The sequence below is a fragment of the Amycolatopsis sp. NPDC047767 genome (assembly GCF_040704195.1).
Taxonomy (GTDB): Bacteria; Actinomycetota; Actinomycetes; order Mycobacteriales; family Pseudonocardiaceae; genus Amycolatopsis.
The window spans coordinates 126,625-184,123 of record NZ_JBEYSJ010000009.1 but is presented as its reverse complement, the minus strand read 5'-3'; the positions used below and the strand labels follow the sequence as shown (position 1 = coordinate 184,123).

Annotated in this window: 50 protein-coding genes, 1 tRNA gene and 1 pseudogene (1 of these 52 cut by a window edge); 33 read left to right on the top strand and 19 right to left on the bottom strand. The window is 68.5% G+C overall.

Going from position 1 to position 57,499, the window contains the following annotated elements; all coding sequences use genetic code 11:
* On the bottom strand, positions 1-124 hold the beginning of the coding sequence (locus AB0878_RS18975; RefSeq protein ID WP_220242049.1) for a response regulator. It extends 488 nt beyond the left edge of the window; 124 of the gene's 612 nt are visible here — the first part of the coding sequence; its start codon is at positions 122-124; its stop codon lies off the left edge, out of view.
* A gap of 172 nt (positions 125-296) precedes the next feature.
* On the opposite strand from AB0878_RS18975, the gene AB0878_RS18970 reads away from it, so the two are divergent.
* Positions 297-370: transfer RNA gene (locus AB0878_RS18970), tRNA-Leu, on the top strand.
* A gap of 821 nt (positions 371-1,191) precedes the next feature.
* Here the strand turns inward: AB0878_RS18970 and AB0878_RS18965 are convergent.
* Positions 1,192-1,902 carry a TetR/AcrR family transcriptional regulator gene (locus AB0878_RS18965; protein ID WP_366581451.1) on the bottom strand — a complete coding sequence of 237 codons (711 nt, stop codon included), beginning with the start codon at positions 1,900-1,902 and terminating at the stop codon, positions 1,192-1,194.
* 162 nt (positions 1,903-2,064) lie between these two features.
* On the opposite strand from AB0878_RS18965, the gene AB0878_RS18960 reads away from it, so the two are divergent.
* Together AB0878_RS18960 and AB0878_RS18955 are read left to right on the top strand one after the other, a co-directional pair.
* Positions 2,065-3,075 carry an NAD(P)-dependent alcohol dehydrogenase gene (locus tag AB0878_RS18960; RefSeq protein ID WP_366581449.1) on the top strand — a complete coding sequence of 337 codons (1,011 nt, stop codon included), beginning with the start codon at positions 2,065-2,067 and terminating at the stop codon, positions 3,073-3,075.
* Positions 3,072-3,746, top strand: a pseudogene (locus AB0878_RS18955) (DUF4389 domain-containing protein); the annotation flags it as partial. The gene AB0878_RS18960 and the pseudogene AB0878_RS18955, both read left to right, overlap by 4 nt.
* A 378-nt stretch (positions 3,747-4,124) precedes the next feature.
* Here AB0878_RS18955 and AB0878_RS18950 read toward each other — a convergent pair.
* The 3 genes from AB0878_RS18950 to AB0878_RS18940 form a co-directional block, all read right to left on the bottom strand.
* Positions 4,125-4,568 carry a nuclear transport factor 2 family protein gene (locus tag AB0878_RS18950; protein WP_366581447.1) on the bottom strand — a complete coding sequence of 148 codons (444 nt, stop codon included), beginning with the start codon at positions 4,566-4,568 and terminating at the stop codon, positions 4,125-4,127.
* Between the two features lie 53 nt (positions 4,569-4,621).
* Positions 4,622-5,269, bottom strand: a complete 648-nt coding sequence (locus tag AB0878_RS18945) for a nitroreductase family protein (RefSeq protein WP_366581445.1) — start codon at positions 5,267-5,269, stop codon at positions 4,622-4,624.
* A gap of 61 nt (positions 5,270-5,330) precedes the next feature.
* Positions 5,331-5,678 carry a GNAT family N-acetyltransferase gene (locus AB0878_RS18940; protein ID WP_366581443.1) on the bottom strand — a complete coding sequence of 116 codons (348 nt, stop codon included), beginning with the start codon at positions 5,676-5,678 and terminating at the stop codon, positions 5,331-5,333.
* 501 nt (positions 5,679-6,179) lie between these two features.
* On the opposite strand from AB0878_RS18940, the gene AB0878_RS18935 reads away from it, so the two are divergent.
* On the top strand, positions 6,180-7,103 hold the full coding sequence (locus AB0878_RS18935) for a LysR family transcriptional regulator (protein ID WP_366581441.1): 924 nt from the start codon (positions 6,180-6,182) through the stop codon (positions 7,101-7,103).
* 214 nt (positions 7,104-7,317) lie between these two features.
* Here the strand turns inward: AB0878_RS18935 and AB0878_RS18930 are convergent, their stop codons facing one another.
* Together AB0878_RS18930 and AB0878_RS18925 are read right to left on the bottom strand one after the other, a co-directional pair.
* Positions 7,318-8,262 carry an NADP-dependent oxidoreductase gene (locus AB0878_RS18930; protein ID WP_366581439.1) on the bottom strand — a complete coding sequence of 315 codons (945 nt, stop codon included), beginning with the start codon at positions 8,260-8,262 and terminating at the stop codon, positions 7,318-7,320.
* 283 nt (positions 8,263-8,545) lie between these two features.
* Positions 8,546-9,499 (bottom strand): helix-turn-helix domain-containing protein, encoded by a 954-nt coding sequence (locus AB0878_RS18925; RefSeq protein ID WP_366581437.1) that lies wholly within the window; start codon positions 9,497-9,499, stop codon positions 8,546-8,548.
* A 166-nt stretch (positions 9,500-9,665) separates the two neighbouring features.
* Between AB0878_RS18925 and AB0878_RS18920 the strand changes: the two genes are divergently transcribed.
* The 3 genes from AB0878_RS18920 (at position 9,666) to AB0878_RS18910 (ending at position 13,740) form a co-directional block, all read left to right on the top strand.
* Complete coding sequence (locus AB0878_RS18920) at positions 9,666-11,180, top strand: GMC family oxidoreductase N-terminal domain-containing protein (protein ID WP_366581435.1); 1,515 nt, start codon at positions 9,666-9,668, stop codon at positions 11,178-11,180.
* A 44-nt stretch (positions 11,181-11,224) separates the two neighbouring features.
* Entirely contained in the window at positions 11,225-12,712 is a 1,488-nt protein-coding gene (locus tag AB0878_RS18915; protein WP_366581433.1) for an aldehyde dehydrogenase family protein, read from the top strand.
* Between the two features lie 233 nt (positions 12,713-12,945).
* Positions 12,946-13,740, top strand: coding sequence for an IclR family transcriptional regulator (locus tag AB0878_RS18910; RefSeq protein WP_366581431.1), 795 nt, complete (start codon positions 12,946-12,948; stop codon positions 13,738-13,740).
* 117 nt (positions 13,741-13,857) lie between these two features.
* Here the strand turns inward: AB0878_RS18910 and AB0878_RS18905 are convergent, their stop codons facing one another.
* From AB0878_RS18905 to AB0878_RS18875, 7 genes are all read right to left on the bottom strand, one after another.
* On the bottom strand, positions 13,858-14,397 hold the full coding sequence (locus AB0878_RS18905; protein ID WP_366581429.1) for a hypothetical protein: 540 nt from the start codon (positions 14,395-14,397) through the stop codon (positions 13,858-13,860).
* A 161-nt stretch (positions 14,398-14,558) separates the two neighbouring features.
* The gene (locus AB0878_RS18900; protein WP_366581427.1) at positions 14,559-16,025 is read right to left on the bottom strand and encodes an aldehyde dehydrogenase family protein; all 1,467 of its coding nucleotides are present in this window, start codon (positions 16,023-16,025) and stop codon (positions 14,559-14,561) included.
* A gap of 28 nt (positions 16,026-16,053) precedes the next feature.
* Positions 16,054-16,815, bottom strand: a complete 762-nt coding sequence (locus AB0878_RS18895) for an SDR family oxidoreductase (protein WP_366581426.1) — start codon at positions 16,813-16,815, stop codon at positions 16,054-16,056.
* Positions 16,812-17,105 (bottom strand): hypothetical protein, encoded by a 294-nt coding sequence (locus tag AB0878_RS18890; protein ID WP_366581424.1) that lies wholly within the window; start codon positions 17,103-17,105, stop codon positions 16,812-16,814. Before AB0878_RS18890 ends, AB0878_RS18895 begins: the two co-directional genes overlap by 4 nt.
* Positions 17,102-19,096, bottom strand: coding sequence for a hydantoinase B/oxoprolinase family protein (locus AB0878_RS18885; RefSeq protein WP_366581422.1), 1,995 nt, complete (start codon positions 19,094-19,096; stop codon positions 17,102-17,104). The genes AB0878_RS18890 and AB0878_RS18885 overlap by 4 nt, the downstream gene beginning before the upstream one ends.
* A gap of 13 nt (positions 19,097-19,109) precedes the next feature.
* Positions 19,110-21,209, bottom strand: a complete 2,100-nt coding sequence (locus AB0878_RS18880; RefSeq protein ID WP_366581420.1) for a hydantoinase/oxoprolinase family protein — start codon at positions 21,207-21,209, stop codon at positions 19,110-19,112.
* Between the two features lie 765 nt (positions 21,210-21,974).
* Entirely contained in the window at positions 21,975-23,357 is a 1,383-nt protein-coding gene (locus AB0878_RS18875) for a PLP-dependent aminotransferase family protein (protein ID WP_366581418.1), read from the bottom strand.
* Between the two features lie 73 nt (positions 23,358-23,430).
* On the opposite strand from AB0878_RS18875, the gene AB0878_RS18870 reads away from it, so the two are divergent.
* From AB0878_RS18870 to AB0878_RS18860, 3 genes are read left to right on the top strand one after another with little or no spacing between them, the layout of a single operon-like run.
* Positions 23,431-23,583 (top strand): hypothetical protein, encoded by a 153-nt coding sequence (locus AB0878_RS18870; protein ID WP_366581417.1) that lies wholly within the window; start codon positions 23,431-23,433, stop codon positions 23,581-23,583.
* A 14-nt stretch (positions 23,584-23,597) separates the two neighbouring features.
* A complete protein-coding gene (locus tag AB0878_RS18865; RefSeq protein ID WP_366581415.1) occupies positions 23,598-24,068 on the top strand; it encodes a pyridoxamine 5'-phosphate oxidase family protein in 471 nt (156 codons plus the stop codon).
* A complete protein-coding gene (locus AB0878_RS18860; protein ID WP_366581414.1) occupies positions 24,068-24,994 on the top strand; it encodes an NADP-dependent oxidoreductase in 927 nt (308 codons plus the stop codon). Before AB0878_RS18865 ends, AB0878_RS18860 begins: the two co-directional genes overlap by 1 nt.
* Positions 24,995-25,028: 34 nt before the next feature.
* Here AB0878_RS18860 and AB0878_RS18855 read toward each other — a convergent pair whose 3' ends face one another.
* The gene (locus AB0878_RS18855; protein ID WP_366581412.1) at positions 25,029-25,223 is read right to left on the bottom strand and encodes a hypothetical protein; all 195 of its coding nucleotides are present in this window, start codon (positions 25,221-25,223) and stop codon (positions 25,029-25,031) included.
* A 296-nt stretch (positions 25,224-25,519) separates the two neighbouring features.
* Positions 25,520-26,470, bottom strand: a complete 951-nt coding sequence (locus AB0878_RS18850; RefSeq protein ID WP_366581410.1) for a LysR family transcriptional regulator — start codon at positions 26,468-26,470, stop codon at positions 25,520-25,522.
* Positions 26,471-26,553: 83 nt separating this feature from the next.
* On the opposite strand from AB0878_RS18850, the gene AB0878_RS18845 reads away from it, so the two are divergent.
* The 9 genes from AB0878_RS18845 to AB0878_RS18805 all read left to right on the top strand — a co-directional run bounded on the left by AB0878_RS18845 (position 26,554) and on the right by AB0878_RS18805 (position 35,353).
* A complete protein-coding gene (locus AB0878_RS18845; RefSeq protein ID WP_366581408.1) occupies positions 26,554-27,315 on the top strand; it encodes a sulfite exporter TauE/SafE family protein in 762 nt (253 codons plus the stop codon).
* A gap of 252 nt (positions 27,316-27,567) precedes the next feature.
* Entirely contained in the window at positions 27,568-29,553 is a 1,986-nt protein-coding gene (locus AB0878_RS18840) for a SulP family inorganic anion transporter (RefSeq protein ID WP_366581406.1), read from the top strand.
* Between the two features lie 3 nt (positions 29,554-29,556).
* Positions 29,557-29,937 (top strand): hypothetical protein, encoded by a 381-nt coding sequence (locus tag AB0878_RS18835; protein WP_366581404.1) that lies wholly within the window; start codon positions 29,557-29,559, stop codon positions 29,935-29,937.
* A 252-nt stretch (positions 29,938-30,189) separates the two neighbouring features.
* Entirely contained in the window at positions 30,190-31,119 is a 930-nt protein-coding gene (locus AB0878_RS18830) for an ABC transporter ATP-binding protein (RefSeq protein WP_366581402.1), read from the top strand.
* The gene (locus tag AB0878_RS18825) at positions 31,116-31,958 is read left to right on the top strand and encodes an ABC transporter permease (protein WP_366581400.1); all 843 of its coding nucleotides are present in this window, start codon (positions 31,116-31,118) and stop codon (positions 31,956-31,958) included. Before AB0878_RS18830 ends, AB0878_RS18825 begins: the two co-directional genes overlap by 4 nt.
* Before the next feature lie 27 nt (positions 31,959-31,985).
* Positions 31,986-33,227 carry a sensor histidine kinase gene (locus AB0878_RS18820; protein ID WP_366581398.1) on the top strand — a complete coding sequence of 414 codons (1,242 nt, stop codon included), beginning with the start codon at positions 31,986-31,988 and terminating at the stop codon, positions 33,225-33,227.
* Positions 33,224-33,901, top strand: a complete 678-nt coding sequence (locus tag AB0878_RS18815) for a response regulator transcription factor (RefSeq protein ID WP_366581397.1) — start codon at positions 33,224-33,226, stop codon at positions 33,899-33,901. The genes AB0878_RS18820 and AB0878_RS18815 overlap by 4 nt, the downstream gene beginning before the upstream one ends.
* A 223-nt stretch (positions 33,902-34,124) precedes the next feature.
* Positions 34,125-34,250, top strand: a complete 126-nt coding sequence (locus AB0878_RS18810; RefSeq protein ID WP_366581395.1) for a hypothetical protein — start codon at positions 34,125-34,127, stop codon at positions 34,248-34,250.
* Between the two features lie 2 nt (positions 34,251-34,252).
* A complete protein-coding gene (locus AB0878_RS18805; RefSeq protein ID WP_366581394.1) occupies positions 34,253-35,353 on the top strand; it encodes a hypothetical protein in 1,101 nt (366 codons plus the stop codon).
* Between the two features lie 23 nt (positions 35,354-35,376).
* Here AB0878_RS18805 and AB0878_RS18800 read toward each other — a convergent pair whose 3' ends face one another.
* Positions 35,377-36,417, bottom strand: a complete 1,041-nt coding sequence (locus tag AB0878_RS18800; protein WP_366581392.1) for a GNAT family N-acetyltransferase — start codon at positions 36,415-36,417, stop codon at positions 35,377-35,379.
* A gap of 280 nt (positions 36,418-36,697) precedes the next feature.
* Here AB0878_RS18800 and AB0878_RS18795 point away from each other — a divergent pair, with 280 nt between their 5' ends.
* The 11 genes from AB0878_RS18795 to AB0878_RS18745 all read left to right on the top strand — a co-directional run bounded on the left by AB0878_RS18795 (position 36,698) and on the right by AB0878_RS18745 (position 51,655).
* Positions 36,698-39,355: an HAD hydrolase family protein gene (locus AB0878_RS18795; protein ID WP_366581390.1), complete on the top strand. Its 2,658-nt coding sequence runs from the start codon at positions 36,698-36,700 to the stop codon at positions 39,353-39,355.
* A gap of 65 nt (positions 39,356-39,420) precedes the next feature.
* Positions 39,421-41,628, top strand: coding sequence for an aminoglycoside phosphotransferase family protein (locus AB0878_RS18790; RefSeq protein ID WP_366581388.1), 2,208 nt, complete (start codon positions 39,421-39,423; stop codon positions 41,626-41,628).
* A complete protein-coding gene (locus AB0878_RS18785; protein ID WP_366581386.1) occupies positions 41,625-42,935 on the top strand; it encodes a hypothetical protein in 1,311 nt (436 codons plus the stop codon). The genes AB0878_RS18790 and AB0878_RS18785 overlap by 4 nt, the downstream gene beginning before the upstream one ends.
* The gene (locus AB0878_RS18780; RefSeq protein WP_366581384.1) at positions 42,932-43,834 is read left to right on the top strand and encodes an alkaline phosphatase family protein; all 903 of its coding nucleotides are present in this window, start codon (positions 42,932-42,934) and stop codon (positions 43,832-43,834) included. Before AB0878_RS18785 ends, AB0878_RS18780 begins: the two co-directional genes overlap by 4 nt.
* Positions 43,818-44,636, top strand: a complete 819-nt coding sequence (locus AB0878_RS18775) for a polysaccharide deacetylase family protein (RefSeq protein WP_366581382.1) — start codon at positions 43,818-43,820, stop codon at positions 44,634-44,636. The genes AB0878_RS18780 and AB0878_RS18775 overlap by 17 nt, the downstream gene beginning before the upstream one ends.
* Positions 44,633-45,901, top strand: coding sequence for a hypothetical protein (locus AB0878_RS18770; RefSeq protein WP_366581380.1), 1,269 nt, complete (start codon positions 44,633-44,635; stop codon positions 45,899-45,901). The genes AB0878_RS18775 and AB0878_RS18770 overlap by 4 nt, the downstream gene beginning before the upstream one ends.
* A gap of 400 nt (positions 45,902-46,301) precedes the next feature.
* Entirely contained in the window at positions 46,302-47,084 is a 783-nt protein-coding gene (locus AB0878_RS18765; RefSeq protein WP_366581378.1) for a glycosyltransferase family 2 protein, read from the top strand.
* The gene (locus tag AB0878_RS18760; RefSeq protein ID WP_366581377.1) at positions 47,084-49,246 is read left to right on the top strand and encodes a glycosyltransferase family 2 protein; all 2,163 of its coding nucleotides are present in this window, start codon (positions 47,084-47,086) and stop codon (positions 49,244-49,246) included. Before AB0878_RS18765 ends, AB0878_RS18760 begins: the two co-directional genes overlap by 1 nt.
* Positions 49,243-49,596 carry a hypothetical protein gene (locus AB0878_RS18755; protein WP_366581375.1) on the top strand — a complete coding sequence of 118 codons (354 nt, stop codon included), beginning with the start codon at positions 49,243-49,245 and terminating at the stop codon, positions 49,594-49,596. The genes AB0878_RS18760 and AB0878_RS18755 overlap by 4 nt, the downstream gene beginning before the upstream one ends.
* On the top strand, positions 49,593-51,440 hold the full coding sequence (locus tag AB0878_RS18750; RefSeq protein WP_366581373.1) for a hypothetical protein: 1,848 nt from the start codon (positions 49,593-49,595) through the stop codon (positions 51,438-51,440). The genes AB0878_RS18755 and AB0878_RS18750 overlap by 4 nt, the downstream gene beginning before the upstream one ends.
* Entirely contained in the window at positions 51,437-51,655 is a 219-nt protein-coding gene (locus tag AB0878_RS18745) for a hypothetical protein (protein ID WP_366581371.1), read from the top strand. Before AB0878_RS18750 ends, AB0878_RS18745 begins: the two co-directional genes overlap by 4 nt.
* Positions 51,656-52,033: 378 nt before the next feature.
* Here the strand turns inward: AB0878_RS18745 and AB0878_RS18740 are convergent, their stop codons facing one another.
* The gene (locus AB0878_RS18740; protein ID WP_366581369.1) at positions 52,034-52,477 is read right to left on the bottom strand and encodes a hypothetical protein; all 444 of its coding nucleotides are present in this window, start codon (positions 52,475-52,477) and stop codon (positions 52,034-52,036) included.
* Between the two features lie 93 nt (positions 52,478-52,570).
* On the opposite strand from AB0878_RS18740, the gene AB0878_RS18735 reads away from it, so the two are divergent.
* Positions 52,571-53,221 (top strand): sigma-70 family RNA polymerase sigma factor, encoded by a 651-nt coding sequence (locus AB0878_RS18735; protein ID WP_366581367.1) that lies wholly within the window; start codon positions 52,571-52,573, stop codon positions 53,219-53,221.
* A gap of 211 nt (positions 53,222-53,432) precedes the next feature.
* The gene (locus AB0878_RS18730; protein WP_366581365.1) at positions 53,433-55,433 is read left to right on the top strand and encodes an APC family permease; all 2,001 of its coding nucleotides are present in this window, start codon (positions 53,433-53,435) and stop codon (positions 55,431-55,433) included.
* 69 nt (positions 55,434-55,502) lie between these two features.
* Here AB0878_RS18730 and AB0878_RS18725 read toward each other — a convergent pair whose 3' ends face one another.
* Positions 55,503-55,883 (bottom strand): twin-arginine translocase TatA/TatE family subunit, encoded by a 381-nt coding sequence (locus AB0878_RS18725; protein WP_366581363.1) that lies wholly within the window; start codon positions 55,881-55,883, stop codon positions 55,503-55,505.
* A gap of 1,150 nt (positions 55,884-57,033) precedes the next feature.
* On the opposite strand from AB0878_RS18725, the gene AB0878_RS18720 reads away from it, so the two are divergent.
* A partial coding sequence (locus tag AB0878_RS18720) for an acyl carrier protein (RefSeq protein WP_366581361.1) occupies positions 57,034-57,499 on the top strand: 466 nt, incomplete at its 3' end.

The window sequence follows — 57,499 nt, the reverse complement described above, 5'->3', positions numbered from 1 at the left end:
CGTAGCCCTCCTCACGCAGCATCTCGACCAGGTCGAGCCTGATGAGCGCCTCGTCCTCGGCGACGAGCACCCGACGCTGCGGCACGGTGGCGGCACCGTTGGCCTCGGTAGCCTGTTCGGTCACCGGGGTCCTCCTGAAGGCTCGGCGGGACGGTTGACTCGCGGTGACCCGCGAAAGGTCAGCCTACCGGGAACGATCCAGTTCCCAAGATGGCGTTCACCACGAAGTGGCGACCGCGACACCCCCGCCCCGCCACACGCGCGTCACCGGTGATCGCGTAAAGTTCCCCGCGCTCGCCCCCGTAGCCCAACTGGCAGAGGCAACGGATTCAAAACCCGTCCAGTGTGAGTTCGAATCTCACCGGGGGCACGAGCAGTGACCAGCACAAATCGGCCACTGACCAGGCGAAACCCGGTCAGTGGCCGATCTTGTGTCGACCGGCGGCGCGTGACGGCGACCGGCGGAGACCGGCTACGCGCGGTCTATTCGCGGTCCACACGACCGCGTCGGCTGTGCATCCACACCAAGATGTTCGTGCCGGTGGCCGGCCGCCGGCACTCGCCGTGCAGCGGATGCCGACCGCGCTGAACGAGACTCCGTTGCGAAGATCATGACTCCGCCCCGCACTCGTCGTCCTGGCTACCGCCGTTCGACGGGTTCCTGCGTCCTCGGACCTTGGCGACGCCCCAGGCACCTACCTGAAAGGCCAGCCCGAGAAGCGGCGAAACCCATCCCGGGACACCAGATGCCGCGCAACCGACCTGAGCCAGCGTCTGCACAAAGTAAAGCCGCGGCGGGTCGGATGTCGTTGTGGTCGTTCAGGCCCAGGCTTCGGGCAATCTTCTCCAGTGCGACCTCATAAGGCCACGTGTCACGCGTGGCCGGAACGGGACTGCGGGCATGCTCACGACCCGGGCGGGCCGCACGTCGACGAGCCAGTAGCTGCGGTCGGCGAGAGCGAAGAAGCCCGGGCTGTGCTCACGGACGCCGTCGGCGGTGCCGAGCCGAAGCCGCATGGGCTGCGACACAACGTCCAGCCGGATGGTCTGGCCGCGTCAGGTGGCCGGGTATTTCCTCAAGGGTTCCGACGCCGCTAGAAAGAGTGTGTTCGACCGGTCTCCTCTTGTCCGCTCGGATTCGGTGCCCGGCGGGGGCGAAGACCGGGCGGACCGGTGATCATCGGGTGTGGCTCAGTCGGATCCGGCGGACTTGCGTCCCGTGGCCACGCGGGCGGTGAGGCCCTCGAGGATCCGGCGAAGGCCCCAGAGGTACTGCTCGGTGGAGATGTAGCCGGCCATTGTTGCCGCCGCCGCGGCGCTGAGCGGGAACTGGTCGGGCGGTCTCGCAGAGAAGGCGAGCTGGCGGGTGGCGATCCGTTCCGACTCCGCCGGCATCGGGACCTTGTGCCGCACATCGGCGACTTCCAGGGCGAGGGAGCCGAAGATGTAGACGAACAGCAGGTAGGACGCCCGCGCGGCGTCGGTGGCGTCGAGTCCGGCGTCGGCCAGCAGTTGCAGGAGCCGTTCGGTGAGGGCCTGCGCGACAGGGCCGTCCATGCGGCTGCCGACCATCAGGCTGACCGCGCCCGGATGGGCGGACAGTTTTGCTCGCAGTTCCAGGGCCAGCGCCTCCACGCGCTCGCGCCAGGGCTGCGCACGGTCGGCGAAGACGTCATGGTCCACCTCGCCGAGCAGCCGCTCGACGAGCGCATCGATCACGGCGGCCTTGTCCGGGAAGTAGGTGTAGATCGCGTTCGGGACCACGCCCACCCGCGCGGCAATCGCCCGCACGGACGCCGCGTCCGGGCCGTGGTCGAGCAGGCTCAGCGCCGCGTCGAGGATCTCGTCCTCGGTGAGGGCGCGTCGCGGACCGCGAGGGCGTCGCCCACCTGATTCGGACACGGGTGCCTTCCTCCCCTTGACTTCGGTACCAGCAGGGTAGACGGTTCTTTGTACGGCGTACAAATCATGTACACCGTTCAGAGATCAACAAGGAAGGTCACGATGCGCACCACGCACGTCGACAGACTGAGGGGTCCCCCTCGCGAGACCGGAGGGTCAACGATGACGGCGGTCGTGCAGGACCGCTACAGCGCCGCTCCCGAGGGCCTCTTCCACGTCGCGCAGATCGACATACCCACCATGGGAGACGACGACATCCTGGTGAGGGTGCGCGCGGCCAGTGTGGATCGGGGCACCTGGCACATCATGTCCGGCCTGCCGTATCCGATCCGGCTCGCCGGCTTCGGACTGCGCCGCCCGAAGTACTCCAACCCCGGCCGGAACCTGGCGGGAACGGTCGAGGCGGTCGGCCGCAGCGTCACGGGCTTCACCCCCGGCGACGAGGTGTTCGGGATGTCGACCAGCACCTTCGCGCAGAATGCGACCGCCCGACCCGGCAAGCTCGCCCCGAAGCCGGCGAACCTCTCGTTCGAACAGGCTGCCGCTGTCCCGGTCTCAGGGGTCACGGCCCTGCAGGCGGTCCGCGACCATGGACGCGTCCGGGCCGGTGAGAAGGTGCTGATCATCGGCGCCTCGGGCGGTGTCGGGACGTTCGCCGTGCAGATCGCGAAGGCGTTCGGCGCGGACGTCACCGGCGTCTGCAGCGCCGGCAAGGTGGAGATGGTCCGCGCCCTGGGCGCCGACCACGTCATCGACTACACCCGTGCCGCCCTCGCCGACGGCGGACACCACTACGACGTCGTCCTCGACATCGGCGGCAACGCCCGGCTGTCCGATCTACGGCGGGTTCTGACACCACGGGGACGACTGGTCATCGTCGGCGGAGAGAGCGGCGGCCGGCTGCTCGGCGGCAGCGACCGACAGATCCGGGCGAAGCTGCTTTCGCCGTTCGTCCACCAGCAGCTGGGCACCTTCGTCGCGAAGGAGAACGCCGGCGACCTGATCGCGCTCGGCGCGCTCATCGAGGGCGGAAAGCTCACCCCCGCGATCGAGCGCACCTACCCACTGACCGAGGTCGCCGCGGCCATCCGCCACCTGCTCGACGGGAAGACCCGAGGCAAGCTCGTCGTCTCCGTCCTCCCCCAGGCACCCGCCACCGGGAGCACACCATGACCGATCCCCGCACGTCCTACCCCGTCCGTGTCGACGCGGCGCTCGAGCCGTCGGGCTCCCGCGGCCTGTGGCTGGTCAAATGGCTGCTGCTGATCCCGCACTTCGTCGTGCTGTTCTTCCTGTGGATCGCCTTCTGCGTAGTCAGCGTGATCGCGTTCTTCGCCATTCTGATCACCGCGCGCTATCCGCGACCGTTGTTCGACTTCAACGTCGGCGTGCTGCGATGGAGCTGGCGGGTGAACTACTACGGCTACAGCGCCCTGGGCACCGACCGCTATCCGCCCTTCAGTCTCGCCGACGCGGCCGACTACCCGGCGCACCTCGACGTGCCCTACCCCGAGCGGCTGTCCCGCGGCCTGGTGCTGGTCAAGTGGTGGCTCCTGGCCCTGCCGCACTACATCGTGCTGTCGATCCTCGTCGGCGGCGGTCTGTGGGCCGGCTCCGGTGCGACCACCGACCCTGGCTGGAACGCCGTCGCGGGCGGTGCCGGCCTCATCACGCTGCTCCTGCTGATCGCCGCGATCGTGCTGCTGTTCACCGGCCGGTACCCGAAGTCCCTCTACGACTTCGTGCTCGGCATCAACCGCTGGGCGCTGCGCGTGGCCGCCTACACCGCACTGATGACCGACCGCTATCCGCCGTTCCGACTCGACCAGGGCGGCGCCGACCCGGTACCCGCCCACCCCGCCCCGCCATCGCCTTCCGGACCGCCGTCCGCAGGACAGCCGGCCGAGGAAACCCTTGGCCAGGCCGGATAGCGGCAAGCGCCCACGCTGGTCTCGATCATTGATCCGCGCCACCTGATCGTCGCTTTCGAACGGAGGACCGGACTGTCCGATGTGGACAGTCCGGTCCTCGTGCCGAACGTCGCGCTGGCGCCCGACGCTTCGTCGAGGAGATCCACCCCAGCCGGCCTCTGGGAATCGTCGCAGGCTCTCCAGCACCCCGTCGGTGAACACCGGCAACCTCCCGCCAATGCCCAGAGATTTCCAAGTCAAGAGCCTGCTCAGCCAGATCCGCCCGATTTTCCCCAGTACTGCGGACACGGGTCAGGCGGGCCGCCGGACCGCCGTCCCCTGGTTGTTGTCGATCAGGTAGCGCCAGACTCCGTCCGCGCCGCGGCGCAGGACATCGCTTGCCGAGCCATGGAAGTGCATTTTCTCGCCGTCGGGGCCGGTGCCGTCGATCGACCAGTCCAGGATGATCTCGGCGGTGTCGCCGGCGACGAACACGTGGCGTGTCTTGGCCGTGAGCGACAGGCCGAGCGTGAGGAAAGGCTCGAGATCGTCAACGATCCCGGCGTGGCCGGTGACGGTCCGACCGTCGGGCTTGACGAGCACGACCTCCTGCTCGTACAAGGGCATCAGCTCGCTGATCTTGCCGGAATTGAATCGCTCGACCAGCGCCGTGACAATGTCTTCGGGCTTGGTGGGCAGTGAGCAGGACTCGGACATCAGGATTTTCCTGTTCGCGTTGGCGAACTGTGGTGTCACAACGATAATCTATAATCGGACCATTTAATGGTCGTTTCCGATGCCGTGATTTTTCAGACGAAGGTGAACAATTGGTCGGCTTCGAAGCGCGAAATCGGGCCGTTGTTCACTTTCGCCCGGTCGGGGTAGCCGAGAGCCAGTAGCACGGTCGTGGTGTGACCGGTTTCGCGGATCATGAACGCCTTGTCGACACTGGTCGGGTCGAACCCTTCGAGCGGCATGGCCTCGACGCCGAGCTCAGCGGCCGCCATCATGGTCATGCCCAGCGCCATGTACGCCTGCTTGTCCATCCAGTGGTTCAGGTCCTTGTAGCGGTAGATGTGCAGGTCGAGGAAGTCGCGGCTCTTCGACTCCCGCAGCCCCTGCTTTACCGGGTCCGGGAACCGGCCGTCGGCTCTCTCCTTCGAGAACACCGCCTCGACATGACTCTCGGGCAGACCTGCCCGGGTGGTGAGGATGATGACGTGCGACGCGTTCAGGATTTTCTCGTTGTTGTGCTCGAATTGTTCGCCCAGGTTGCCGGCCAGCCGCTCTTTGCCTTCGAGTGTGGCGACGACGTAGAAATGGTTGGGCTGGATGTTCGTCGACGTGGGCGTCGAGCGAAGGAACCTCAGCAACTGCTGAAGGGTTTCCTCCGGAACGGTCTTGCTGGGGTCGAAATACCCGGTGAGATGCTTGCTCATGAGCTTGTCGAGGTTCAAGTAAATCTGCCTTGTTCTTGCAACCAGCGGGTGAGGGGTCAGCGACGGTCGGGCACGTCCGTCAATTGGTGCGCTCGCGCGGCGCGCGATCGGGCACCATCGCACGGCCCGGGAACCGGCCATCAACCAACCCCTTGTACTCAGGGTGATCGGCAATGTAATCCGCCACAAAGGTGCAGTAATTGGTGAGCTTCAGGTCCCGCGCCAGCAGATCGTCCAAAGCATATTTCACCAGCCGCGTCGCGATCCCACGACCGCGATACTCGGGCTCGACAATCGTATGGCTGAGCGTCACCCGCTGATCACCACGCGGCGTGTGGTAGACGATCATGCCGACCACCTGCCCGTCCACGACAGCCTCATACGAACCATTTTCGGCGTTCCTCTGTACATCCATCTCAAAATCCACTTCATCTCTCCTGACGCCTTCTCGAGCAATGGCCGGTCGCGTACGAGCACCACACGGGACTGGGAGTCCGTGCCGGCCACGCCGACCGGCCGCCTTGTCCGCGCAGCGCGCTTGATGCGGGGGTGTTCACCGCGGTGACGTTTTTCTCCTGTCACAGGGCGCGCGCGGAGGGAGCGCTGCCGACGTCAACGAAGTGGCTGAACGGCACCGTCAGAAGCTCACCAGCAGCGCGTAGGAACGCGCCGGCGAGCACACGGAGTGTCCCCGACAGGATCGGAGCGCAGCTCGGCTTCGTCCCGAACATGTTCAAGACCATCACGGGGCATGGGAGATCAGCCTCCGGTAGGTGCGCACGGGTACCTCCGTCGGCGCGAACCCGCCGCCGTGCTCGGTGCGGGTCGTCATGCTCGGGTGAGAATGCTGCACAGCCATCGAGACCAGGGTTCGGAAAACACGAAGTGTGAACGTGCCGTGCACGTATCACCAAGACAGGAACTGTCAGTGGACCTCATCGATCTCGACCTCGTGACGGCGGTCGCGGAGACCGGCAGTATCACGCACGGCGCGGCCCGGGCCCGGCTGTCCGTACCCTCGGCCAGTGGGCGCATCAGCAATCTGGAGCGCACCCTGGGCGTGACGCTCTTCGACCGTGGCCGTCGCGGAGTCGCCCTCACCCCGGCGGGACAGGTGCTGGTCCGCCACGCCAGGTCCGTGTGCCACGCGGTCGGCCGGCTGCGCACAGAACTCGACGAATATGCGCAGGGACACGGCGCCACCGTCCGCGTCCGGGCCAACGCCGCCGGCACCGCGAGCCTCATGCCCGCCGCCGCCGTCTCGTTTCTCGCCCGGTACCCGCACGCCCACATCGACCTGGAGGAACGCCCGAGCCACCGCATTGTCGCTGCGGTGGCCGAAGGCCGCGCCGATATCGGAATCGTCGCCGACTCCCACGAACTCGGGCAGCTCGAAACCCGGGTGATCCGCCCGGATCCGCTGGTGGTCGTCACGCTGCCCGACGACCCGCTGGCCCGCCTGTCCCGGGTACCGTACGCCGACGTGCTGGGTCGCGCGTTCGTCGGCCTGAACGTCGCCAGCCCGTTGCAAGAGCACCTGGAGACGCACGCCCAGCCGCTCGGCACCCAGCCGAGATATCGCGTCCGGCTGCCCAGCATCGACGCCGCCTGTCACGCCGTGGCCGGGGGAATCGGCATCGCCATCCTGCTCTGGTACAGCGTGCGGCGCTGGCTCACCAGCGGCACCCTGGCCGCCGTCCCCCTCGCCGAACCGTGGGCGGACCGGCGGCTGCTCGCCTGCTTCACCAGCGACCGCGATCTCTCGGACACGGCCCGCGCACTCCGCGACCATCTGCTGGCCCACGCCGACGACGAAGACGGCACGGACGAACCGGCATCAGGCGGCGACTGAGGGTAGGAATGTTCGCCCAGAAGGTGAAACGCCTCTGTCAGCAAAGGATCCTTTGCGGACAGGGGCGTTCGATGCGGCCGGCGCGGCGACCAGGACATTCGTCTACTTGGTTGATCTCCGCAATCTCCAGAAAGCGAATCCACCCTCTTCAACGATGGCCATGCTGCTGACGTGGATCCGACAAGAAACAGAATCGGCCACTGTGGCCGAACCCTTACGAGCGGACTTGGATGATCGTCTTGCCCTTGGGCGGCACAGTGGGGTTGAACGCCGCGACGGCGTCATCGAGGGGCGCGACATTGCCGATGTTCGTCCGCACCCTCCCGTCGCGCACCCGCTGGGCGATCTCGCCGAGTTGGGCGCGATCGGGCTGTACAACGAAGTCGACCGCCAGACCGGAACGGGGCCGTGCCTCCGGCGGTCCGGCGACGGTCACCAGCGATCCGCCATCTCGGACCAGCGCCGCGGACCGCTTCCCGATATCGCCGCCGAAAACGTCAAACACCAGGTCGACTCCGCCGACGTCCTCCAGCGTGTCGTTCTCGAGGTCAACGAACTCCTGTGCGCCGAAGTCGAGTGCCGCCTGGCGGCCGGAGGCGCGCCCGGTACCGATGACGTAGGCACCCGCTTCCCGCGCGAGCTGCGTTGCCATCGATCCGACCACGCCGGCCGCACCGTGGATGAGAACGCTTTGCCCTGCTTGCAGGCGGCCGTGTTCGATCAGCCCTTGCCACGCGGTCAAACCCGACATCACCAGGCCCGCGCCGGTGGTGAAGTCGACATCGCCCGGCAACGGTGCGAGGTTGCGCGCCTCGACGACCACGTATTCCGCGAGTGTGCCGTCACGGGTCCAGTCCGTGAGGCCGAACACGCGCTGACCGACGGACAGGCCGGCCGCGCCGTAGCTGAGAGAAGTGACCACTCCGGCAACTTCGTGCCCTGGGATCGACGGCGTGCGGTCACGCCCGAGCCGATCGATCCACGTGGACGGCCACGACAGCTCATCCCAGGTAAAGCCCGAAGCGTGAACCTGAACGACGACATCGCCGTAGTTCGCGCCCGCGAGGTCGGCGAGCTTCGCGGTATCCGGATCGGGTCGTTCAGCGAGCGTCATCCCGGCCCGTCCCGCGGCCTCGTCCGTCACCGTGATCGCCTTCATCCGGCACCCTTCTCTCTTCGTTCGGCCGTCGTGCCACTTATTGTGGACGATATAGTCCATCATGGCCGTCTCCGGAAGAACCTGCCAACCCCAACCGCGAGGTGCCGCGGGCCGACCAGTTTTGCCGCCGCGTTACGCACATCTTGCGGGTGGGTGCAAGGGAGGACAAATGCTGTTATGCGGCTCGCCCATGTCCAAACCGGCATATCGCAGTAGCTCCGCCGGAGGACGTCTTCGCCATCGCGTCGGACAGCGGTCAGATCCACAATAGGCGGCGTTCACTTCACCCAAACGGGGGTGTTTCCGGCGTGAGTGCCGCCCGAGCAGCTACCGATCCGGCCGCGGGGTCCGCTCGCAGCTGTGACGGACTGAGACCGTACTTGGCGCGACACAACCGGCTGAAATGCGCCGGGTCCGCGAATCCCCAGCCGGAGGCCAAGGATGCGATCGTCCGGTGCGCCTGCGACGGGTCGCCCAGATCTCGACGCACACCTTCCAACCGCAGATGCCGTATGTAGTCAGCGACCGTGCAAGGCTCGTCAGCGAACAACCGATCGAGAGTTCGGGCCGACATGTGGTGAGCTGCGGCGACAGACGCGTGGGACAGATGCGGATCGGCCAGGTGAGCACGAACGAACGCGAGGATCTCCAGGCGAAGTGTCGATGCTGGTGCGGGGGCAGCAGGTTCAGCGTTTGCCAGCGTCGCACCCAGGAGCGCGAGGCCGGCATCACCCATGCGTGCAGCCGTATCGAGCTGCAATCGGTCACGCTGCGCCACGCTGCTCACCAGAAATTCAGCCAGCACGGCGCCGGCCCCGTCTGAAGCGGGGAACGGATGGTCCATCGCGGCAGCAACAGCCTGGTGACGCATGCCGAGGGCATGCCGAGGCAGCGTCAGCACAGCGCAAGACCACATTCCACCGAAGCTCAGCGAGTACGGCTTCCCCGTGTCGTACACCGCCAACTGGCCCTGTTCGATGGCAACTTCACGACTGCCCTGGCAGACGATCGCGCTGCCACGCAGCTGCAAACAGACCTTGAGGTGATCACTGCCGATCCGACCGATATCGGCCGCCGACCGGACGAATACCTGCGGGTTGCCCGCGACGTTGAACGCTTCGACCAGGCCCAGCTTGGCTTGGTAGACGTTCCCGAGCGGCTCGCGGGTCCCGACCCCCTCGGGCGTCGTTCCCGCGAACACCGACTGCACATGCGCGCGCCAGGAATCACCTTTCAAGACGTCACGTCGGTCCGGTGACCTCTGTCCGACTGGCTGTGACATCGGCGGAAACCTCCTACACCGTGGCGCAAATCGACAACCGGCGACGCGGCTTCATGGCGTCTACTAGCGGTCAACCAGCCCAACCCCGGTGGAACACCGGACGAAGAAGAAGGGTAGGGCAGTGTCGGAAAACTGTTACACCTACATCGTCGTCGGTGCGGGTTCCGCCGGCTCTGTGGTCGCGGCGCGGCTGTCCGAACGCCCCGACGCGACCGTTCTGCTGCTCGAAGCCGGCCCGCCCGACACGCTGCCCGACATCAGCGTGCCGGCAGCATGGCCGGCGCTGTGGGGAACAGCCGTCGACTACGCATATCGGACGGTACCTCAGCAGCATGCCGGCGGCGTCGAGAAGTACGTGCCCCGGGGACGGACACTCGGCGGTTCGAGCGCCATCAACGCCATGCTGTGGCTCCGAGGACACCGCGCGGACTTCGACGCATGGGCCGCCGCGGGTTGCGGCGGCTGGGACTACGAAGGCGTGCTGCCCTACTTCAAACGACTCGAATCAGTACCCGACGGTGACCCGAAGTACCGCGGCGACAGCGGTCCGATGCGGCCGGCCGTCGCGGAGAACCCGCATCCCTTGACACAGGTCTTCGTCGACGCGGCGGTCGCCGCGGGACATCCGCGCACCGACGATTTCAACGGCCCGCACCAGGAGGGGGTCGGCCTGCACGATCTCAACATCGTCAACGGGCGCCGCCAAAGCAGCGCCGACGGTTACCTTCACCCGATCATGGACACCCGTCCGAATCTCACCGTCGCGACGAATTCACGAGCTCGGAAGTTGGTCTTCGACGGTGATCGATGTGCAGGCGTCGAGTTCGTGAAGGACGGGAGGCTGGTGTCGGCCGAGGCCTCGAGCGAGGTCATCCTCAGCGCGGGCGCCATCGACACCCCCCGTCTCCTGATGCTCTCCGGCGCAGGGCCCGCCGACGTGCTGACGGCGGCCGGGGTCGACGTGGCCTTCGACCTTCCGGGCGTCGGCGCGAACCTCCACGAGCACCCGCTGTGCAGCGTCGTGTTCGAGCTCGCCGAACCGGCCGCCGACAGCCTCGGGTCGCACACCGAGGCGTCCATGGTTTTCCGCAGCAATCCGGCTCTCGAAGCGCCCGACATGCAGTTGGTGTTCATCGAGGTGCCGTTCCATCAACCAGAGCTGCAGGCCCCTGCCAACAGTTTCACCATCGGCGTCACGGTCGTTCCGAAGAGCCGCGGCTCGCTGCGCATCGTCAACGCCGACCCTGAGACTCCCCCGCAAATCGATCTCAACTTGCTCGCCGATGAACACGATGTAAGCCGGCTCGTGCACGGAATCCGTGTTATCCGGGAAATAGCCGCAACCGAACCGTTCGCCGGCCTGATAAAACAGGAATCACTCCCCGGCCCCGCGGCAACTGACGGCGCCGCTCTTCGCGACTACGTCACCCGTGGAACGGGCTGCTACAACCACTCGAGTGGCAGCTGCGCGATGGGTGTGGGACCGACGGCAGTGGTCGGCCCCGATCTGCGCGTCCACGGGATCCGCGGGCTGCGAATCGCGGACGCATCGATCATGCCACGCCTTCCCGTCGTCAACCCGAACGCGGCAGTGATGATGATCGGGGAAAAGGCCTCCGACCTCATCGGCTCTTGACTTGACTCCCCTGGCCGGATCATTCACCTCCGAAGGAACGATTCATGACGCTCACCAGCTCACCCGAGATCGATCTCGGCGTCCGCGAATACGACCAGCTGATCGACGGGACTTGGACCTCAGCGCGGAGCGGCGCCACGTTCGACTCTCTGAACCCACTCGACGGGTCCGTGTTCGCGCGGGTACCGGCCAGCTCTCGCACGGACATGGCCGATGCGGTCGCCGCCGCCGATCGGGCCCAGCCGAAGTGGTCAGCGATGTCACCCTCCGCCAAACAGGCATTGTTCCTCCGGGCGGCCGAACTTCTCGAACAGCGAAGCCAAGCGGTTGTGCAGGCGTTGGCGACGGAGACCGGGGCCGGCTTTGGCTTCGCGATGTACCAGATGACGTGGTCCGCTCAGCTGCTGCGGCTGGCCGCCGGCTGGGTCTTCGAAAGCAAAGGCAAGATCCTCACCACCGATCACCCCCACACGATGCAGTTCGCGGAACGAAAGCCACTCGGGGTTGTTGCCAGCTTCTCTCCGTGGAACGGCGCAAACCTGCTGGCCTGGCGCGCCGTGGTCGCGCCGCTCGCGGCCGGGAACACTGTGGTGCTCAAGCCATCGGAGGAAGCCCCGGTGACCGGTGGTGTGCTGATCGCGCAGGTTCTGCACGACGCCGGATTCCCCGCGGGGGTGATCAACGTCGTCACCCATGCCGCGGCCGACGCCGCTGCCGTCTCGGAGGAGTTCTACGAGAACCCCGCAGTGCGATGCCTGTACTTCACCGGATCGGCTGCCACCGCCAAGATCATCGCAGCCCGCGCAGGGGCCGCGTTGAAACGAACAGTGCTTGAGCTCGGCGGCTACAACCACATGATGGTCCTCGACGATGCCGACCTCGACCACGCGGCCAAGCTGGCGGCATTCAGCTCATTCTTCCACCAAGGCCAGACTTGTATGAGTGCCCGCCGGATTCTCGTTCAGCGCTCGGTCTACGACGAGTTCCTCGCCAAGTTCTCCGCGGTGGCCCGGTCCATGCCGATGGGAGACCCGAGCGAACCGGACACGATCTTCGGCCCGTTGATCAACGACCGAGCCGCGGGCGCCGTACGCGCGAGGATCGATGACGCGGTAAATGCCGGCGCTCGAATCTTCTCCGGCGGCGTCAATGACGGTCGGATGTTCGAGCCCACCATCATCGTCGACGCGCCCGATGAGAACGATCTTTCGTGTGAAGAGACGTTCGGGCCGGTCGTGGTCGTCCGGCCGATCGACGATGACGACGAGGGCGTGGAGCTGGCGAACGCGAGCCGCTACGGGTTGTCGTTCTCCGTGGTCACCGGCGACACGAGCCGCGGGATGGCAGTGGCATCGCAGATCAACAGCGGTGCCGTGCACGTGAACGGCCCGACGATCGACGACGAACCGCACCTGCCCAACGGTGGCACCAAGGAGAGTGGTTGGGGACGTTCAGGGCCTGACGCGCTCAACGACTTCAGTGAGCTGCGATGGATGAGCGTGGAGCTGGGTACCCGTCACCTGCCATTCTGAGACTCACGTTCGTCACGCTGAGGCGCGGTGGCCCCGATAGAGATCTACCGGGGCCACTGCGCGACACGGAAGGAGAAGGTCGGCCATTGTCGGTCACCGTTCTTCCGCAATCCCACGCGGCGTTCATGGGCGGCAAACTCGACAACCGTAAGCTGGCAGTGAGTGGGACAGCTTGGAGTGGAAACCAGCGATTACGGGTTCACCGGACCAGCCCCGTGCCGTAAGATTTTGTCATGAAGAAGCCCGCTCTCGACCCCGCCCGGGCTCATTCGCCGGCGCCACAGTACCCGATTGATTCGGTCGACAAGGCTCTTCGGGTCCTGTTGCTGCTGGGGGATCGTCCCGAGCTGCGGATGACAGAGGTGGCCGAGTACTTGGAGGTGGCATCTTCCACCGCACACCGGCTGCTGGCGATGCTGCAATACCACGGTTTCATCCGGCAAGACCCCCGAACCAAAGCGTACCGGCCGGGCACGTCGCTCACTGCCGTGGCGTTCTCCGTCATGCAGCGGTTCGACGTGCGCGAAACGCTCCGTCCATTTCTCGAGGAAATCAAGAACGAGTTCGCCGAGACCGTCCATCTGGCGATCCTCGACGGCACCACGGTGCGGTTCATCGACGCCTTCGAGAGTACGCGCGCGGTCCGCGTCGCGTCGCGGCTGGGCCAGGCGATGCCGGCCAACTGCACATCGACCGGCAAGGCGCTGTTGGCGGAGTTCTCGACCGAAGACCTGCACCGGATGTATCCCGACGAGCAGCTCGAAACCCTGACCGTCAATTCGGTGGGAACGCGCAGCGAACTGAAGCGAGAGATCGAACGGGTCCGGCGGCGCGGGTACGCGACGAGCAACGAGGAGAGCGAGGACGGCGTGGCATCGATCGCCGCCGCGTTCCCCGCCGGCAACCTCCCGGCCCGGCTCGCGATCAACGTTTCGGTGCCGGTGGGACGCCTGTCGCGGGTGGAGGTCCGGCATGTCGGCCAGCGTCTCAAAGAGACGATCGCCCAAGCGGTCCTGCTACTGCACTAGTACCTGTCTGACAAAGGGTCTTGGCGTGTGACTGCCATGCTGTCCATGTGTCACGGTTCCAGTTGCTGTCAGACGATCAGTGGGCGTTGATCGAGGACCTGCTGAGCATTCGGTGGGCTATTCCTCGATTGTCAGCTGCGTCGGGCCCGCGATGTGAAGCTTCTGTTGGACAACGACGTGGTCGAGCTGCGCCGCCAGGCGCGGGATCGTCGTTGATGCCAGGTAGGTCTCGGCGCCCGCGTCGATCATGCGGCGGATCGGCCCCTCGTAGCGGATGCCCCATTCCGGGTCCTCGATCTCGGCGACAACGACACGCGCCTTCGTGTACGTCTCGCGCAAGGCGCTGATCAGCTGCGGGCTCACCGGCGGCACCAGCACCACATCCGCGGTCTTCGGCGCGGAGTGCAAGTCCAGCACGATGTAGTCCGACCCCAACTGCTCGGACAACGCCGCACGGGCCGCACGGGACAGCTTCATCGTGGTGGCCACGACCGTCGGGTTGTCGTAGCCGTCCCGCGTGCCGGGATCGACGTCGAACGCGGTGCTTGTCACGGTCGCGATCGGTTCGCCGTCCCTCGTGATCACGAGGTCCTCGCCGCCGATGATGAGGTCCGCGACGTCCTGAGGCAGCTGCCGCACATCGATACGGGTCGTCATGACACTCGATCATGGCACAAAATGCGGTGCAGCAACTCGGCCGGCAGCGCTGCTCCTGGCCGCCGACGCGGCCCTCTCCACGATCGTCACATTTCACGGCCCCACCCTGCGCACTTGCGAGTGCAGGGAGTGCTCAGGGTGAGGCCCGCGACGTACCGCTTTCACTCCATCACAACGGTCACTGCTTTGGTTTCAGTGTAAGACAGCAGCTCGTCCACCGACTCTTCACGGCCGACGCCCGACGACTTCACGCCGCCGAACGGGAGACCCCAGTAATGCCGGGAACTTCCGTTGATCCATACGTAGCCGGCCTGCAACTCGCTCGCGATCCGGTGAGCGCGGGTGACGTCACTGGTGAAGACTCCCGCGGTAAGTCCGTATTCGCTGCTGTTGGCGATGGCCACCGCTTCGGCTTCGTCCCGGAATGTCAGCACCGACAGCACCGGACCGAAGATCTCGGCAACCGCGGCCGGATTGTCGGGAGAAATTCCCGCCAGCACCGTGGGAGAGACGTACCACCCGTCCGGTCCGACAGTGTCGGGTCGACCGCCTCCCGCGAGCGCCTTGCCGCCCGCAGAGGTTGCCGCAGCGATGGCGTCCAGGGATTTGTCGTACTGGTTGCAGGAAATCACGGGACCCATCTGAGTGTCCGCGTCGAGCGGGTGGCCGACGCGAATCGATCGGACATGTTCGACGACCGCCTCGAGAACCTGATCGGCGATCGATTCGTGCAGCAGCAGCCGGCTGGTCGAGCCACAGGACTGACCGGCCGTGGCCGTGTAGTTCATCCCGAACACCGCGCTCTCGACAGCTCGGTCCAGATCCGCGTCGGGCAGGACGACAAGGGCGTTCTTGCCACCCAGTTCGAGGCTGACGTACTTGACACCGGCCTCGGCGGCTGAGCGTTGAATCATCCGGCCGGTGTCGGGAGCACCGATGAAACCGATGCGCCGGATCAGTGGATGCGCGACAAGCGCGGCTCCGCTGACCGCGCCGCGCCCGCTGATGACCGCGCAGAGATCGGGGCCGAAGACTTCGGCTGCCAGCTCCGCCATTCTCAATGCGGACAGAGGCGTCTGGTCGGGAGCCTTGAGCACGACCGCGTTGCCTGCAACCAGTGGCGCCGCGACCTTGGAGGCGGCGAAGAACAGCGGGTGGTTGAACGGCACAATGCGCGCGACGACGCCGTAGGGCTCCTGCAGGCTGTAATGCAGGTTGCCCGACAACGGATAGGTCGACCCACCGAGCTGCAGTGCGTGGTCGGCCATGATGTCGACGATCGTCGCCGCGGCGCCGACATCCGCCCGCATCACCGGCAGCGGGAAGCCGGCGTCGATCGTGTCGATCGTCGCCAGTTCCTCCTCATGAGCGCGGAGGAGCTCGGCGAACGCGCGAACCTTCGCGGCGCGGGCACGCACAGGTAGTTTTGCCCATTCACGCTGGGCTTCGGCTGCCGCGCGGACGATCTCGTCCACTTCTCCGGCCGAGCAGTCGGGTGCGTCGGTCAGGCGCCGGCCGGTCGTGGGGTCTTCGATCTCGTACCGGTTCCGTGTCGGCATCGGGCGGCCGTGAAGCTGCACCTCCCAAGACCGGTCGACGACGGTGGAGAGCAGGTCCCGCGTGGTCATGTGGGGAGTCCTTCACTTGTCGGAGGAGTCATCGGTGAAGCAACCCACCGCTGACGGAGAGGACTTGTCCGGTGATGAAACGGCTGTCGTCGGAGAGCAGGAACGCGACAACACCGACCATGTCCTCGGGTCCGGCGTCCCGGTGGAGTGCTTGCGCGGCGTGCATCGCTTCCTTTTGAGCCGCCGAGACAGTTCCCCGGGGCACCTCGGTGTAAGTGGGGCCGGGCGAGATCGCGTTCACGCGGATTCCGTCGCCACCCAGTTCGCGTGCCATCGAGTAGGTCATCCCGGTCACACCGCCTTTGCTCGCGGTGTAGTGCAGGTACCCGGCGCGGCCCAGCCACACGGCGTCGGAGGAGACGTTGACGATGCTCGAGTCACCGCCCAGCCTCAGGGCGGGCAGTAACGCCGTGGTCAGCAGGAACGGCCCACGCAGGTTGACGGCCATGAGGCGGTCCCACTCTTCGACCGGGATCTCCCAGAACGGGCGCATCACGATCGTCGAGAAGATGGCCGCGTTGTTCACCAGGCCGTGCAGGCTGCCGAACTCACGGTCGACGAACTCGGCGAAGGCGCGACACGAAGCCTGGTCGCCGACGTCGAGGTAGTGGAAGCAAGCATTGCCACCCGCTTCGGTGATCTCGGCGGCGACCTTCTCCCCGGACTCGGTGTTGATGTCGGCGATGACGGCGGTCCCACCGTCCGCCGCGACGCGCTGGGCGTAGGCGCGCCCCAATCCTTGCCCTCCGCCGGTGACGACGACGGTGCGTCCCTCCAGCGAGGTACTCATGCGCCCACCACCAGGGAGCGGTGCCGTGAGGACGGTTCGTCGCCGGGCACGATTTCGGCCTGGAGCTGGGTCAGGCACTGGGGGCAGAAGGTTTGCCGGAAGACCACGGGCCGGTCGGTGAACCGGGCCGCGTCTTCCCGGACGGACGGTCCGGCGTTGGCGGGCAGGGTTTCCCGGACCAAGGCGTCGCGCATCGGTGCCGCGGCATCACCGAGAACCTGTGCGCAGTGCCGGCAGACGACTTGCCCGTCCGGTTGCTGTTCGAGGTTGTCGTCAAGGAAGAGCGTCATGCGTTGGCCTCCTGGCGGTCTTCGTCCAGTCCGGCACGGCTGCGCCGGAGTGCTGCGCGGCGGGTTCGCGTCGCTTCGGTGTCGACGGTGCCGTCTGCCGTGAGGACGACGCCGTAGACGTCCGCCGCTCCGGCCGGCGAGACCTTGTGCGCGATCACATCGGCCGCGACCGCCTCCGGATCGCGCAGCATCGGGTCCCCGTATCCGCCGCCGCCCTGCCAGTGCGTGAAGTAGACGTCGCTGCCGCCGAGCTCCGTCTCGTGGTGCGTGGGCAGCACGTCCGGTTCGCCGCCGAGCTCGGCAAGCGACGACGGGATGCGCCCCTCGGCGAAATCGGCGTGGACGGTGGTGGACCTCAGCAGGACGTCGTGCTGGGTTCCCGCGGGGAGCCCACCGGCGAGGCCGCCGGCCAGGGGAAGAGCCTTGCCGGGTGCGGAGACGACGAGGTGGACGCCGCCCAGCGGGCTGTCATAGGGGATGAAACAGCTCGAAGCGCCGACCCCACCGCGGTAGCGACCCGGGCCACCCGAGTCCGCCTCCTCTCGGCGCCACAGGTAGAGCATGGGAAAACTGAACTCGTTCATCTCGACGTCCGCGACGCGGCCCATCGGGATGCACGCCAGGCCACCGGTATCGACGCCGTCGGAGTGGGTCCGCGCACCAAGGCCGCCGGCCATCGAGTCGCACAGCATCGTGACGAAACCACCGCCGCGTTGGTCGACGCCGGCGAGCAACGCGAAGTCCCACGTGCCGCAGCAGACGCTCATCAGGCGCTCGCGGTGCCGGGGGTGGGCGTCGAGCAGCCCGGCCAGGCATTCGGTGACGACGTTGGTGGTCGCCCAGGCGGACGCGACCGAGGCCTTGCCGATCCCCGCCGGGAAGGTGCAGTTGTTGATCGTGCCGGGTTCGCTGACGATGTCGAGGCAGCGGTAGAGGCCGCCGGGCGCCCAGGGGATGTCCCCGCACAGCGTGGTCAGCAGGACCGGCATGATGCCCCCGCGCAGGCCCGCGTAGGTGCAGTTGATCAGGCCGTCGACCTGAGGATCGGTGCCGGTGAAGTCGAAGGTCAGCTGGTCGCCGGTCTTGGTGAGGGTGCAGACGATCTTGTAGATGCCGCGGTCACCGGAGCGGGCGGAGTCCTGGTGTGCCACCGAAGTCCAGGAACCGTCGGGCAGTTCGGACAGTTTCGTGCGCAGCCGCGACTCCGCGTCGTTGAGCACGCGGCGCATGACGGCTTTGACGGTGGCGGCGCCGTACTTGTCGCAGAGCGCGCGCAGCCGTTCGTGCGCGACGTTGTTGGCCCCGATCTTGGCCCGCAGGTCGAGCGCGACCAGCTTGGGCACGCGCGAGCGCCGCAGGTACATGTCCTCGATGTCGGCACGGATCTCACCGCCTTCGACGATCTTGACCGGAGGGGTCGGCACGGACTCCCAGAACACGTCGGTCGCGCCGACGGACCAGCTGCCCGGCGAAACGCCGCCGAGGTCGACCTGGTGCGCGACCGCTCCCGTCCAGGCGAAGAGCTCGCCGTCGACGAACAGTGGCGCGAACAGGCTGACGTCGTTCTGGTGAAGGCCGCCGCCGACCCAGGGGTCGTTGCACAGGAACATGTCCCCCGGGCGAATTCCGGGACGTGCGGCGCGGTCCCGCAGTGTCCAGTTCGCCGCCATGTCCAGTGACGCGGCCAGTTCGGTGTTGTAGAGGCCGACCTGGACGACGTCACCGACCTCGTCCATGATCGCGGCGTCGAAATCGTTGCAATCGGTCACCACGACCGAGCCGGACATGCGTTTGAGGGCCTCCCCCATCTCCTCGGTGATCGAGGTGAGGCGGTGGCGGATCACCTCGTAGGTGAGGGGGTCGAGGCCGTCCACGACGGACTGATCGATGTCGTGCAGGCGCACGGCGTCGCCGACGATCCGGCGGGTCTCGGCGGGAGACGTGGGCAGGTTCGCGAATTCCTCGGAACCGGAAACGGGGATGACGGGCATCGGCGCGTTCCTCTCAGGCCTTGGTGTAGCTGATGACGAGGTTGCCGAGCCGATCGACGCGGCCGATGCAGCCTTCGGGCAGGGCGACCGTCGTGGTCGGGGCCTCGACGACGGCGGGGCCCTTGATTTCCTGGCCGGCCCCGAGGGCGCGGTAGTCGAAGATGTCGGCGCGCTGCCAGCCGCGGCGCGCGTCGAGGAAAACCTGGCGGGTGCTGGACGGGACCGGCGCGTCGGTCGCGACGCCGACCTCTGCCAGCCGAGGTCGGATCGGCAGCTCGCCGACTGCCTGCGTGCGGTAGGTGATCAGCTGCAAACCCGCCTCGGCGAACCCGGACCCCTTGCCGTACAAGCGTTCGTAGAGCTCACCGAAGGCGGTGGAGACGTCCTCCAGCCCGGTCGTGTCGATCGCGCCGGCCGGGACCGGTGTCGGGACTTCGGCGAGCTGCATCGTGTAACGGAGGTCGGCCTCGTTGCGGTAGATGACGTTGCCGAACGCCAGTTTCTGCACGCCCAGCCGGCCATCGAGCTCCGAACGCAACTGCGCGAACGCCGCGTTGAAATCCTCCACCGGGTTGGGGAAGTTGCTCGGCAACGACATCTCGGCGGTGAGCACGATGTCCGACGCGGCCAGGCCGTAGGCGGAAAACACCGCGGCGGTCGGTCCGAGCGGGACCACCACCTCCGCGACATCGAGGTCGGCCGCATAGCTGGCGCAGTGCATGGGACCCGCGCCGCCGAAGGCGTAGAGCGCGAAATCGCGTGGGTCCTGCCCGGAAGTGACGACGACTTTGCGGACGAGGTCCGCGGTCTGGGCGTTCTGGATGGCGTAGATCGCGGCCGCGGCGTCGTCGACGGACAGGCCCAGTGGCTCGGCGATGTGCGTCCGCACGGCCTCGGCCGCGAGGTCCTTGGACAGCTTTTTGCGGCCACCGAGGAAGTTGTCCGGGTTGATGATGCCGAGCAGCAGGTCGACGTCGCTGACGGTCGGTTCGGTGCCACCCTCGCCGTAGCACGCCGGGCCCGGCCGCGCACCGGCGCTGCGCGGACCGACGCGCAGGTTGCGCCCCGGGTCGACCCAGGCGATCGCGCCGCCGCCGGCGCCGATGGTGTGCACGTCGACCATCGGCACGTTCAGCTGGTACTGGTTGAGCACCGTGCTCGTCGTGGCCACCGGTTCACCGTCGACGACGAGCCCCGCGAGGAACGTGGTTCCGCCCATGTCGGTGGAGATCACGTTGCGGTGGCCCAGGGCGTCGGCCAGGCGGGTGCAGCCCACGACACCTCCGGTCAGGACGGAGCCGATCGTGGTGATCGCCCGCGACGGGGCGTCACCGGAATCGACGCAGCCGCCCGAACCCTGCATCACGAGCAGCGAACCACCGAAGCCGAGAGAGCGCAGCTCGGCCTCCAATGGCCGCAGGTAGTCCCGCAGCCGCGGGCCGACCTGGGTGTTCATGATCGTGGTGGCGCTGCGGGCGTACTCGCGAATCCGTGGGCTCACATCGCAGGACAGCGCCACGTACAACCCGGGCGCCTCCTCCGCGATCAACTCGCCCACCCGCCGTTCGTGCGCGTCGTTTCGGAAGCTCCACAACAAAGACACGGCAATGGCCTGTGCGCCGGCCGCGACGAGCTCGCGAATCGCGATCCGGGTTGCCGCTTCGTCCAGGGCCACGACCTCGTGTCCCTTGTGGTCGATGCGCTCGTCGAGCTCGCGAATCAACTGCGGCGGCACCAGCGGCTTCGGCTTGTTCGTCAGCACCATGTCCTGGACCTGGTCCGAGCCGAGTCCCGCGTAGCGCCCTTCGAGGTTCATGATCGCGATCGAGTCCGCGTGCCCGCGCGTGGTGAGGAAACCGACCGTGGCCACGTCCCCGGTGACCAACGCGTTCAACGTCGAGGTCGTCCCGTGCACGATGTAGTGGGTGTCGGCGAGCAGCTCGGCGGTCTCGATCTCGAGCGCTCCGGCCAGTTCGTCCAGAACCGCGAGGAACCCCCGGGAGAAGTCGGGCGGAGTGGACGGAGTCTTGGTCGCGGCCACCCGTCCCGCCTCATCGGCGGCGAAGGCGTCCGTGAACGTGCCCCCGATATCGATGCCTATCACGTACGCCACGGATTGCTCCCTCTACTCGACATTGACCAGAGCTCCACTTGGGATGGAGACACGGTAGACAGCCGCGTGCTCTGTTGTCCAGTGCGAGTTTCTGCCTGACAGAGAACACCGCGCGTCCGGGTGACGGTTCCGACGTTTCGGCCCAGGGTTCGGTGGAAGCAGTGGACCTCGCCACGCGCTTGACGTCGGTCAGGCGGAACGCGTTTCGAAGTGATCTCCGGTTCGACGCGGAGTGGTCCGCCACGCAGCGGAACGGCAGCAGTTGCCGTTGTCCGACAACGCTTTGTCAATCAGTGACGTTGTGGTCGGCAAACCGATCGGCACTGCGCGCACCGTGGAACCGGCCGGCCCGAACCGGCCGTCGATCTGCACGGGCGTGGGCCGGGCGCAGCCGAAGGTTCGCGGTTCGGGACCTGGGTGCGCGGGTGCGCTGCCGGGCCGTGCAGCGCCACAACGTGGCGCTCGGCGCAAGAATCAAAATTACTTCGCGTCTCCGCGAGGAATGTTTTCGCGCAGCTCGAAATACTTCGAACGTCCTATGTCCGACCGGCGGCAGCCATGTGAGGCAGCATGCATCACCGCGACAGAACGTGCCAATGCACCTTCTGTCGTTGGACATACCAGGACCGGCATATCACCGTGCTCGGACAAGCTCTCGCAGGATGCCGGCCGCGGCCGGCGGCAGGAGTGATGCCGACGGCGCCGGATCGAGAGCCGGACCCAGCCTCGCCGCTCCCGGCAACCTGTCGGAGTTCGAGCCTGAGGTCACCGGAACGTGAGGGTGGCAAGCAGGGCGATGGCCTCGTCGATCGCGTGGGGGCTGATGTTGCCGTAACCGATCACTACACCGTGCGGGTTTGCATCGGGGTTGAGCTGGTAGCGGGTGATGGAGTCGAATGCGATCCCGACCGCACGGGCGCGCGCGGTCAACTGATCGGGGTGCGTGTCGTCGAGCTGGGCGGCGAGAGTCTGCACACCGGCTGGTGTCCCGACAAGCCTCAAGGGCGCGTTGTGGCGGGCGATGGCCTGTTCGAGTGCCTGCCGCGCGCTTCGGTAGCGGTTCCGGGCAGCGCGGATGTGGCGGTCGTAATCACCGACCTCGATGAGATGCGCCAGAGCGAGCTGATCGATGGCCGGGCTGCCGTGATCGGCGAGGAACTTGTTGGGCACCAGCTCGGCGTGCAACTCGGCCGGGCTGACCATCCAGCCCAGGCGAACCGCCGGGGCAAGGGTCTTACTGGCGGATCCGAGGTAGACGACGCGGTCGGGTGCACGGCCTTGCAAGCAGCCCACGGCGCGACGATCGAAGCGGAACTCTCCGTCGTAATCGTCCTCGACGACTACCGCGCCGCACCGCCCGGCCCAGGCCAGCACCGCCTCCCTCCGGGCGGGTGCCATGATCGCGCCGGTCGGGAACTGGTGCGCCGGGGTGGTCAGTACAGCGTCGACGCCCCGCTCCGGAAGTTGGTCCACGAGGACACCGTCGGCATCGACCGGGACCGGCAGGACCGTGAGACCAGCCTGGCGCAGGATCGGCGCGCGGTGCGGCAATCCAGGGTCCTCGATTGCGACGGTCCGGGCGCCCCGGGCACGCAAGGTGTGGGCGAGTACGTGGAGACCTTGGGTGAAGCCCGCGCAGATCAGCAGCCGCTGTGGGTCAGCGTCCACTCCGCGGACCCGGCCGAGGTAACCGGCCAGCACCCGACGCAGCCGCGGATGCCCGGCGGGGTCGGGGTACTCCAGATCGGAATCCGCGGCGGCATCCATGGCGGCAGTCCACGCGCGCTTCCAGAAGCGGCGCGGGAATCCCGACAGCGTCGGAAGGCCCGGACGCAGGTCCCATCGCACCGCGCGCTCGAATGTCCGGGGCGGAGCCGGCGCGGTGGTCACCGGTGGCAGGGGAAGGTCGGAGACGCGGGTGCCGGAGCCGGTCCGGCTGATCAGATAGCCCTCGGCGGTCAGCTGGGTGTAGACCTCGACCACCAGGCGCCGAGAGACTCCGAGGTCTTCGGCCAGTACGCGGCTGGCCGGCAACCGCTGGCCGGCCGCGAGCCGACCGGTTCGCACCGCGTCACGCAGGGCGCTTTCGAGCTGGACCCGACGGGGCCGTCCAGGCCGCGGCGGTTCGATCGGCAAGAAGAGTTCCACCCCGGAAGTGGTACCCATATCCGTCATGGATTTGGACTCTACCCCGGGTCCGAATGCTGACTAGCCTGCTGACATGGAAGAAACCAGCGTGCTTTCGGACATCCCGCTGGTGGCTGTCGACCTTCGTGAGCTGGAGCACCGCGAAGGCGAGGATCAGGTGTCGCCGTGGGCTGCCAGGCGCTCGAACCGGATTCGGGTGTGGCCGACCGGGGCACATTCGAAATGACAGGAGTCGAGGAGATGATCAACGCCGACATGCGGCTGATCGTTGAGGCCGCCAAGCTCACCTTCGTCGCGACGGTGCGGCCCGACGGCTCGCCCAGCCTGTCGCCGAAGGGGTCGGCACGGGTGTACGACGACGAGCACATCGCGTTCATGAACATTGCCTCACCCGGGACGATCGCCAACCTCACCGCGGACCCACGTCTCGAGATGAATGCGGTGGACTTCCTCCGAAGACGAGGCTACCGCTTCACCGGAACGGCGACGATTCATGGTCGTGGAACGTCGATTCACCAGTGGCTGCACAGCTGGCTGCTCGACCTGAACGGACCGGATTACCCCGCCCACGAAGCGGTTCTGGTCCGCATCGATCACGTCCAACCGATCACATCGCCCGCTTACACTTTCGGCGGTGCCGATGAAGGCGCACTAGTTGCCGAGTGGTCCGACAAATATCGGGTTGTTCACCATGAAATGGAGAATATGTGATGCGTGCCGCTGGTGTGCGCGAAATCGGTGGCCTGGTCGAGGTGTTCGACCTCCCCGAGCCTGATGGCCCGGGTCCGGGCGAGGTGGTGATCGAGGTTGCCGCGGCGGGTGTCGGCAACTGGGACAACATCGTGCGGACGGGGGCGTGGGACGTCGGGCTGACACCGCCGATGGCGCTGGGTGTGGAAGTCGCCGGAACGGTTGTCGCGGTCGGTTCGCAGGTCACCGACTTTCGGGCGGGTGACGAGGTCCTCGGTCACCCGCTTCCGCTGAGCCACCAGGGTTGCTGGGCCGAGCGCGTGGTTGTGGACGCGGGCCTGATCGCGCGGAAGCCTGCCGGCGTGTCGTGGGAGACGGCGGCCGCATTCCCGGTTCCCGCCCTGACCGCGGAGCAGGTCCTGTCGGAGTCACTCAAGCTCGCCGAGAACCAGACCTTGCTAGTCCACGGCGCGGGCAGCACCACTGGCGGATTGGCCGTGCAGCTCGCCGCGCTGCGTGGCGCCCGCGTAATCGCCACAGCGGGACCGTCGAGCGCCGCTCGGGTCACGCAGGCCGGAGCGGCCGAGGTCCTCGACTACCACGACAGCGAATGGCCCGACCGCGTCCGTGAACTGACCGGCGGCCTCGGCGCCGACGCCGCCCTCAACGCGGTTCCCGGGGGCAGCACCGCCACCATCGCGGCGTTGCGGGAAGGTGGCCGGATGGCGACCATCACCGGCGACCCGCCGGCGGCCGAACGCGGCATCGGCGTCACCAACGTCTACGTGCGCCCAGACGCCACCCAGCTCGCAGAGCTCTCGGCGTTGCTGGGCGATGGCCGGCTGACGCTGTCGGTGGGCGCCGTGTTGCCACTGGCCGAGGCAGCGACAGCACTCGAGCACGCCATCTCCGGTACCAAGGGCGGACCGGTCGTCCTTCGTACCTGACCACGATTTACCGATAACTGAACCCGCTCACCTCTCACACATTGGCGCCGGCGTCGCAACACCCCGTGTTGTGCACCGGCGCCGACCCGATCACCGGACAACCGATGCCGTGGCGTAGCCGGTGGTCCAGCTCCCGGAGGGCTGTGCGGTTGGAATCCCACCGCACAGCCTTCGCCGCGCCGTTCAGGGTGAACCAGCCGTACTCGGTGTGCTCGCCCGACAACGTCATCTCGGCGTCCTCCGCGCCTGGCCGATCACCGAGCCGACGGACGGCGCGGGGGCCATCGCGGCGGGCGCCGCGTCGAGTGGGCGGCCACGGGTTCTGCCCCTGAGTCAGGCCGATGCTGACGAAGCAGGATGATGGCTGCCTGCCGTCGGGTCGCCTTCCCGCGCGGCGCAATCTGCAGCTGCCCCAACGAGAAAGTCTGCTCCGTCGCCTTAGGTCGGAGCTCGACTTGTTCTTTGCGTACTACCAGCACGCGACGCCGCCGCACGTTGCGCACCCTGGCTGTGACCGGTGCTCCGTCAGGCGTCGTCGAAGGATTGGCGGCCGGCGGGGTCTGCGTGCACGTTGCGGAGAGAAGGTTCGGACAAGGCCGCGCGGCGCAGGTGTTCGGCGAGTGCTTCGGCGGCCGCCGATGCGGGGCCTTCCTTGACGGCCCAGGCCAGCAGGTGGTGGCGGTTGGCCCAGGGGTCCTGCAGTTCGCACACGTCGAGGGGCTGGCCGGGGTCGATGGCGCGACGTGGCACGACGGCAAGTCCGACGCCGGCGGCGGCGAGGGAGACGAGGACGCTCAGGTTGGCGACGGTGGTGCGGTGGCGCACCACCGGGGCGTGGGGCCCCAGGTGCTTCTCGATCCAGCGGCGCAGCGAGGAGTCGGCGTCGAGGCCGACGAGCGGGTGTTCGGCAACTTCGCTGTAGGTCAGCGAAGTCCGCCCGGCGAGGATCCCCCCGGCCTGGCCGATCACGACGAGGCAGTCGTCGCCGAGGGGCTCCACCCGCAGGCCGCAGCCGTCGGCCTCGTCGTCGAGGACGACCCCCAGATCGGCCTCTCCGTCGGCCAGCATCCGCACCGTCTGTGGAGTGCGGCTCTCGGCCACGGTGACATCGATGTCCGGGTGGGCGCCGAGGAACGAGATCAGGGCTTGCGGCACGAGCCGGTGCATCGCGGAGCCCCCGCCCAGCAGAACCAGCGGAGCGGCCGGAGACCGGGTGTAGCTCGCGACGGCGTTTTCCAGCCGGACGGTCTGGTCCAGTACGTCGCGCGCGTGGCGGGCCAGGGTCGTCCCCGCGGGCGTGGGCCGCACGCCTCGCCGACCGCGGACCAACAGCGCCACGCCGGCGTGGTGTTCCAGCGAGCGCACCCTGGCGCTGGCCGAGGGCAAGCTCAGATGCATGCGATGCGCGCCCGCCGTGATCGACCCCTCCGTGACGATGTGGAGAAAGAGCCGCAGGTCGTCCAAGTCGTAACGCATGGCCGCAGCCTAAGCCACAGCCTTAGGCTGGGTACGTTGATTCCGCATTGTGGAATCCCTTGTCCGTGGCTGATGCTCGGCAGGTGACCGAGTCTTTCCTCATCCTGCTGGCCGGCGTCGCCGCGGGAGCGTTGAACGCCATCGGGGGCGGAGGAACCTTCGTCGCGCTGCCCGTGCTCGTCGCCGCCGGAATGCCGCCGGTGACGGCCAACGCGGTGGCGCGGATCGCGCTCGCACCCGGCGCCGTGGCCAGCGCGTGGATGTACCGACGCGACCTCACCCCCGTCGGGCCCACGTCCACGAAGAAGCTGACAACGGTCAGCGTGATCGGCAGCGGCGTCGGTGCCGGCCTGGTGCTGGTGCTGCCCGCATCGTCATTCGACGCCGCGGCGCCGTGGCTGCTCGCCTTCGCCACCGTGACCCTCGCCGTCGGCCGCCACGTCTCCAGGGCAGTGAGCAGCGTGCGGGGCCGCTCGGTCGGCATGAGTTCACGAGCGGTCCTGATCGCACAGTTCTTCCTCGCCGTCTATGGCGGATACTTCGGCGGAGCCGTAGGCATCCTGACGGTGGCCCTGTGGAGCATCGGCCTCGGCCTGGACACGGCGGTCAGCAACCCGATGCGCGTCACCCAACTCGCGGCGATCTTTGTCAGCTCGAGTGTGCTGTTCCTCATCGCCTCGAACGCACTGAGCGCCCCGCTCCTGCTCGCCGCCATGCTGGCCGGCGCCGTGGCCGGAGGCTTCGCCGGCGCCTACCTGGCCCGTCGTTTTCCCGCCTGGCTGCTGCGCGGTGTCCTCTTGGGAACCGCCGTGGTCACGACCATCCTGTACTTCCTGCATGCCTGACGGGCAGGTCATCGGCAACGCGCTGAAGGTGTCACCCGAGACTGTGCGAGCGCGCTGTGCAATGTCCTAGACCGGTCACAGCTCTCGCCGATCACATCCGCCTGACGACGGACCTGATCCTGAAGCCCCGGCCGTGGTGATCGGCAGATTCTCTGGTACGGCTGCGAGTATTCCTCCGGGTCAAGCCGCCGGACACCGGCGCGGCACCGGGTTTGCCGTCGCCATCCCCGTGGCGAAGCACCCAGTCGTCGCGTGACCGGTCAGCGGGTGGTCCGTGACGGCCGTGTCCGCGACGTGGCCAGCGTCCACTGTGTACTCCTTCGATCCGGCCTCCGCACCCGGCTCTTCTTCCGCGACCGCGCATCTGTTGCAAATATCGCGTTGTGGTTGCCGACCTTCAGCGCTCAGCCACGGTCGATCTCGTCGGCGTCGGCGCGCGTTCGTCGAGTCAGTGCGCTGCCGACCGAAGATCGCCACAGGAGACCGCCTGGCGGCAGCGAAGATCTTCCTCATCGCGCCAACCCGCGTGCCACAATCGCGGAGATGACCGATCAGGACAGGCCGGCGCCCAGCCGCGCACGACGGATCCCGCTGTTGGCCGGGATCCTGCCGATCCGACGGCGTGCCCTGGGTACCGACGTGCTGGCCGGTGTCACGCTGGCCGCGCTGGCCGTCCCCGAGGTGCTCGGTTACGCCAAGATCGCCGGAATGCCGCCGGTCACCGGCCTGTACACGATGCTCGTGCCGGTGGTGCTGTTCGCGTTGTTCGGCGCGTCCCGGCACCTGGTGGTCGGCGCGGACTCGGCGACCGCAGCGATCCTCGCGGCCGGTCTGGCCACCTTGGCCGTCCCCGCCTCGGCCGCCTACGTCCGGCTCGCCGGCACGGCCGCGTTGCTGGTCGGCGCGATGCTGCTGCTGGCCCGGCTGATCCGGCTCGGCTTCCTGGCCAACTTCCTGTCCCGTACGGTCCTGGTCGGCTTTCTCACCGGCGTCGGCATCCAGGTCGCGGCAGGCCAGCTGCCCGACATGCTCGGCGTGGACGCCGGCGGCGGCCAGACCGTGCCCAAGCTGATCAACCTCGTTCGCGCGCTCGGCCAGACCAATGCCGCGGCCGCGTTGGTGTCCGCGGCGGTAGTCGTCGTGGTCGTCGGAGTCCGCCTCGTGGCGAAGAAAGTGCCGGGCGGGTTGATCGCCGTCATCGGCGCGATCGTGGTCAGCGAGCTCGTCGACCTGTCCGCGCACGGGGTCGCCGTCCTGGGCTCGGTTCCGCAGGGCATCCCACACGTCACGCTGCCCGCCTTCGACCTGCACGACATGTCCGCGTTGCTGGGCACCGCGGTGTCGATGTTCGTGGTGATCCTCGCGCAGAGTTCCGCGACCTCGCGCGCCTACGCCGCCCGCTACGAGGAAACCGTCGACGAGGACGCCGACCTGGTCGGCCTCGGCACGGCGAACGTGGCCGCGGCGTTCACCGGCACCTTCGTCGTCAACGGCAGCCCCACCAAGACGCAGATCGTGGACGGCGCGGGCGGGCGCAGCCAGATCGCTCCCCTGGCCGCCGGGGTGATCGCCGTGGTGGTGCTCGTTTTCCTGACCGGTCCGCTGGGCGCGCTGCCTCTGGCGGCGCTGGCAGCCGTGGTGTTCCTGATCGGCGTCGACCTGATCGACATCGCCGGGATGCGCCGCATCTTCCGGGTTCGGCGCGCGGAATTCGTGGTGGCTTTGCTGACCGCGGCCGCCGTGGTTTTCACCGGCGTCGAGCAGGGCGTCGTGCTGGCCATCATCGTGTCCGTCGTCGATCACCTGCGGCACAGCTACCGCCCGCACAGCGGCGTTCTGGTCAAATCTCCGGCAGGTCACTGGCAACCCGAGCCTGTCACGCCCGGCCGCCGCACCACCGAAGGCATGATCGTCTACCGCTTCGGCAGCAGCCTGTATTTCGCCAACGCCATGCGATTGGGCACCGACGTGGCCACCCTGCTCACCGACGGCCGCACCGTGACCTGGTTCTGTCTTGACTGCGCTGCCGTCGGCGACGTCGACTACACCTCGGCAGGCGTTCTGTCCACGGTCGCCAAACGCCTGGGCACGCACGGCACCCGTCTCGTGCTCTCCGGCGTCCTGCCCGAGGTCCGCACGCAACTGGACCGCTACGGACTGACCCGGACGATCGGCGCGGACAGCTACTTCGACACCGCGGGCGCGGCTCTGGACGCGTTCGACAATCGAAAGGCCTGACACATGACCACCGTGACCTGGCTCGACGAACCCCAGCACCACGACTACCCCGCTGCCGCCTCGTACCTCGCCCTGATCGCAGGCACCGACCTCGTCGACCACCTCATCGAAGAGCTGAAGGACGGCCGCAACGCCGCCTTCTTCAAGGCCAAGGACATCCTGCGCGCCGCGGGCCTGGCACTGCTACCGGTCGACAACCCGCACGTGAGCTCCGACCTGCGCAAGATCCACGACCGCAAGGATCTCTCGCCGATCCTGCTGGTGCGCGGCGACCTGCGCCTCGGCATCGCTTTGGAGATCGCTGACGGCTACCACCGGGTGTGCGCGAGTTACCACACGGACGAGAACACCGACATTCCCTGCCGAATAGCGTCGGCCGCCTGAGCGCGAGTCACGAGGCGGGTGATCAGGGCCGGGCGACCTCCGCCGGGCATCAACTCGGGCACGTCCGCGCACGGGTGCGGGTCCACGGACGCGGGTGGGCCGGCAGGTCAGCCTCGATGCGACTTCCGGCGTAGCAGCTACGCCGGAAGTCGCATCCAGGCCGGCCGGAAATCGGCCCTGCGGGCGTCGGCCGGAAGCCGGTGCGCGGCCTAGATTTCGCTCCGCTCAGTATGCGGAACGGAACGAGGCGGCATGATCGAAGCAGGGGCAGTGTCCAAACGGTACGGCGAGAAGGTGGCCGTGGACGACTTGACCTTCACGGTGAGGCCCGGTGCGGTGACCGGTTTCCTCGGCCCGAACGGCGCCGGGAAGTCCACCACGATCCGGATGATCATGGGTCTCGACGCGCCGACGTCCGGCACGGTCACGGTCAACGGCAAGCGCTACGACCGGCACGTCGCGCCACTGCGGGAGGTCGGCGCGCTGCTGGAGGCGAAGGCCGTCCACACGGGACGGTCGGCCTACAACCACTTGCTCGCGCTCGCCCTGACCACCGGCATTCCCCGCCGGCGCGTCGACGAGGTGATCGGGCTGGTCGGCCTCGCCGACGTGGCAGGCAAGCGCGTCGGTGGCTTCTCCCTCGGCATGGGCCAGCGTCTCGGGGTCGCCGCCGCACTGCTCGGTGACCCGGCCACCCTCGTGCTCGACGAGCCGGTCAACGGACTCGACCCGCAGGGCATTCTCTGGATCCGCAAGCTGCTGCGCGAGCTGGCCGCCGAGGGCCGGACGGTTCTGGTGTCCTCCCACCTGCTCAGCGAAATGGCGCTCACGGCGGAACACCTGATCGTGATCGGCAAGGGGCGCCTGATCGCCGAGACGTCGGTGAGCGAGTTCATCGGCCGGGCCTCCGGGAACGCGGTGCGAGTGCGAACCGCCCGGGCGGCCGACCTGCGCGACCTGCTGACCGGTCCCGACGTGTCCGTCACCAGCGTGGAACCGGACCTGCTCGAGGTCAGTGGCCGCAGCAGTGCCGAGATCGGCCGGATCGCCTGCGACGGCTCCATCCCGCTCGAGGAGCTGGTGCCGGTCCAGGCTTCGCTCGAGGAAGCGTTCATGGAGCTCACCGACGACGCCCTGGAGTACCGGGTCGTCGAGGCCGCACAGGAAAGGCGCGTGTCATGACCACGACGATCCCCGTCACCCCCCAAGCGGGCGCGCCGAAGGCCGCGGCCCTGCCCCGGCTGAAGGTGACTCTGGCCGGCGTCCTGCGGTCGGAGTGGCTGAAGTTCCGGTCGCTGCGCTCGTCACCGATCGCCGTTGCAGTCACCATCGTCGGGATGGTTGCCCTGGGCTGGATCTTTTCCGCGGCCGACGCGTCGCGCTGGCCGGAGATGCGGCCGCAGGCCAAGTTGCACTTCGACCCCACGGACGTGAGCCTGCGCGGCTACGTGCTGGCCCAGCTGGTGCTGGGCGTGCTCGGAGTGCTGATCGTCTCCGGCGAGTACGGCACCGGGATGATCCGGGCCACCTTCTCCGCCGTACCGACCAGGCTTCCGGTGTTCTGGGCGAAGGCCGGCATGTTCGCCGTCGTGGCCTTCGTGGTCGGCACGGTCAGCTCGTTCGCCGCGTTCCTGGGCGGCCAGGCGTTCCTCAGCTCCCAGCACATCGAGACCTCGCTGTCGGCACCGGGCGTGTTCCGCGCCGTCTTCGGCGTCGGCCTGTACCTGACCTTGGTCGGGCTGCTCGGGGTCGCGCTCGGCTGGCTGATCCGTCACACGGCCGGTGCCATCGCAACGCTGTTCGGGCTCCTTCTCGTGCTGCCGGGCATCGCGGAGGCGCTGCCGGACAGCTGGGCCCCGCACGTCGTGCCCTATCTGCCGAGCAACGCCGGCCAGGCCCTGCTGGCCGTCCGGCCCGACAGCACGATGCTCGCACCGTGGACCGGTTTCGCCGTGTTCTGCGGATATGTCGCGGTCGCGTTGGTGCTGGCCGGGGTGCTGCTCAAGCGCCGCGACGCCTGAGCCGACGCGCCAGGGGATGATGGACCGATGACCGACGCAGCCGCCGCGTGGCCCGTGTCCGAACACGGACTGCTCTCCAGCCTGCCCGGCGCCGAGCAGCTGCGGGCGTGGGCCGGGCGCCACCCGATGGCCGTCGACGTGCTGCTGGCCGTGGTCTTGCTCCCGCTCGCGGTGTTGACCGAGCACCGGGGCGTGCATCCCGAACTGCGGCCACCGCTCGTCGCCGTCGGCGTGCTGATGACGGCGACGCTGGCGTTCCGCCGCCGCTACCCGCTGACCGTGCTCGCCGCGGTCAGCGGGCTGTCGATGGTCGAGGGCGCGCTCGGGCCGGCGTTCCCGCCGGTGGTGGTCACCGTGCTCGTGGCGGTCTACACCGTGGGCGCCTACGCCGACCGCCGGCGCGCCCGGTTCGCGTTGCTCGTGCTCGCTGTCCTGATTGCGTTCGAGGTGGCGGGCCGCGACGAGCCCGCCGAGACCGTCGCGCGGTTCGTGTTCGTGTCCGCGGTTGTCGTCGCGGCGTTCGTCCTCGGGGTCAACATCCGGACCCGGCGCGCCTACCTGGCCTTTCTGCAGGATCGCGCGATCCGTGCGGAACGCGAGCGCGACCAGCAGTCGCAGATCGCGGCGGCGAAGGAACGGGCGACGATCGCCCGGGAGATGCACGACATCGTCGCGCACAACCTCTCGGTGATGGTCGCCCTCGCCGACGGCGCGGCCTTCGCCGCGCGCACGGATGCCGGCGACGCGGAGACCGCCTCCCGCCTGGTCGCGGCGACCGGCCGGCAGGCACTGGAAGAGATGCACCGGCTGCTGGGCGTGCTGCGCGGCCGGGGCGAGGAGAGCCCCCGCGCACCGCAACCCGGCATCGCCCAGATCGACGAGCTCGTCGACCAGGTCCGGGTGGCGGGCCTGCCGACGTCCTGGACGGTGACCGGAAAGCCGTTCCCCCTCACGCCCACGGCGGAACTGGCCCTCTACCGGGTCTCGCAGGAGGCGCTGACGAACGTGCTCAAGCACGCGTCCGGCCCGTCGGAAGCACGCCTGCACCTGACCTACGCCGAACCGTCCGTGATCCTCGAAGTCGTCGACGACGGGACCGGCACGAAGCCCGGGCCGGACACGCCGGCCCCGGGTCACGGACTCAGCGGCATGCGGGAGCGCGTCGCGGTGTTCGGCGGCGAAGTCGTGGCCGGACCCCGTGTCGCCGGGGGCTGGCGGGTCGCCGCCCGTCTCGACACCGGTCACACTGCCGCCGAGGTGACCCCGTGATCAGGATCCTGCTGGCCGACGACGAAGCCCTGCTGCGGCTGGGTTTCCGGCTGGTGCTCGACTCCCAGCCGGACATGACAGTCGTCGGCGAAGCGGCAGACGGCGCCGCCGCGGTACGCCGCACCGCCGAACTCGACCCGGACGTCGTCGTGATGGACGTCCGGATGCCGGGCGTCGACGGGATCGACGCGACGCGCCAGATCGTGCAGGACCATCCCCGCTCCCGCGTCCTCATCCTGACCACCTTCGACATCGACGAGTACGCCTTTCCCGGGCTCAAGGCCGGCGCCAGTGGGTTCCTGCTCAAGAACGTCCCGCCCGAAGACCTGCTGTCCGCCATCCGCGCGGTCGCCAGCGGCGACGCGGTGGTCGCGCCGACCGTGACCCGCCGCCTGCTCGACGCGGTGTCCGACCGGATCCCCGAACCGAACGAGGACGGCCGGAACCCCCGTGCGGTCACGCAGCGCGGGCTGGACCGGCTCACCGACCGCGAACGGGAAGTGCTGACCAAGCTCGCCCGCGGCCTCTCCAACGCGGAGATCGCGGAGGAGCTGGTGCTGTCCGAGGCCACCGTCAAGACGCACGTCGGTCGCATCCTGAACAAGCTGGAACTCCGCGACCGCGTCCAGGCGGTCGTGCTCGCCTACGAGGTCGGCCTGGTGCGTCCCGCCTGAGCACGGCCCCACACCCGTAAATGTGAATGGGACGAAACAACGGGCGCATCTCCGGACGATTTTACTGGACGCTAACCGCGTCCCGTCCGGTCCTTAATCGGGTTTCCCCTAGCGCCTGACGGGCCATGAAGCGATACTGCATTTCGCGACCAGTTTTTCCCGGCGTGATTCCTTCAGGTCGCGCAGATCTCCGCCGCGGCGGCGAACCGACTCGAAAGAGCCCATGACCGCACACAGCTCGCTCGCACCGAACCAACGGCTTCTCAACAAGGTTCCCGAAGTCACCCTGTATTTCTGGATCGTCAAGATCCTCTGCACCACGGTCGGTGAATCCGGGCCGACTTCTTGAACGTGAACCTGAACTTCGGCCTCACCGGAGTCTCCCTCGTCACGGGCGCCCTCCTGGTCGTCGCCCTGGTGCTCCAGTTCAACGCGAAGCAGTACGTGCCGGGCAAGTACTGGCTGACGGTGGCCCTGGTGAGTGTCTTCGGCACGTTGGTCACCGACAACCTGACCGACAGCATCGGCGTACCGCTGGAAGCCAGCACCCTCGTGTTCGGCGCGTTGCTCGCCATCACTTTCCTGGCGTGGTACGCCACCGAGAAAACGTTGTCCATCCATTCCATTGTCACTCGGCACCGCGAGGCCTTCTACTGGCTCGCGATTCTCTTCACTTTCGCGCTCGGCACGGCGACCGGCGACCTCATGGCCGAAGTACTCGGCCTCGGCTACCTGGTGACCGGAGCGATCGTCGCGGCCCTGATCGCGGTCCTCTCGATCGGATGGCGATTCGGGCTCCACCCGGTCCTGGCGTTCTGGTTCATCTACATCCTGACCCGCCCGCTGGGAGCGTCGATCGGCGACTACCTCTCCCAGTCGCCCGGCCAGGGTGGTCTGGGCCTCGGAACGACGCTGACGAGCGCCATCTTCGTGGCCGGCATCATCGCCGTCGTCCTCTACTTGTCCGTGACGAAGACCGACGTCACTCCCCGCGACGCAGCCGCTGACCCGGCCACGGCGAGGACCCGAGGTGGCCTGTGGCAGACCGTCGTGGTCGTCGCCCTCGTCCTCGTCGCCTCGGGAATCGGGTACTCGGTGCGAAAGTCCGCACTCCAGGACGACACGCCCGCACCGGTCGCCGGACAGCCGGCATCCTCAGGCGGCCGGACAACGCACCTCACTCCCCTGGGCGACCTCTCGGAGTTCCGGACCGTCACCCAGGACACTCTGCAGCGGTTGAACACCGGCGACCAATCCGGCGCGACTTCCCGCGTCGACGACCTGGAAACCGGCTGGGACAACGCCGAAGCCCGCCTCAAACCCCGGGACGAAGCCACCTGGACCGCCATCGACGGCAAGATCGACACCGTGCTCCGCCGGCTTCGGGCGACAAGTCCGGACCCGAACGCCGAGAAATCCGCGCTCACGGCATTGCTGTCCACGCTCGGATGATCCGGCACCTGTGACGCCGAGAGTCAATCCTGAAACCGGATGATCTTCTTGACCGCCGTTTTGATCTCCCGTTCGACCCGGGTGACCGGAAGCCGCTCGAAGCGGAACTCCGGAGCCACAATGCGGCGCGCGCCGAAACGTTCCTTGAACTGGCCGAGCGTTCCGGTGCCGGATTCGCCGAGGTAGTAGTAGCGGCACCCGGCCTCGCACGCGTCCTGGATCGCCCGCGCCTGCAGCAAGTCGGTGGCCCGGTAGTCCTTCAGCCGTTCGTCCATGACCCCGCGGAAGTCATGTGCGTTGGAGCCCCGCACCACCAGGCACGCCGCGGCGGGCCGGCCGTCGGCGCGGGCGATCCACACCTGGAAGCGCTCGCCGAGGCGACGGGCGATCGCCTCGAATTTCTCGCGCGGATCCCGCCGGTGCAACCGTCGCCTCGCGAGCCACGTCGGCTCGTGCTGCCGGCGAGCCCACCGCAGGACGCCGCGTTCCATCAGCTCGTAGAACTCCGAAACGAACTCGGCTCCGGTGCCGTGTTCCACCGTGACGCCCTTGCGCTCCGCGGTCCGGACACCACGCCGGGAGGTCTTGGCGAAACGCCGCGCCCACACCTCGTCCCATCCGCCCTGCAGGTCGAGCAGGTGCACGTGGTGCTGGTGGACCACGGCCCGCGGGTGGTGCGCGTCGCGCCACATGCCCACCTCGAGCGGGCCCGGCGACACGGATTGGACCACAACGCGCCGCGCCGCCAGGTCCCTCAGCACGGCGTTGACCTCGCCGGCTTGTGTGCCACCCACCGCGAGGAGCCCCCCGAGCCCGCACGCCGGTGGATTGGACTCCTCCGCCGTGAGCAACCTGGTCGCCAACGGACGTCGAAGCATCGGCAGGATGAGCGTGCGCCCCTCGGCCGTTTCGTACAGCCTGCTCACGTCCCGCAACTGGTGAGCTTCGCACATCGCGTCGGCCCATTCCGGTGATTGACTTTCCAACGCGTACGGATCACCGTGCATGATCGTCGCCCACGCTTCCCGAGGAGCAGGGCTGATCACCTTCACCAAACCGTTCACGGCCGGAACGTCCACCTGCTGGTCCGACCAAATTTTCACACGTTGCCTATGCATCAAGCGGCCCCGTTCGCTCCTCGCCCACGACCTTTGCCGGCACGTGGCGTACCTGGTAATTCGTCCGGTTCACCGCAAGGGTTACACAAGATCGTTGAATATTTCCTCCACAAAGGTCCGTCCGATCCGGACTTTCGCTGTAACGGCCGGAACCGGAAGAGCGAATGCCGGGTAATGAAGAATTCCGTTGATAAACGCATCGAACATCAAGTTGGGCGGCTCATCGATGAGGCATTCGGACGACAGGAAACCGACCTTCGACAGTGACCTGCTCGTCGTGGCCGACCTGCTCTCCGACCTGACCGAGATCGCGCACCGGCTGATCGATCGCGTGGCCGGACAGGACATTCTCGACACCTACCTGCTCGCTGCGGCCGCGGTGCAGATCGTGGAAGACCACCTCCAACGGGACACCCTCGCCCTGCGTCGCGCCGGCGAGTACTTTCGCGAGCGGAACACAGCCACGGTGGTTCCCGATCTGCTGGGCCGGGTCGCCGCTGCCGGCGAAATGGCGAGATCCTCACGCGCCGGCGAGCGAGAGGCCGTGCGCTGGCGCGACGCCGCCGCGAGGTTGCGCGACGCGGCCGCCCTGCAGGTGGTCACCGACACACCCGAGGGCGAATTCGAATCGTGGGCGAGCGCAGCTGTCCGCCTGCGGGCCTCGCTCGCTTCGCTGGACCGCCACCTCACCAGCGCGATCCTCCGGATCCCGTCGTGTTTCCGGAGTTTCGATCAGGAGCCGGCCGACATGGTCGCACTCGCGACGCGGTTGCGGCTGCGGTATCCGGACCGCGGACGGCCCGTCGTCGTCCTGGGGGTGCGCACTTCAGGCAACTACCTCGCCCCGCTCGTCGCCGCCGCATTGCGCGACGCCGGCTACGGAGAGGTCCACGCCGATTCGGTACGACCGGGCCACCGGCTCCGGCCGCGGTTGCGCGCGCTGCTGCGGTCGGCCGCCCAGCGCGGAGGCAGGATCGCCGTGGTCGACGATCCGCCCGAGACCGGACAGTCCATCGCCGACGTCGCGGCCGCCGTCTGCCGGGCCGGAGTCCCCGAAAGCGCTGTCACACTGCTGCTCCCGCTGTTCGCCGACACCCCGCCGGCCACTTTGGGCAGTTACGACTCGATCACCTTGCCCTATCGCGACTGGGCAATCCACGACCGGCTCGAGACCGAGGCCGTGGTGCGGTCGCTGTCCGCGCTCCTGGGCCGGCCCGTTCGTTCGGTCAGCCGGGTGCCGAACACCGGAGTATCCCGGGGGCGGGAGCACGCCCGCGCAGTGTTCGACGTCGGGTTGCCTGACGGAGAATCCCGGCGCATCGTGGCCGCCGGGGCCGGCCTGGGGTTTTTCGGGAGGCATTCGCTCGCCGTCGCACACGCGGTGTCCCAGCACTTGCCGCACAATTACGGCTTCATCGACGGCATCGTGTTCCGTGACTGGCTGCCGGCCGAGCAGAAGCTCCGGCACGCGGACGCCACCGACGCGGAACGGCTGGCCGGCTACGTCCGCGACCGGGCGGCCGCCATGCCCGCCGGAGCCGATCACGCCGCCGGGCTGGTCGGCCGGCAACCGGTGTGGGAGGCGGCGAGCCGTGTGGTGGAGCGCAACTACGGCCGCGCCGGCGTGGTGCTGCGGCCCGTCCTGCTCGATCCTCTGATCCGCCGTCTGTGCGAGGTGGCCGAGCCCTCCGTGGTCGACGGTGCGACCGGTCTCGGCCACTGGTTTCGCGGCACCGCAGGACTGTACAAAGTGGACGCGGATGTCCGCGACTTCGCCAACACCGATCTGGCCTGCTACGACCCGGTGTACGACCTGGCCGGAATCGACCCGGGGAGCACCGACCCCGCGTTCGCGCAGTCGCTGCGCCGGGCGCTGCCGTGCGACCCGGAACGGTTCCTGCTCTATGAACTCGTGCACCTGTGGAACCGTGAACGCCAGGGCCACCCCGTCCACCGCGCCGGCGCGCGAGCCGTCCAGCACTACCTGCGGGAAGTGCTGCTGGCCGGAGTGCAGGCCACTTCGGACGGTGCGGTGTGCGCGCTGGACGTGGACGGAGTGCTCGAATCGGACGCACTCGGGTTTGCCATGGCCACCCCGACCGCCGCACTCAGCCTGCGCGCGCTGCTCGCCCACGGCTTCCGGCCCGTCCTGGTCACCGGCCGCAGCTTGGACGAGCTCCGCGAGCGGTGCACCGCCTACGGACTGGCGGGAGGTGTCGCCGAATACGGGTCGGTGATCTTCCACGAAGGTGCTGCCCACGATCTCGTTCCCGCAAAGGGAGCCGAGGCACTCGACCGGGTACGGGATGCGTTGGCAGCCCGGACCGACGTCGTCGTGGATCGCGATTACCAGCGCATCGTCCGTGCCTACCGGCTCGGCTCCGACGGGGTCCGGCTCGCCCTCCCCGACGCGGTGGTCGAGCGCGTGCTGGACCACCTGGGACCGGCGACCGCGCACATCCGCACGATCGTGGGCAATGGCCAGACCGATTTCGTCGCCGCGGCGGTGGACAAGGGCACCGGTCTGGACGCGCTCACGGCCCGGCTCGGGGTCGACTCGGTGTCGTGGGCGGTCGGGGACACCGCGGCGGACCTGCCGATGTTGCGAGCGGCGAGGCTCGCCTACGCGCCCGGCAACGCGGACGCGCGAGTGCGCGCGTCCCAGGTGCCGGTGCTGCGGCGCCAGTACGCGGCAGGGGTCGCGCAGGCTGTGGCGTTGCTGATCGGTCACCGTCCCGGCACCTGCGGAACGTGCCGGCCGCCGGCCCCCACCGCACGGACGCGGACGTTGCTCACCCTGCTGGACGCTTCGAACGCGGGCGCGCGAGGGCTGCCCGCGGCGGTTGCCCGGTGCCTGGCGAGAGCGGCGGTGCGCACGCGATGACGACTGCGGTGCGAGGACAGCCGGAGCGAGCGACGCCCCCGGGCAGGGCGTTTCCCCGGCGCTCCTTGTACGGCCACGGATACGCGCTGGTCCTGAGTTCGGCGCTGACGGCCGGGATCGGCCTGGTGTTCTGGATCGTGGCCGCGCGCAGCTACGACCAGGCTGTGCTCGGCCTCAATTCCGCGCTGGTCTACGCGATCATGTTCCTGGCCGGGGTGGCGCAGCTGAACCTGATGAACGTGCTCATCCGGTTCGTCCCGGTGGCCGGGCCTCGGGCGCGCCGGTTGGTGGCGATGGCCTACCTGGTCGGCGGCGGGCTGGCGGGCCTGGCCGGTCTGGTGTTCGCGCTCGGCGTCCGCTGGTGGTCGCCGGACCTGGCGGGCCTCCTGCACGGTCCCGTCGCGGTCGCCGGGTGCGCGGGCGCCTGCGCGGTGTGGGCGCTTTTCGTGATGCAGGACGGAGTGCTGACCGCCGTCGGCCGGGCCAGGGTGGTCCCGGTCGAGAACCTGGTGTTCTCCCTGGTGAAGCTGGGATTGCTCGCCGGTCTCGCGGCGACCTTGCCCACCGGCGGGATCACCGTGTCGTGGATGGCCGCCACGGGGTTGGTCGTACTCGTCACCACCGGATACCTGTTCCTGCGCGCACTGCCCGTGCACGAGGCCGCGGCGACCACCGGCGAACAGATTTCGCCGCGGGCGATTGCCGGATACCTGGGTGGCGACTTCCTCGGTGCGACGTGCTGGCTCGCCTGCACCCAGCTGTTGCCGGTGCTGGTGCTCGGCACGCTCGGCGCGCGGCCGACCGCGACGTTCGCCGTGGCGTGGACGATCGCCTACACGCTCTACCTCGTCCCCGCGGCGATGGGGCAGTCGCTGGTGGCGCACATGGCGCTCGATCCCGAGCACGCGGCGGCGGCCCGGGCGGGGGTCGAGCGACGCTCGCTGATCGTGCTCCTGCCTGCGGTCGTCGTGCTCGTCCTGGCAGCGCCCTGGGTGCTGCGGCTGCTGGGCCCCGACTACGCCGATGCCGGCCGTTGGGTCCTGCCCCTGATGGCGGCGTCGGCGTTGCCCAACGTCGTCGTCGCCGCCGCGGTGAGCCAGGCCCGAGCGCTCCGGCGGACCGGCGTCGTGGCCACGCTCCTCGGGAGCCTTTCGGTGCTCGTGGTGAGCCTGGCCGTGGTGCTGATGCCGGTTTTCGACATCGCCGGGGTCGGGCTGGCCCTGCTGGCCGGGCAAGCCGCCGTCGCGGGCGTGATCCTGTGGCTGCGGGCCGACTGGGCGCCGCGGCCCGTTGTCGGCCCGCTCGCGGGCGTACGCAGCTGGGGCCTCTTGCGCCGGATCGCCCCCACCGCGCTCAGGAGCCGTTCGTGGCACCTCCAGCACCGGTTGCGCGGCCGGTCCGACTCCGCGGTCGCGACCGTCGGCCCCGACGACCGCGGCTCCGCGCTGTTGAAGGTCGCCGACACCGAAGAAGGACGAGAAGCGCTCCTGCACGAGGTGAGGGCGCTGCTGCACCTGTGCGAAGACCGCCGGCTGGACGGCTGGCGGCACCTGGTGCCGGCCGTGTACGACGTGGGGAACGCGCTGGGTGCCTCCTACAGCCTGCAAGAACTGCTGCCCGGTACGGACGCGCGCGCCCGCGTGGCCGATCCGGTGGGTCGGGCCCGGTTCACCACCGCGGCCCTCAGCACCATCGGCGAATTGCACCGGCGCACCGCGGGCCTGGCCCGGGTCGACGGCCGCCTGCTCCGACAGCACGTCATCGCCCCGGCGGCACTGGTTCGGGCGGAGGTTCCGCCTCGGGAGGCAGCCGTGGTCGATCGGGTCGTCGCCGAGCTCTCGGCCGGATTGCACGACCGGCGACTGCCCGTGGGATGGGTCCACGGAGACTTCAGCGCCGACAACGTGCTCGTCGACGCCGACGACCACATCACCGGCATTGTCGACTGGGGGCAGGCCATCAGCGGCGGGCTCGTCGCTGTCGACGTGGCAAGCCTCGTGCTGGCCACCGACATGGCGGTGACCGGGCAGGAACTCGGCGCCGTGGTCACCACCTGGCTCGCTCCGGGCTCGGCGCCCGCGCTGGCAGAGGTGTTGCGGGACCGGAGCACGCTGGGCGGCGATCCGGTACCCGTTCGCACGCTCGTGCTGCTGGGGTGGCTGCACATGGTCTCGGCCAATCTCGCCAAGTCGTCGCGCTACGGCGCGAACCCGATCTGGTTGCGCCGCAACCTCGTCTCGGTCCTGCGCGCGCTGCCGCGGGAGGTCCCGTGAGCGGCGGTTCCGCGTTCGGCACCTCGGCGAGCCGGCGAGCCGGCCGCAACTCCGAGCAGACGATGGTCCGCGACGGCGCGTCGCTGGTCGTCGGCGCGGTGCTGACTTCGCTCGTCGGTGTCGCGGCCTGGGTCGTGGCGGCCCGTCTGCTGCCCCAGGAGCAGGTCGGGCACGCCTCCGCGTTCGTCTCCGGGTTCCTCCTGGTGGCCGGCCTCGGCGATCTGGGGCTGGGCGCCGCCCTGATGCGCTGGGTTCCCCGTGCGGGCGTGCGCCGCACCGGGCTCATCGTCCGCTGCTACGGCCTGGTGCTTGCCGGTTCCGTGCTGGCGGCGTGCGCCGTGCTGCTGCTGCCCACCGGCGACGAGATCACCGAGAGCCTGCCCCGGTTCAGCGCGGTCGCGTTCCTGTTCGCGGCCGTGGCCTGGGCACTGTTCCAGTTCCAGGACGCCGTGCTGGTCTCGTTGGGCCGGGCCCGCTGGGTGCCCTACGAGAACGCCACGATCGGCCTCGCGCGCGTCGGCATCCTGGCGCTCGCCGGGCCCGCGTTCGGCGCGACCGGCATCCTCCTGTCGTGGATCGCTCCCGCCGTCGCGGGGGTGCTGGTGATCTCCCTCGTGTTGTACCGGGTGCTCACCCGTGACCCGGAACCCGCAGTGGCGCAGCGGACACCGCTGCTCCCGGACCGGCGGGAGGTCGTGCGGCTGCTCGCGCCGACGTACCCGGCGAAGGTGACCGGCGGCTTGCTGACCGACCTCGTGCCGTTGCTGGTGATCGGGCGGTTCGGCCCCGAGACGGGCGCGGTCTTCTTCCTGGTGTGGATGGCCGGGAACACCGTGGATTACGCCGCGATCAGCTTTTCCCAGTCGATCATCGTGCGGATCGCGCACGAACCCCACCGCACCCGGGAGCTCTTCGGAATCGGATGCCGCAAGCTCGCGATGGTGTTCGTCCCCGCGCTGCTGCTCGCGGTCGCGCTCGCGCATCCGCTGCTGTCGGTGTTCGGACAGGCGTACGCCGACCAGGGCGCCTGGCTGCTGCGCTTGGTCATGCTCGGATGCCTGCCGAGGCTCGTCATCACCCTCGTGGTCGCGGCCGGGATCGCCCACGGGCGTGGGCCGATGGTCGCGGGGTTGGAAGCCGGCAGCGCGCTCGGGGTGATCGGCGTGGTCGCCGTCGTGCCCATAACGCACATGAACCTGGTCGGGGTGGGCTTCCTCCTGGTGCAATGCCTGGTCGCCGTCTGCGCGCTCGGTGTGCTGTGGCGATGGCGGAATCGAGCGACGAGATCGAGAGAGGCGCTCACGTGACGGCCTGCAGCCGCGTGATGGCGGTGGGACTGTTCCTCGCGGCGACGCTCACGGCCGCCGCGTGTGCGCCGTCCACACCGGACGGTCTGCGAAAGCCGACGCCGACGACGGCACCCGCCGAGAGCACCACGGTGAACTCGGCAGTGCCGCGACCCAGTCACGTGGTCGTGGTGATCTTGGAGAACCACGGGACCGAACAGGTGTCGGGCAACAGCCAAGCCCCGTATCTCAACGAGCTCGCCGCCGCGGGCGCCCGCTTCACCGATGCCACCGCCATCACCCATCCGAGCCAGCCGAACTACCTCGCGCTGTTCTCCGGCGATCCGCAGGGCGTCACCGACGACTCCTGCCCGCACACGTTCAGCGGTCCGAACTTGGCCCGCCAGCTGATCGACGCGGGTTACCGCTTCGGGGCGTTCGCCGAAGATCTTCCCGGTCCCGGATACCCCGGCTGCCGCTTCGGCGGCTACGTGCGCTGGCACGCGCCCTGGGTGGACTTCACCACGGTTCCGGCCGTGGTGAACCAGCCGTTCACCGCGTTCGGACCGAACTACACCCGGCTGCCGACTTTGTCGTTCGTGATCCCCGACATGTGCCATACCATGCACGACTGCGACATCACCACCGGCGATTCCTGGCTGCGGGCCCACCTGGGTGACTACGCAAATTGGGCCGCCACACACAACAGCCTGCTCGTGGTGACGTTCGACGAAGCCGAAGACGCCTCGGCGACGAACGGGATACCGCTGAGCCTGACCGGCCCCATGATCCGGCCGGGCACCTACGCGGAGCCGGTCGACCACTACCGGTTGCTCCGCACGATCGAAGCCATGTACGACTTGCCCGCACTGGGAAACGCCGCAGACGCGAAACCGATCACCGATGTCTGGCGCACCTGACCCGGGGAACGGCCGCGGCGACCCCCGCGACCGTTCTCAGGGAAACCGGAAACCGGCGATCCCCGAAGCCGGTGGCTCTCTCGCCACGGCACGCCGGCGCGCACTCGCGCTCGCCGGGCCGCTGACCCGTCCCATCGGGTCGCTGATCGCCGTCCGCACGCAGGCACCGGAAGTGGTGCTGACCTTCGACGACGGGCCCGAGCCCGGCGGCACCGACCGCGTGCTCTCGGCGTTGTCGGATCACGCCGCCACCGCCACGTTCTTCGTGCTCGTCGACCGCGCCCGACGGCATCGCGCATTGGTGCGGGAAGTGCTTGCCGCCGGGCACGAGATCGGCCTGCACGGAATGGACCACCGAAGGCTCTCGCGGCTACCGTCCGCCACCGTGCGCACACTGCTCGCCTCCGCCACGGCACAGCTGGAGGATCTCCTGGGCACGCCGATCCGCTGGTTCCGACCTCCCTACGGTGCGCAGACCCCGGCGGTGTGGCGCGCGGCGCGCCGGCAGGGACTCACCTCCGTCCTCTGGGGTCCCTGCGCCTGGGACTGGCTCGACCGGCCGCCCGAACTGCTTGCCGCGCAGGCCTTGCGCGGACTCGGGCGCGGTGCCGTACTGCTGGCCCACGACGGCCACGCGGGACCGGAAGACGGTGCGGACGACGGTCCGCGGCCCGGGTTCGACCGCGGCGACCTCGTCCGGCGCGTGCTGACCGGCCTCGACGAACGCGGGCTGCGAGGACGATCGCTGTCCGACGCCCTGGCGACGGGCGAAGCCCGGACCGTGCCGTGGTTCCTCCGATGAACCGCGCCCGGATAGCCGGCGCGGTCGCGGTTCTGCTCGCCGCGGTGCTGACCGGCTGCTCTCCTTCGTCCGGCAACGCGGCGCCGGTGCCCGTCGTGGGCGTCACCCACACCCAGGACAGCGCGGACGACTACCCGGCGGCGCAAATGGCCGCCGCGACGACGACCCTCGCCCGGCATCCGATGGTGCAGAACCAGTACCTGATGGGGTGGGGTGCGGACAACCCGGAACCCGCGCCGGGCGTGTTCGACTGGTCCTCTTTGGACCAGCGGATGGACCTCATCGGACAAACCCGCGGGATACCCGTGCTCACCCTCGCCGGCGCCCCGGATTGGATGAAGGGCGGTTCGCCCGGCACCACGGACTGGAGCCGGCTGAACACCGCGCCCACCCGGGCGCACTACCGGGACTTCGCGGCACTCGCCGCGGCCGCGGCGGCCCGCTACCCGCAGGTGCGGTACTTCCAGGTGTGGAGCGAGCTGAAAGGCCTGTACGACGAAGCCGCGAACCGATGGGACTACGAGGGCTACACCGAGCTGTACAACGCGGTCTACGACGCCGTGAAAAAGGTGCGCCCGGATGCTCTGGTCGGCGGTCCCTACGTGGTTCTCGACACCTGGTCAGCAGCGGGAACTCCGGCGCCCTCGGCTCTGTCCGGCCCGTGGGGCGTGGTCGACCAGCGCGCGCTCGACGTGATCGACTACTGGAACACGCACAAGCACGGCGCCGATTTCCTCGTCGTCGACGGGTCCAGCGGCACCCGGGACGCCGGTCTGACCACCGACGTGTTCCGCGCGACGGCGATGTTCGACACCGTCAGCACCTGGCTTCGCGCCCGGGTCGGGCTTCCGGTGTGGTGGTCGGAGTTCTACCCCACACAGCCCGGCGGACCGGCCTGGTCGCCGGAAAGCCCTGCCGCGGCCGCATTGACCGTGGCCGCGGTCGCCCAGGCGCTGCGCGGCGGGGCCGACCGGATGTTGCTGTGGCAGCCGCAAGCCTCTGCCGACCTGCCCAGCGCAGCGCTGTGGACCACGCCCACCGCGAGCACCAACGCCGAGCCACTGCCCCTCGCCGTGCCCTGGACCTGGCTCGCAGCCAATGTCAACACCCGCACCACGATCTCTTATTCACCGGCCGGCACGATTCTGGAGATCACCGCGGAACGGGAAGTGCTCACGATCAACCTCACCGCCGACGAATTGATCCCGCCGAACCAAAGCGCACCCCTGTCAGCTTATGGAATTCGAATCACTCCCCGCCACTGATCACCCACCACCGGCACATGAAGCTGAAAAACCTGCACACATTCAGGTTACGAAATGATAAACTTCACGCCTGGCCGATTCGGTCATCTGTGCCCAGTTCTCCCGCACGCTTAGTCGTCTCGACAACGCTGAGTGACGTCATCTCGAGGCCGAAGTCCGGACCATTCACCGAAATATTGGACCTGACCAGTGCCCGCGTGCCCGATCGTCACCGGATCGTGATCCTTGCACGAGCACCGTCAGGCTTCCTGTGAATCACCACCCGCGGCGGCCGGCTTTCTTTTTCAACGTAACGACCACCTATCGGTGCACGACGACCTTGATATCAACTTAAATTTGGATGACTTGTAGCGGAACTCAGTGGATCAGCGCCGCATGAATCAGGGAGAGGGTGCGCTCGATGAGACGGTGCGCGAATCCGAAGATCAGTATTGTGATTCCCGCGCGCAATGAAGCACGCAACCTCGAGGTGATCCTTCCGGAACTGCCCGAAGTCGACGAGGTCGTGCTGGTGGACGGACATTCGGTGGACCAGACCGTCGAGGTTGCGCGCAAAGTGCTGCCGTCGATCGTGACGCTGACGCAGACCCGCCGCGGCAAGGGAAACGCACTGGCGTGCGGTTTCGAGGCCGCCGGCGGGGACATCGTCGTGATGTTCGACGCCGACGGATCAGCCGATCCGGCGGAGATTCCTGCGTTCGTGGAGACTTTGGTGCAGGGAGCCGACTTCGCGAAGGGGTCCCGGTTCCGCCGCAACGGCGGCAGCGACGACATCACCGCGTTGCGCCGAGCCGGCAACGCCACGCTCAACAGGTTGGCCAACGTCCTGTACCGCACGAGGTTCACCGATCTTTGCTACGGCTACAACGCGTTCTGGCGAGACATCGTGCCTCAGCTCAAGTTGCCACCGACCATCGCGACCACTCCCGCCGCGGGAGGCTTTTGGGGTGACGGGTTCGAAATCGAGACCGTGCTGAGCTGCCGGGTTGTCGCCGCGGGGCTGGAGGTCGCCGAGGTACCGAGCTTCGAACGACCCCGCATCTACGGCGAGACGAACCTGCGCACATTCGCCGACGGCGCCCGGATCCTGCGCACCATCGTCGCGGAACACCGGCACTATCGCGCTCGCCTGAAACCGAGCCCGGCCGAGACCGGCGAGGTCGCCGCACAGGAGATCGCGTGATGGTGCCCGAAGCGGAAGGCGGCGAGCGCCCGCCCGCGACCTCGGTCGTCGTCTGTGCCTACACGACCGCACGGTGGGACACGATCCGCGCCGCGCTCGCCTCCGCCGCCGGGCAGATCCCGGCTCCGCTGGAGATTCTGCTCGTTGTCGACCACAATCCGGAGCTGGCCCGTCGCGCCCGCGCCGAACTGTCCGGGATCGAAGTCCTCGACAACGAAGGGCCTCGAGGCCTGTCCGGCGCCCGAAACACCGGGATCGCGCGCAGCACCGGTGACGTCATCGCCTTCCTCGACGACGACGCCGCGGCCCTGCCCGGCTGGCTGGCGCAGCTACTCGCGCCCTACGCGGATCCCGATGTCGTCGCCGTGGGTGGTGCGGCTCGGCCACAGTGGCCGCCGGGATCCGGCCGTCCCGGCTGGCTTCCCTCCGACGGGGTGCTGGACTGGGTGGTCGGCTGCACCTACGCGGGCTTGCCGACCGCACGCGCCGAAGTGCGCAACGTCATGGGTTGCACCATGTCCTTTCGCCGCACAGTGTTCGACGAGATCGGCGGTTTCTCCACCCGGGTGGGCCGCCTGGGCGCGCTCCCCCTCGGGTGCGAGGAGACCGAGTTGTGCATCCGGGCCCGCCAACGGCTGCCCCGGGCACGAATCCTGTTCGAGCCGCGTGCGGTGGTCGCGCACCAGGTCAGCGCCGACCGCTTGAGCTGGTCATACCTGCGCCGCCGCAGCTGGTCCGAGGGGGTGTCCAAAGCGGTCGTGAGCCGGTTGGCCGGTACCGGCAGCGCAGTCGCCACCGAGCGCCGCTACGTCGCCCGCGTGCTCCCGGCCGCCGTGGGACGCGAACTGGTCCGGTCCGCACGGAACCGGCGGACAGACTCGGGCAAGGCGCTCATCGGGATCGCCACCGCGCTGCTGGCCGCGGCCGGGGGCTTCGTGCGCGAGTCGGCTCGGCGAAGCGGGCCGGGGCCGGCCACCGGCGAACCCGCGCCCGCGACGGCGGTCACCGAGCTCGACGTCCGCCGAGGGGCGGCGACACTGCCGGTTCCGGCGAACCCCGAACTCGTCTATCGCGACGCGCAGGTGCTCGTACGTGACGGGCGCTGGACCTTGGACCTGCTCCGGTTGCCCGTCACCGGTCCCCGCGTGGACCTCAGCGGCCTTCACCTCGCCACTCCCCCGGCACGGCCCGAACCGGACTCTCGGACCCCGAGGGTGAGCGTCGTGGTACCGACCGCCGACCGTGCCGACGCGGTTCGGCGGTGCGTGAAGTCGTTGCTGGCGACCGGCTACCCGGACCTGGAACTGCTGCTGGTGGACAACCGGCCGCAGGCGGCCGAAGCCGCCGCGCTGGCCGAACTCGCGTCCGAGGATTCGCGCACGCGTTACCTCGCCGAACCCGAACCCGGCGTCAGCCGGGCCCGCAATACCGGCCTGGCCGCGGCGAGCGGGCAGCTGGTCGCCTTCGTCGACGACGACATCGAGGTCGACCGCTGGTGGCTCGCCAACCTGGTGGCCGAACTCGCCGACGAGGCCGTCGACTGCGCGACCAGCCTGGTGCTGCCCAGTTCGCTGGACACTCCGGCTCAGCGAACGTTCGAGCAGCTGAAGGGGTTCGGGCAAGGTGTACGCCGCCAGGTGTTCGGTCCCGAGCTCGCCGGCGACGACGCGATGTACCCCTTCGCCCCGGGCCGGTTCGGTCCGGGCGGTTGCGCGCTGTGGCGCCGCTCCACCCTGGCCGGCCTCGGCGGGTTCGATCCACTGCTCGGACCGGGAACCCCCACCCGCGCGGGCGAGGATCTCGAACTTTTCCTGCGGCTAGCTCGCGCCGGTGGCTCCATCGTGTACACACCGCACGCGGTGGCCTGGCACGAGCACAGTGCGGAATGGGCACAGCTGCGCAAGCGCCTGCACGCCTACAGCGTCGGGTTGTCGGCGATGTTCGTCCGGCACCTGCTGCGCCGGCCCGAGGACCTCCGGCGGGTCGCCGCGGTGGTACCCGACCGCGCCGGCCGGATCCTCCGGACGCGCTCATCGCCGCAGGACAGCGGCTCGACCGGCCCGGGAACTCGGCTGCTGCTGGACCAGCTCACCGGCCTGGTCTCGGGTCCGGCAGCGCTCGCCCGCAGCGCCTGGCGCACGAGGTCGAGGTGGCCGCGATGAGCCTGAACGAGCGGCGAGCCGTGGCCGCCCTCCTGCTCGGCCTGACTGTCACCGTGCTGCTGCTGGCTGCCTGGGAGGTCACCAGCGCGGTGCGCCTTTACGTGAATACCGCGTTCGTGCTCCTTGCCCCGGGGTGGGCGATCGTCGTCCACTTGCGGCTCGCCACTCGGGCCTTGGAGTGGATCACGGCGATCGCGATCGGCATCTCGGGGACGTTGCTGGTCGCGCAGGTCATGGTCTCGACCCATTGGTGGCATCCGACGGCGGGATTTGTGGCGGTCGCCGTGGTCACGGTGCTCGCGCTGCTCTGGCAGCTCATCGCACCCCGTACCGCGGGGACGGTGCCGTGACGAGAGTCGCCCTCGCGCTTCCCCGACTCCGGCTGTCCAGAAGCGACCTCGGAGCACCGCCGCGAGTCGCCGACGCCGGCCTCCCCGGCCGGCAGTGGCGCGACGTGCTGAGTTCGCTGCTCGCCCTTGTTGCCGCGCTGCTGTGGCTTCTGGGACTGCGCCCTGTCCTGCCCACACAGCTCGACGGCCTCGGCCTGATCACCGCGCTGTCGCCGGTGTTGCTGGCGGCCTACCCGGTGCTCCTGGCCGCGGTGGTGCTCGAACTGGTCCGGCGACGCCCGCGCCCGCGCCTGCTGGCGTGTTTCACCACGCTCGGCGTCGTGCTGGTCTACGGCCTTCAGCCGGCGAGCGAGCAGACGGCCCGGCTGACAGTCTCCTATCTGCACACGGGGTTCGCGCGCTACATAGCGGAGAACGGGCACGCGCTGCAGGGCTACGACGCGCGGTTCTCGTGGCCGGGGTTCTTCTCGTTGATCGCGTTCCTCACCAAGGCCAGCGGCCAGCCGGACGCGTCGCCTCTGTTGCAGTGGGCGCCGACAGTCTTCGCGGGGGTCGCCGTACTGGGGATGCGCGCCCTCGCGGCGGCGGTCTTCGGCAATGGGCGCGCGGGGTGGCTCGCGACCTGGGTCTTCCTTCTTGCCGAGTGGACCGAGCAGGACTACCTGTCGCCGCAGGCCGGCAGCTACCTGATCATGCTCGCCGCGCTCGCGCTGACCGTGCGATACCTGCTGCGCCCCGGCCTGGCGAGCCCTGCGCGGTCGAGGTGGGCTCGCCGTCGGCCACCCGCGAATCTGCCGCGCGAGCGCTTGGTCGCACACGGACTGATCGTGGTCTTCGCCCTGGCACTCGCGCCCACTCACCAGCTGACCCCTTTCGTGCTGGCGGGGCTGCTTCTCGTGATGGTGCTGACCCGGCGGCTGTGGCCGAGCTGGCTGCCCTGGCTGGTGCTGATACCCGCGCTGGTGTGGTTTTCGCTGGGTGCCAAGGACTTCTGGCAGGGCCAGCTGCACATGGTGGTCGGCGACTTCGGACAGGTGGGCAACTCCGTGGACCAGGGCATCACGGGCCGGTTCACCGGCGATGCCGAACGCACGGCCATCCTGTTCGTGCGCGTCGGGCTGACCGGCGTCGTCGGCGCGCTGGCCCTGGGCGGCTGGTGGGTGCGGCACCGCCGGGGTCTCCACTCGCTCCCGCTGGTCTTGCTCGCGGCCGCCCCGCTCGCGATGGTCGCGCTCCAGTCGTACGGAGGTGAGGTCTTCGTCCGCTGCTACCTGTTCGCGCTGCCGTTCGCCGCGTTGCTCGCCGCGGCCGGTCTCGACGCGGTACTCGGCGCGCGTGCGGCCCCGGGAGCGATGGCCGCGACGACGAGAGTGGAACGCCGGCTCCCCCACGTGCGGCCGGTCGTCGTCGGGCTCACGCTGACGTTGCTCGGCCTTGCGACGATCACCGCCCGGGGCGGCGGTGACGCCTACCTCAGCTACAGCCGCAGCGACGTCGCCGCGGTGGCGGACGCCTACCGGCTGGCCAAACCGGGTCAGACGATCAGCGGCCTCAGCGCCGACGCCACGCCCCTGGGCTTCGACAAGATCGGGGTGGTGTCGCAGACCTCGATCGAAGACACCTGCCCGCGGTATTTCCGAGTCGCCACCTGCGTTCAGGACGCGGCGCCGGACTACTTCGTGGTAACCCCCTCGCAGGACAACTACGGGCAGATCAACTACGGGCTCCAGGCAGGCTGGACCGACCGGCTCGTCGCCGACCTCGTTCGCGCCGGGACGTATCACGTGGTCTTCGACGAAGGCGGGAGCCGTCTCCTGGCCCGAGCAGGAGACGAGGCGCGATGAACGACACCCTTCTGGTGATCCTCACCCTCGCGCCGGCAGGCGCATTCGGTGCCATCGTCCTCACCCGCACGGTGCTGGCGGAGCGCGCCGCGGGAGAACGCGGCAGATCCCACGAACGAACGCCGCTCGTGCTCTGGCTCGACCGGGCCGGCGTGACGGTCACCGTGCTCGTCATCGCCGCGGTCCTGTTCCGCGTCGTCAACACTGTGCTCTGATCGCGTCGGCTATGCTGGCGATCAACCCGGGCTACCTGGAGGGTCGCCATCAGTTTCCCCACCCCTGGGCGCGACCAGTGCCGCTGCGGTCACCATCGTGACGCGCACACCCATCATCGTGGCGGAACCGAATGTGCGCTGTGCCCTCCTGGCGAGTGCAACCGCTTCCGCCCGCCAGGGCTGTTCGCGGATATCCTTCATCGGCTCCGCTCGCGCGGCTGACTCCTCCGGGTACGCGCAACTCGTACGCATACCGTTCCCGGCCGAACCTGAGACGGGCAGTCGCCTGACTTCACGACGACTTCAGCGTCGATCCGGGCCGCGCACCGCCGGCCGCGTTCGGTGCGCTCGCACCGGACACCTCGCCTCCGCCGGCGGTCAGCTGACGGTGAGCTTGAGGTCCATGCCGGCTTCTTTGTGGGCGTCCACCGGACAGTAGATCTCGTAACTACCGGGCTGCAGGGTGACAGTCAGATCACCCGACTGGCCGGTATTCAAGGCACTGGGCAAGGTCTGATCGGAAACGCCTGGGCCGTCGATCTCGAGTGAGTGCGCTGTTTGGCCCGCGTTGACGGCGTGGAAGGTGTAGGTGCCGGGATGGAGGTTTTGAGTGGACAGGGCGATGTGGAAGTCGGTCAGAGTCGCGGTCACAGTCGTGCCCGCCGGCGCGGTCGCCGAGTGCGGTGCAGAGGGGGGCCGGCTGATCGTGCTCACCGGTCCGGGCGAGCCACCGCCCCCGCATGCGGTTGCCAATGCCGCAGTCATCACCAGGCCGAACGGCAGGACAACCCTGCCGACGCGGCGCGTGCCGGTGTTCCGCATGCTTACCTCCAAGCTCGGTGCAACGGGTCGTCGCAAGAGATACGAGCGCGCGCTCGTGCGGGATTGCGCGAATGCGGAATACAGTCGACAGACATGCCTCGGGAGGCCGAACTGGCAGGCCCGAGCGCCTGCCGGGCAATCCCGCCGCTCGGAGGAGAAGAGGTGGGCAGGATCGGCATTCCGGTCGAGCTGCTTCCTGACGAGACGCTGCTCGCCGGCCTCGCCACCGGTGAGGCCGAGATCGCCGTGGCGTTCGTGCGCCGTTTCCAGCGGACGGTCTACGGCGTAGGGATCGCCGTGCTCGGGGACAGCAGACTGGCCGAGGACGTCGCGCAGCTCACTTTTGAACGAGCGTGGCGCCACGCCGAGATCTACGACGCCCGTCGTGGCTCGGTGCGCACCTGGCTGACCGCCATCGCGCACAACCTGGCCATCGACATGGTGCGCGCCCATCAACCGACCCCGCTGGACCCGGGCGATCTCGCCGCGCAGTTCACGGCTGTGGTGGACAGCCCCGAGCGGCTGGCGGCGGCGCACGAAGACGCTTCGGCGTTGCAGACCGGGTTGACCGCCCTGCCCGTGCCGCAGGCGCGCGCGCTGGTCATGGCCGGCATCTACGGCATGACCGCCCAACAGATCGCCGACACCGAACACATCCCTCTGGGCACGGCGAAAACCCGCATCCGGTCCGCGATGCGCAAGCTGCGGGGCTCGCTGGCCGCCGAACGAGTCGACCACGGCTGAGCTCCGGTGCGCCCTCGGCCCGGAACTCGCCCTGGACCTGCCTGCGGGACTGCCGAACCGGTCGTCGGGTTCGTGGCCGGGTGCGCAACCGGACGCTGTGCCGCACCTGAGGACCAAGGTTGAGGCGTCTTGACGAAATCCCTACGCCGAGCCACGGATGTTGATACTTTCCTTACCCTGGTAGTCAAGACAGCGATGCACGCTCCGGTAGGTGTCAGCACCCGCGTCATGGCTCAAAAGGTTGGTGCTCGGACGGCCGTTCCGGAGCGACACCCTCGGCGAGACCCTGCTGCCCAAGTGGCTCGCCCTGCCGATCTTCGCCAGCGACCCGCTGTCCTCGGTGGCCTACGCGACCCAGCAGATCCTGCTCATCCTCAGCATCGGCGGCCTGGCCTACCTGAGTTCGGCGCCGTGGATCGGCCTGGCCGTCGCCGTGCTCCTGACCGTCGTGGTCGTGTCCTACCGGCAGGTCGTGCGCGCCTACCCCACCGGCGGCGGGTCCTACGAAGTGGCGTCGAAGAACCTGGGCAGCTCCGCCGGCCTCGTCGTGGCGGGGGCGCTGATGGTCGACTACATCATGACCGTCGCGGTCTCGGTGGCCTCCGGCGTCGACAACGTCATCTCCGCCGTTCCCGCGCTCAACAACTACCGCATCGGCCTGGACATCGGGTTCATCGTGCTGCTGGCGGCAATGAATCTGCGCGGAATCCGCGAATCCGGCCGCACGTTCGCCATCCCGACCTACCTGTTCGTCGGCGGGGTCGTGCTGATGATCGTGCTCGGGTTCACGCAGCTGCTCACCGGGCACGCCCCGGTGGCCGCAAGCGCCGGCTACGGCATCCGGCCCGAACAAACAGGCCTGACCGGCCTGGCGCTGGCCTTTCTTCTGCTGCGTGCTTTCTCCTCCGGCTGCACGGCCCTCACCGGCGTCGAGGCCATCTCCAACGGCGTCCCCGCGTTCCGCAAACCCAAGAGCGCCAACGCCGCCCGCACGATGACCGCGATGGGTGCCATCGCCGTCATCATGTTCGGCGGCATCACCGCGCTCGCGATGATCACGCGCGTCCGGGTCGCCGAGAACACCTGCGACCTCATCGGCTTCCAGGGGAACTGCGTCAGCGACCCGCAGCGAACCGTGATCAGCCAGATCGCCGCCGCCGCCTTCGGCGGCGACCAGTCGGTGCTGTTCTACTTCCTGCAGGCCGCCACCGCGCTGATCCTGATCCTCGCGGCCAACACCGCGTTCAACGGATTCCCGTCGCTGGCCTCGATCCTCGCCCAGGACTGGCACCTGCCCCGGCAGTTGCACACCCGCGGCGATCGGCTCGCGTTCTCCAACGGCATCATCGCGCTCGCGCTGGTCGCCGGGGTGCTGATCTTCGCGTTCGACGGCTCGACGACCCGGCTGATCCAGCTCTACATCCTCGGCGTCTTCACCTCCTTCACGCTGTGCCAGGCGGGTATGGTCCGGCATTGGAACCGCGAACTCGCCACCGCGACCGAGACCCGGCAGCGCCGGGCGATCCAGCGTTCGCGGCTGATCAACGCCGTCGGCGCGACGCTGACCGCGATCGTGCTCGTCGTCGTCCTGATCACGAAGTTCACCCACGGCGCCTACCTGGTCGTCATCGCGATACCGGTGCTGTGGGTGATGATGCGCGCGATCCACCGCCACTACCGCGACGTCCGCGAAGAGCTCCAGGCGGACGACGAGAGCGGGTTGTTGCCCAGCCGCGTCCAGGCGATCGTGCTGGTGTCCACTTTGAACAAACCCAGTCAGCGCGCGATCGCCTTCGCCCGTGCGACGCGGCCCGACACCGTCACCGCGATCACGGTGGACGTCGACGACGCCGACACCCGCACGTTGCAACGGGAATGGGAGCAACGGGGCATGAAGATCCCGCTCAAGGTGCTCGAGTCGCCCTACCGCGAGATCACTCGCCCGGTGGTCGCCTACGTCGAGAACCTCCGCCGCGCCGGCCCGCGCGACGTCGTCTGCGTCTACATTCCCGAATACGTGGTCGGCCGCTGGTGGGAGAACATCCTGCACAACCAGAGCTCGTTGCGGCTCAAAGGGCGGCTGCTGTTCGAACCCGGAGTCATGGTCACCAGCGTGCCCTGGCAGCTGCACTCGACCAGCCGCCGCGACCTCCACCGCGTCCGCACCCTCCCCGGCGACACCCGCCGCGGCATCACCCCGCAGCGCCGCTGACAAGAACGACGCGACTTCGCATCGGGCGATCACCGCCAGCTCGCTGCCGAGCCGGTGTGGGGTGCGAGGTCAGGTGGCGTCCGGGTCGACCGGGGGCCATTCACCCGGCTTCAACGGCGATCTGGCGGTGGCCACCGGGCCCGCGGGCGCGGTGTTGGTGGCAGCCGCTGAGTGTGGCTCGGTGAACGCGTCGTCGAGCAGGTAGCGCCCGAGCGCGGTCTTCGGGTCGAACGTGCGCAGCGCTTGCAGCTCCTGCAGCGGTTTACGCAGCTGCTGGAGCTCCGGGCCCAGTTCAGCACGGAACTGGTCTTGGGCGCCCGTGGCGAAACTGCGGATCTTGTGGATCGTCCGAGCGAGCCAGCGGGCTGTCTCCGGCAGCCGTTCGGGGCCGAGGATGAACAGCGCGGCGATCAACAGGACCGACAGGTGCTCCAGGTTGAGACCGAACATGCCACGCTCCCTCACACCCGCCGCGGTGCTGTTGCCCGCCATGGTAAGGGGGATACTGTGGAATTCCTGTGATCATTCGCAGATACTGCGAATGAGACCGGTTACATGCCTTGCGTGGTGGCATCACGCGACCTCGTGTCCGTGCCGGGTCAGGCTCGTGCGCAGAACCTGACCGATAGAGCGGTCGTCGTCGACGACAAGGACTCGGCCGTGCCCGAGAATATCCGCGTTTCCCGATTCCGGGGTGAAGCGCGATCATTTTGCCTGGCACTAACCTGAGCGGACTGTTCGTTTGCCTGGGCAGACGGCGAAATCGGTTCACATTCGCCGGGCAATGCGTTTGATCGGCACGCGCCGGCCGGATCACCGGCGCGGTGCCGCGGCAGCCCGGTCACGTCGCGGGTGGCGGCACTCCCAGGCGTAGACAGCAAAAACGAAGATCCAATCGGCGCAAGCGGCGGCACAAAGCCTGCCCCAATGTCGCGCTGTCTCCCGCGCGCGAGGGGCGCCGCCCGGTAAATTATCGAAGGCTTGACAGCCGGGCGTCGCTCACCACTAGGCTGGATTCCGGATATCAAAACAGATCTTCTTGAGCAGCCGGCTCCGATCTCCCGCATCGCGCGGGGGACATATCAAGAACGTCTTCGCAGGAATTTCTGGGTTGGCGGGGGGTTCAGTCACATGAGACACGGTTCGGCACCGCGAAGACTCGGGCGACGCCAGCGCCGCCCGAGAGCGCGCGACAGCTTTCACGGCACGGCCCAGCGCAATGCGCCGGCCATCGAGCCCGAGCGCGCTGCCCGACACCCGGCGGCGCCGGCGTCTCGACTTGCCGCCGCTCCTTCCACGATCTCGGCGCCGGCTCCCCGCCACGGGCCCGGTTCCGCATCGTACGGACGAGCACGGGATTGTTGCCGGTGTCGCACGATGCGTACCTGCATCCGGCGATCACACCGCTGTGCCGATGACGCGAGTTCCACAGCCGGACACTTCACCCGTCCCTGCTGCCGCGGCCCGCGCCGGTGTACGGCCACCCGTGTTCCCTCCCCAGCTCCGACAGCAGTCCAGGCCAGTGCGGATCGCGCGCATGAGTCAGGCCGGCTTGTCGCGCAGACCGCTCTGATTCCTGCTGATTCAAGAGGTTCACCAAATGGGAAACTCCCACGGCGTCCTGACCGCTGAGCCGCCGCACAATCCGACCACGCTCGCCGAATGCGAGCGGCTCTACGCCGAGGTGCTCACCGGCATCGTGGACACCGACCACGTAGCGGCCGACAGCAACTTCTTCGACGACCTCGGCGCCGACTCCATGCTCATGGCCCGCTTCTGCGCACGAGTACGCAAACGCCCCGAACTGCCCTCGGTATCGATGCCGGACATCTACCAGCACCCGACAATTCGGTCCCTCGCAGCGGCCCTCACCACCACCACGCCTGCCTCGCAGCCGGCAACCACGCTCGCCGAATGCGAGCGGCTCTACGCCGAGATACTCGCCGGCATCGTGGACACCGACCACATCGCGGCCGACAGCAACTTCTTCGACGACCTCGGCGCCGACTCCATGCTCATGGCCCGCTTCTGCGCACGAGTACGCAAACGCCCCGAACTGCCCTCGG

What these genes read in the sequence shown, in the direction of transcription:
- AB0878_RS18865 (WP_366581415.1), top strand. Translation starts at nt 23,598, where the DNA reads ATGATCAACGCCGACATGCGGCTGATCGTTGAGGCCGCCAAGCTCACC.
- AB0878_RS18960 (WP_366581449.1), top strand. Translation starts at nt 2,065, where the DNA reads ATGACGGCGGTCGTGCAGGACCGCTACAGCGCCGCTCCCGAGGGCCTC.
- AB0878_RS18930 (WP_366581439.1), bottom strand. Translation starts at nt 8,262, where the DNA reads ATGAAGGCGATCACGGTGACGGACGAGGCCGCGGGACGGGCCGGGATG.
- AB0878_RS18895 (WP_366581426.1), bottom strand. Translation starts at nt 16,815, where the DNA reads ATGAGTACCTCGCTGGAGGGACGCACCGTCGTCGTCACCGGCGGAGGG.
- AB0878_RS18870 (WP_366581417.1), top strand. Translation starts at nt 23,431, where the DNA reads ATGGAAGAAACCAGCGTGCTTTCGGACATCCCGCTGGTGGCTGTCGAC.
- AB0878_RS18770 (WP_366581380.1), top strand. Translation starts at nt 44,633, where the DNA reads ATGAACCGCGCCCGGATAGCCGGCGCGGTCGCGGTTCTGCTCGCCGCG.
- AB0878_RS18905 (WP_366581429.1), bottom strand. Translation starts at nt 14,397, where the DNA reads ATGACGACCCGTATCGATGTGCGGCAGCTGCCTCAGGACGTCGCGGAC.
- AB0878_RS18900 (WP_366581427.1), bottom strand. Translation starts at nt 16,025, where the DNA reads ATGACCACGCGGGACCTGCTCTCCACCGTCGTCGACCGGTCTTGGGAG.
- AB0878_RS18885 (WP_366581422.1), bottom strand. Translation starts at nt 19,096, where the DNA reads ATGCCCGTCATCCCCGTTTCCGGTTCCGAGGAATTCGCGAACCTGCCC.
- AB0878_RS18775 (WP_366581382.1), top strand. Translation starts at nt 43,818, where the DNA reads ATGTCTGGCGCACCTGACCCGGGGAACGGCCGCGGCGACCCCCGCGAC.
- AB0878_RS18795 (WP_366581390.1), top strand. Translation starts at nt 36,698, where the DNA reads ATGAGGCATTCGGACGACAGGAAACCGACCTTCGACAGTGACCTGCTC.
- AB0878_RS18735 (WP_366581367.1), top strand. Translation starts at nt 52,571, where the DNA reads ATGCCTCGGGAGGCCGAACTGGCAGGCCCGAGCGCCTGCCGGGCAATC.
- AB0878_RS18740 (WP_366581369.1), bottom strand. Translation starts at nt 52,477, where the DNA reads ATGCGGAACACCGGCACGCGCCGCGTCGGCAGGGTTGTCCTGCCGTTC.
- AB0878_RS18915 (WP_366581433.1), top strand. Translation starts at nt 11,225, where the DNA reads ATGACGCTCACCAGCTCACCCGAGATCGATCTCGGCGTCCGCGAATAC.
- AB0878_RS18820 (WP_366581398.1), top strand. Translation starts at nt 31,986, where the DNA reads ATGACCGACGCAGCCGCCGCGTGGCCCGTGTCCGAACACGGACTGCTC.
- AB0878_RS18825 (WP_366581400.1), top strand. Translation starts at nt 31,116, where the DNA reads ATGACCACGACGATCCCCGTCACCCCCCAAGCGGGCGCGCCGAAGGCC.
- AB0878_RS18850 (WP_366581410.1), bottom strand. Translation starts at nt 26,470, where the DNA reads ATGCGTTACGACTTGGACGACCTGCGGCTCTTTCTCCACATCGTCACG.
- AB0878_RS18760 (WP_366581377.1), top strand. Translation starts at nt 47,084, where the DNA reads ATGGTGCCCGAAGCGGAAGGCGGCGAGCGCCCGCCCGCGACCTCGGTC.
- AB0878_RS18890 (WP_366581424.1), bottom strand. Translation starts at nt 17,105, where the DNA reads ATGACGCTCTTCCTTGACGACAACCTCGAACAGCAACCGGACGGGCAA.
- AB0878_RS18745 (WP_366581371.1), top strand. Translation starts at nt 51,437, where the DNA reads ATGAACGACACCCTTCTGGTGATCCTCACCCTCGCGCCGGCAGGCGCA.
- AB0878_RS18855 (WP_366581412.1), bottom strand. Translation starts at nt 25,223, where the DNA reads ATGACGTTGTCGGGCGAGCACACCGAGTACGGCTGGTTCACCCTGAAC.
- AB0878_RS18810 (WP_366581395.1), top strand. Translation starts at nt 34,125, where the DNA reads ATGACCGCACACAGCTCGCTCGCACCGAACCAACGGCTTCTCAACAAG.
- AB0878_RS18725 (WP_366581363.1), bottom strand. Translation starts at nt 55,883, where the DNA reads ATGTTCGGTCTCAACCTGGAGCACCTGTCGGTCCTGTTGATCGCCGCG.
- AB0878_RS18860 (WP_366581414.1), top strand. Translation starts at nt 24,068, where the DNA reads ATGCGTGCCGCTGGTGTGCGCGAAATCGGTGGCCTGGTCGAGGTGTTC.
- AB0878_RS18910 (WP_366581431.1), top strand. Translation starts at nt 12,946, where the DNA reads ATGAAGAAGCCCGCTCTCGACCCCGCCCGGGCTCATTCGCCGGCGCCA.
- AB0878_RS18835 (WP_366581404.1), top strand. Translation starts at nt 29,557, where the DNA reads ATGACCACCGTGACCTGGCTCGACGAACCCCAGCACCACGACTACCCC.
- AB0878_RS18755 (WP_366581375.1), top strand. Translation starts at nt 49,243, where the DNA reads ATGAGCCTGAACGAGCGGCGAGCCGTGGCCGCCCTCCTGCTCGGCCTG.
- AB0878_RS18765 (WP_366581378.1), top strand. Translation starts at nt 46,302, where the DNA reads ATGAGACGGTGCGCGAATCCGAAGATCAGTATTGTGATTCCCGCGCGC.
- AB0878_RS18830 (WP_366581402.1), top strand. Translation starts at nt 30,190, where the DNA reads ATGATCGAAGCAGGGGCAGTGTCCAAACGGTACGGCGAGAAGGTGGCC.